This window comes from Micromonospora sp. DT47, assembly GCF_049844475.1.
Lineage (GTDB): Bacteria > Actinomycetota > Actinomycetes > Mycobacteriales > Micromonosporaceae > Micromonospora.
Genome location: NZ_JBNCLC010000009.1, coordinates 56,399 through 111,098 on the forward strand (window position 1 = coordinate 56,399; position 54,700 = coordinate 111,098).

Genomic DNA, 54,700 nt, shown 5'->3' on the forward strand with positions numbered 1-54,700 from the left:
TCCCGGCCGGTGGCCGCCCTGGTCACGGTGCTGGTGGGCCTGGTGTTGCTCGGGGCCGCCCTCGGCGGGCTCCGCGACTACCTGCTGCAACGCACCGCCGAGGGCCTCGTGCTGGGCACCCGCCGGCGGCTGGCCGGGCACCTGCTGCGGCTGTCGATCGCCGAGTACGACCGCCGTCGCACCGGCGACCTGCTCTCCCGGGTCGGCTCGGACACCACCCTGCTGCGCGCGGTGGTCACCTCCGGGCTCTTCGAGACCGTCACCGGGGCGGTGATGGTGGTCGGCGCCGCCACCGCGATGGCCCTGCTCGATCGGGTGCTGTTCGGGGTGACCCTGCTCGGGGTGGCCGCCGGCATCGGCTTCGCCGTCACCTTCGCCCGCCGGGTGCGCGGGCTGTCCCGCGCCGCCCAGGAACGCATCGGCGAGATGACCTCGGCCGTGGAGCGGGCCATCTCCGGGGCCCGGACCATCCGGGCCGCCCGCGCCGAGGGCCGCGAGGCGGACGCGGTCTCCGCCAGCGCCGAGGCGGCGTACGCGGCCGGGCTGCGGGTGGCCCGGGTGCAGGCCTTCGTCGGCCCGGCCAGCACGGTCACCATCCAGGGTGCGTTCCTGCTGGTCCTCGGCGTGGGTGGGGCCCGGGTGGCGGCCGGGGCGATCAGCGTCGGCGACCTGGTGGCCTTCGTGATGTTCCTGTTCTTCCTGGTCCTGCCGCTCGGCCAGGCGGTGCACGCGTACACCCAGCTGCAGACCGGGCTCGGCGCGTTGCAGCGGATCGAGGAGATGTTCGACGTACCCGTGGAGGCGGCCGGGGACCGCACGGAGCCGGCGGCGGCCCCACCGGCCGGCCGCCCCGCGGTGATCGAGTTCGACCGGGTCGGCTTCGGCTACCCGGGCGGCCCCGCGGTGCTGCACGAGGTGAGCTTCACCGTGCCGGCGGGCACCCGCACCGCGCTGGTCGGGCCCTCCGGCGCCGGCAAGTCGACGCTGCTCGCGCTGGTGGAACGCTTCTACGAGGTGACCGCCGGGTCGCTGCGGCTGGACGGCGTCGACGTGCGGCAGCTGCCCCGCGACGCGCTGCGGGCCCGGCTCGGCTACGTCGAGCAGGAGGCCCCCGTGCTGGCCGGCACGCTGCGGCAGAACCTGCTGATCGGCGCCCCCTCCGCGACCGACGCCGCGCTGCTCGCCGCCCTCGACGACGTCAACCTCACGCACCTGGCCGAGCGGACGGCCGACGGGCTGGACGTGCAGGTCGGCGAGGGCGGGGTGCTGCTCTCCGGTGGCGAGCGGCAGCGGCTGGCGATCGCCCGGGCCCTGCTCGCCGGCCCGCCGGTGCTGCTGCTCGACGAGCCGACCAGCAACCTCGACGCGCGCAACGAGGCGGCGCTGCGCCGGGCCATCGACGCGGCGGCCGTCCGGCGGACCCTGCTGATCGTGGCCCACCGGCTCGCCACGGTCGTCGACGCCGACCAGATCGTGGTGCTCGACGCCGGCCGGGTGGTCGCCGTCGGCACCCACGACGAATTGACCGTCACCAGTCCGCTCTACCGCGAGCTGGCCGCCCACCAGCTGCTCGTCAGCTGACCGGGCCCGACACCCCTGATCTGCCCGGCAAGGCGCCCCTGACCTGCCCGGAAAGCCGACGGCGAAGACACCCGGGACGCCCGGGACGAGCCGGGCAGCGATGGCCCGGCCGGTTCGCGTACCGTTGCCGCTCATGGGTGTGTCGCAACGGTTGAAGAGCAGGGTCCGGCGATTCCTCCAGCGCCCGGGGACGACGGTCGACCTGGCTCCGCTGGAGAAGCTGCTGCCGCGGATCGCCGCGCGCGAGGAGGAGCTGCAGGCGCTCGACGACGCCGAGCTCACCGAGGCCGCCGCCGCTGCCTCCGGATACGAGGAGATCTGCGCGATCGGCCGCGAGGCCGCCCGGCGCGGGCTGGACCAGCGGCCGTACGACGTGCAGCTGCTCGGCGCGATGTCGCTGCTCTCCCGCAAGGTCGCCGAGATGGCCACCGGTGAGGGCAAGACGCTCACCGCCACCATCGCCGCTTACGGGCACGTCAGGCTGGGCAACGGGCCGGTACACGTGCTCACCGTCAACGACTACCTGGCCCGCCGGGACGCCGAGTGGATGGCGCCGGTCTACCGGCTGCTCGGGCTCACCGTGGGCTGGGTCAACGAGGCGTCCACCCCCGAGGAGCGGCGGGCGGCGTACGCCTGCGACGTCACCTACGTGGCGGTCAGCGAGGCCGGCTTCGACTTCCTCCGCGACCAGCTCGTCACCGACCTCGCCGACCGGGTCCAGCCGCCGCTGAAGACGGCGATCGTCGACGAGGCGGACTCCATCCTGATCGACGAGGCCCGGGTGCCGATGGTCCTCGCCGGCGCGGTCGCCGGCGAGCAGGACCCGGTGCACGCCGCCGCGGCGCTGGTGCGCGGGCTGCGCAAGGGCAAGCACTACATCGTCGCCGAGGACGGCCGCAGCGTCGCGTTCACCGCCGCCGGCCTGGCCACGATCGAGGCCAAGCTCGGCGACATCGACCTGTACGACACCGAGCACGTCGGGCAGCTCTCCGCGGTGAACGTGGCGCTGCACGCGTACGCCCTGCTGCGCCGCGACGTGGACTACATCGTCCGGGACGACTCGGTGGAGCTGATCGACGAGATGCGCGGCCGGGTGGCCCAGCGCCGCCGCTGGCCGGACGGCCTGCAGGCGGCGGTCGAGGCGAAGGAGGGCCTGGACGCCACCGCCGAGGGGGAGGTGCTCGGCACCATCGCCGTGCAGGCGTACATCGCCCTCTACCCGGTCGTCTGCGGGATGACCGCGACCGCGGTGCTGGTCGGCGACCAGCTGCGCGAGTTCTTCGGCCTCGAGGTGGCGGTGATCCCGCCGAACACGCCGTGCGTCCGGGAGGACGAGCCGGACCGGATCTACGCGACCCGGGCGGAGAAGGAGGAGGCGCTGATCGACGAGATCAAGCGCTGTCACGACGCCGGCCGGCCGGTGCTGGTGGGCACCCTGGACGTCAAGGAGTCCGAGGGGCTGGCCGCCGGGCTGAACGCCGCCGGGGTGCCCTGCGTGGTGCTCAACGCCAAGAACGACGACGAGGAGGCGGCGATCATCGCCGAGGCCGGCGCGTACGGCGCGGTGACCGTCTCCACCCAGATGGCCGGCCGGGGTGTCGACATCCGGCTCGGCGGCAGCGACCAGGCCGACCGGGAGCGGGTCGCCGAGCTGGGCGGCCTCTACGTGATCGGCAGCGGCCGGCACGACAGCCGGCGGGTCGACGACCAGCTCCGCGGTCGGGCCGGCCGGCAGGGCGACCCGGGTGGGTCGGTCTTCTGCGTCAGCCTGGAGGACGACCTGGTCGTCCGGCACGCCGGCGACACCGTCCCGGCCTCGCCGCGGATGAACGCCGACGGCCTGGTCACCGACGAGCAGGTCGACTACGCCGTGGAGCACGCCCAGCGGGTCGCCGAGGGGGTCAACCACGAGATCCACCGCAACACCTGGCGCTACAGCGTGGTGATCGAGCAGCAGCGCAAGGCCCTGGCCGAGCGGCGGGAACGGCTGCTCACCAGCGACGTGGCCGCGCTGATGCTGCTCGACCGGGTGCCGGAGAAGGCCGGCGAGATGGACGAGGATCTGCTGGCCCGGGTGGCCCGCTCGATCGCCCTCTTCCACCTCGACCGGCTCTGGGCCGAGCACCTGGCGGAGCTGTCGGAGGTGCGGGAGGGCGTGCACCTGCGGGCGCTGGGCCGCCTCGACCCGCTGGACGAGTTCCACCGCTCCGCGGTCCCGGCGTTCACCAACCTGGTCCCGGAGATCGAGACGCGGACCATCGCCACCTTCACCGAGACCGAGTTCGACGAGGACTGGGAGCCGGACGCCGCGAAGCTGGTCCGGCCCAGCGCCACCTGGACCTACCTCGTGCACGACAACCCGTTCGGCTCCGAGCTGGACCGGCTCATCGCCTCGGTCGGCCGTCGGCTCTCCGCCGCCCGCTGAGCGCCCCGCGGGGTCCCTGCCAGCGCGTCCGCGTCCGGCAGGGACCCCCTTTACGCGGTTTCGATCCCGGTTTGCGAGGGTAGTAGGCCGGGGCTCATGACTCGGGGGAGAGATCAGAACGATGACACAGGCAACGGCGCCCGGTGGCTCGCGTCGGATGGTGCGCGGGGGCAGTGGACCGGTGAACCTGGATACGCGGGAGCCGAAGATCGACACCCTCGGTGTGCTGGAGACCGCCGCCCTGCTGCGGGAACTGACCGCCGGGCTGATCGCGGTCGACGACTTCGACGAGGCCCTGGCCCAGCTGGTCCGGATCGCCCGGGACGCCGTACCGGAGGTCACCTGGTGCGGCTTCACCGCCCTGCGGGCCGGCGAGCCGGCCGGGGTGGCCGCCTCCGATCCGGGCCTGGCGGAGCTGGACGACCTGCGGCACGGCCCGGACTCGCCGGCGATGTGCGCGATCCGGCGGCGCGAGATGACCATCGCGGAGGACCTGGACACCGACGACCGCTGGCCGGGCTGGACGGTCCGGGCCCGGGGCCTGGGCGTGCGCGGGGTGATCTCCGCCCCGGTCGACGTGGACGAGCAGGTGATCGGCGCGATCAACCTGTACGCCGGCGCGGCGGGCGCACTCGCCACCCGGCACCAGCTCACCGCGATGCTCCTCGCCGAGCACGCCGGGCTCCTGCTGGCCGCCGTCCGGGACCGGGCGAGGCAGGCCGCGCAGGCCGGTGAGCTGGACGGCTCGCTGCTCGGCGAGGGCGTCGTCGGGCAGGCGGTCGGTGTGATCATGACCCAGCGCGGCTGCCCGGCGCCGGAGGCCCTCGACGTGCTGCGCAGCGCGGCGTCCTCGCTCGACATCCCGCTGCGCGAGGTGGCCGAGCGGCTGGTCGCCACGGTCTCCCGGCCCCGGGAGGGCTGAGCGCGTCGTTTCGCCCAGGTGGCGGCCGGGTAGCACCCTGGACTCGTGAGCTGTCCGATCCTGGGGAGGAACCGATGGAGAGCCGCCTGCGGGTGCAGGGACACCCCATCCAACCGATGCTGGTGACATTCCCGTTCGGGCTGTTCGTCAGCGCGACGGTGTTCGACCTGGCCGACGTGGCCGGGGGGCCGGCCTTCCTCGGCGAGGTGGGCTACTGGACGGCGGTCGCCGCCCTGGTCGCCGCCGCGCTCGCCACGGTGGCGGGCATGGTGGACCTCTGGGACGTCCGTCCCGGCCGGGGCCGTCGCACCATGGTCACCTTCAACATGGTCAACGCCGGCATGGCCGCGCTGTTCCTGCTGACCTGCCTGATCCGGGCCGACGCCCCGCAGCGGGGCGCCACCGGCGTGCTGCTGGCCACCGAGATGGTCGCCCTGGCCGTCGGCGCGGTGGGCGTCGGGCTGGGCGCCCGGCTGATGCGCCAGTTCGACGCCACCCGGCGGGAGCCGAGCGGCTTCGAGGCACTCGGCGGGGTGCCCGGTGGCGCCACCGTGGAGATCGTCCGGCCGCGCACCTGACCCTGACCCGCGCCATGCCGGGGAGGTGGCGGTGTCCGGGTCGCTCGGACACCGCCACCTCCCCGTCTGGAGTTGATCGACGCCGGGGAAACCGGTTGTCGCGCCGCGGTGGGGCGGCCAGGCTGGCCGGATGCCCGAGCCGAGCTTCGCCGAGCTGGTCGCCGAGGCGGCCGCCGCCCCCGTCGACGGCTGGGGCTTCTCCTGGCTGGACGGCCGGGCCACCGAGGAACGCCCGCCGTGGGGCTACGCCCGCCTGATGGCGGTCCGGATGGCCGAGGTTGCCGCCGCCCTGGACATCGACACCGGCGGGGGAGAGGTGCTCGCCGAGGTGCCGCACCCGCCGAAGCTGCTGGTCGCCACCGAGGCCTGGCCGCCGAACGTCGCGGTCGCCCGGCGGACCCTGCGCCGGGTCGGCGCCCGCGTGGTACGGGTCGCCGACCGGCCGCCGCTGCCGTTGCGCGACGGGGTGTTCGACCTGGTCACCAGCCGGCACCCGGTGGACACCTGGTGGGTCGAGATCGCCCGGGTGCTGCGGCCGGGCGGGCGCTACCTGTCCCAGCAGGTCGGCGCGGGCACGATGCGGGAGCTGAGCGAGGCGATCCTCGGTCCGCTGCCGCTGCCGGCCAGCCGCCATCCGGAGCAGGCCGTCGCCGACGCCCGCGCCGCCGGCCTGCGGGTGGTACGCCTGGAGCCCGCCACGCTGCGCGCGATCTTCCACGACATCGGCGCGGTGGTCTGGTTCCTGCGCAAGGTGGTCTGGACCGTGCCGGGCTTCGACGTCGACCGGTACCGGCCGCAGCTGGAACGGCTGCACGAGCGGATCCGCGCCGAGGGGGCGTTCGTCGCCCATTCCCGGCGGTTCCTGATCGAGGCGGTCAAGCCGGCCTGAGCCACGCCGGGTCGCGGGTCACCGCCAGGTGGGCGTGGCGAGCGAGGATCGGTGCCGCGCCGACCCTCGCTTCACCCGATGGTGGGCGTGTCGCGCCAACGCTCACTGCCTGCTGCGACGGTAGCGGACGAGGCGGCGTCGGAGCGGCCCGGCGCGGAGACGGGATGGTGGTAGCTGAGCCGTAGCGTCCCGGGCCGGGGGTCAACGATGGGCGTCGGCGTGGTGAGCGGCCAGCACGTCCGCGCCGAAGTCGCTGGCCGGGCGGCGCAGCACGGTGTGCGCGTGGTTGCCGTCGTCGGTGGTGTTGTCGTACTCGATCAACAGGTCGTCGCCCTGCACCCGGTAGTAGTGCCGGGCGCCCGGCCGGGTCGACCCAGCCCAGGCGAAGTGCCGCTCCCCGGCGGCCACGCGGGCGGCCTCCCGGGCGGCCAGCTCGGCGGGGAGCCGGTCCAGGTAGAGCGCGACCAACTGGTCCAGCAGCGCCCGGCCGGTGGGGCCGAGCCGCCCGGCCGGCACGCCCAGCGGCGTCAGCGGCGCGGCGACCGCCGGCCGGGTCGCGCTGATGATGTCGGCGGGCGCCTCGTCGGCCACGATCGCCGCGGACCGGCCGGCCGGTCCGATCGCCTCCAGCAGCTCCCGGGCCAGGTCCTCCTCCACGCCAAGCGGCCGCGAGACCGGCCGGCCGGCGTGCCGGACGGTGGCCGGGTTGGCGCCGAGGAAGACCGGGGCGGGGGAGACCTGGTCGTCGGCCACGGTCATGTTCACCGACAGGTGGTGCCCCTCGAACCGCCAGGCCCAGCTGTCGTCGCGGGCCGGGTCGCCGAAGACCGCCACCCAGTAGTCCCCGCTGTGCCGGCCGCGCCGCCAGCCCTCCGCCCGGTCCAGCACCTCCTCCAGCGCGACGACCGCCATGGCCTGGGCGTACGCGGCCGGGCTGAGCGCGGTGGCGAGCAGCCGGTGCGCGGCCTTGCGGCCAGCGACGTCGAGGTCGGCGAGGCAGGCGCCGGGCCGGGGACGCGGCCGGTACTCCAGCCACCGCCGCCGGTCGTCATCGAAGGGGCGCGTCGCCGCGGCGCGGGCCGGCGCGTCGAGCGCGGCCAGCAGCGCGGTGGCCGCCGTCCGCATCTGCTCGGGTACGGGATCCTCCACCGCCCCTGTATACCGGCTGGCCGCCCGACCCGCCCGGGTTGCCGTCAGCGCGAGGTCAGCAGGGTCAGCATCTCGGGCAGGTCGAAGAAGCGGGCGGTCTCCACCGCCGACGGGCCGCCGTGCCCGGGGTCGGCGCCGGCGTCGAGCAGCGCCCGCACCGCCTCGCCGTTCTGCCGGAACACCGCCGCGGCGAGCGCGGTCTGCCCCCGGTCGTTGACCCGGGCGTGGTCCGCGCCGCGGGCCAGCAGGGCCGCCACCGTCTCCGGATGGGCGTGGTACGCGGCCAGGATCAGCAGCGTGTCGCCCTTGTCGTTGGTCATGTTCACCGGCAGCCCGGCGTCGACGTAACCGCCCAGCTCCTCGGTCGCCCCGGCCCGCGCCAGGTCGAACATCCGGTGGGCGAAGGCCAGCGCCTCGGCGTCGAACTCGTCGGTCACCCGGCCCAGGGTAGTGGCCGGCGGAGCGGCCCGCCGCCGACCGGCCGTCCCAGGATCCGGTATTGCCTACTAATCCTATAGGCTTTACCGTCTAGAGTGGCCCCAGGACGCATCGCCCCGGGAGACCGCCATGACCCGCACCCGCACCGCCGACCTGCTCGCCGTCGCCGGCCGCTACGCCGACCCGGCCGGCTGGCCGGTCCCGCTCCGCTTCGACCCGACCGACCGCTGGTACGCCCGGCTCGCCGTGACCGACGACCACGAGGTGTGGGCGCTGAGCTGGCTGCCCGGCCAGGGCACCGACCTGCACGACCACGGCGGCTGCTCCGGCGCGTTCCTGGTCGTCGCCGGGGAGCTCACCGAGGAGACCGTCTCCGGCGGCCGGCTGCGCCCGCACCGCCTCCGCGCCGGCGCCGGCCGCCGGTTCGGCTCGCGTCACGTGCACGTGGTGACCAACCGGGGTGACCAGCGCGCCGTCAGCCTGCACGCGTACCGGCCAGCGCTGCGCCGGATGACCCGCTACCACCTCGTCGACGGCCACCTGCGCATCGCCGAGGTGGCCGAGGCCGGCGTCGCCTGGTGACACCCCCGCTCCCGCCCACCCGTCGGCACGCCCCCGGAAGGACCGCCACGATGCTCCAGCACCCCACCCGTACCGACCGCTGTCCGGTGCCGCCGCCGGGATCGCGCGGGATCGACGAGATCCTCGCCGCCGCCCGGGCCCGGCTGCGTCGCCTGGCCCCGGAGCAGGCGCACCTGGCGTACCGGGGCGGCGCCCTGATGGTCGACATCCGCCCGGCCGCCCAGCGGGCCGCGCACGGCACCGTGCCCGGCGCGCTGGTGATCGAGCGCAACGTGCTGGAGTGGCGGCTCGACCCACGCTGTCCGGCGCGGCTGCCCGAGGCGGTCGGCTACGACCTGCCGCTGATCGTGCTCTGCCAGGAGGGATACACCTCCTCGCTGGCCGCCGCCGCGCTGCACGACCTCGGCCTGCACCGGGCCACCGACGTGGTCGGTGGCTTCGTCGCCTGGCGGATCGCCGGGCTGCCCACCCTCGGTCCGACCCCGCCGGCCCGCTCCCCGTCCGCCGCGCCACCGGTGACCGCCGGCCGGACGCCGCGCTGACCGCCACGCCCCACCCGGGCGTGGCGGACCGCACCGCCCACTCAGGAGGCTCTCATGTCCGTCGTCGCCCTCACCTCGCGCCCGCACCCGACCGGCCGTCCCGACCGGACGGCGCCGGGCCGGCCCCGGACCGCGCCGACACTGACCATCACCCTCGACCTCGCCGCCGCACCGCTGACGCCCCGGCTGGCCCGCCTGGTCGACCTGCTCGGCGAACTGGCCGAGGCGGGGGAGGGCGTCGTACGCCTGGCGGAGCCGGCCGGGCCGCCGGCCCTGCCGGTCGTCCCGGCCGCGCGCCCGGCGGCCGCCGCGACGGCGCCGGAGGACGATCACCCGGACACCCTGCGGATCCTGGCCGGCTCCCGGGTGGTCCGGCAGGGCGACCGGGAGATCCCGCTGACCCGGATCGAGTTCGACCTGCTGCTCTTCCTCGCCGAGCACCCGCACCGGGTCTTCACCCGGCTGCAGCTGCTCTCCCGCGTCTGGGGTTACGAGCACGCGGTCGCCCGCACCGTCGACGTCCACGTCCGACGGCTCCGGGCCAAGCTGGGCCCCGACACCCCGCTGGTCACGACCGTGTACGGCGTGGGTTACCGCCTCGCCGACGACGCCCGGGTCCGGGTCGACCGGTTCCGCTGACCCGACACTCCGACCGGCTGGCACCAACGAGGCGGGTACCCCCGTATCGGGTCGTCGCGACGGCTCTGCTGTAATCAACGGGCTCGTACGCAGAGCGAGGGTTCGGCTGCGATGTGTTGGCCAATTGTCACATTCATGCAACGTAGCCGCCCCTTGACCCTCGCTGAGGGGCCGGGAAGCATCGATGAAGCGGCGTCCCGGGCCGTGGGATTACCCGGACCAGCCAAGGAGGACCATGTCGGTCAGCCCCGCCTCGTCGCGCGCCGGATGGCATACGTCCCAGCCTGCGGTTCCCGGTCGTCCTCCCGGTGGCCAGCGTCGCCCGGCGAACACGGCCGCACCCGTGCTCACCGTGACCCTGTCCATCCCGCTGGCCTGCGAGGAATCGCTCACCCCACCGGCCCGCCGGCTGCTCGATGCGGCCCGGGAGATGCTCGAGCGGGGGGAGGGCACGATCTCCACCAGTGGGGTTCCGGCGGAGCGCCGGCCCGAGCAGGTGCCTGCCGGCCGGTCCCCGGCCCGGTCGCTCGCCCCCACCATCCCGGCCCTGCACATCCTGGCCTCGTCCCGATCGGTGCTGCGCGACGGCGAGCCGCTGCCGCTGACCCGGCTGGAGTTCGACCTGCTGCTGCACCTGGTGGCCCACCCGCGCCGGGTGTTCACCCGGCTCCAACTGCTCACCGCCGTCTGGGGCTACGAGCACGCCGGGGTGCGCACCGTCGACGTGCACGTGCGCCGGCTGCGCGGCAAGGTCGGCGTGGACGTCCCGCTGGTCACCACCGTCTACGGCGTGGGCTACCGGCTCGCCGACGACGCCCGGGTCACCATCGACCGCGCCGGCTGACCCGACCGACCGGTCGCGTACGCCCGGCGGCCGTCCGGCATCGTGGGACGCTACGAAGCTGATGGCGTGAATGAATCAGCGGAGGGAGCCCGAGCCGGGAACCGCTCGGGGCGGCGGGGGTCGGTGGACGTCGGCCGGCGAGCGGGTCGCCGGGGCACCATGGTCGGATGCGCGTCCGCCCCATCTCGCCCGACCGGCTCGTCGACGAACTGACCGAGCGGCTGCTCGCCGCCGCCTCCGGCCTGCCCCCCGAGGTACCCGCTGGTCCGGCGCCCGACGACGGCGGGACCGCGTCGGCCGGTCGGTTGCGGGTCGCCGTGGACGGCCCGCCGGCCGCGTTCCCCGAGCGGCTCGCCGCCGCGCTGGTCGATCCGCTGCGCGCGCTCGGCCGTCCGGTCCTGCACGTCCGCGCCGAGGACTTCCTGCGTCCCGCCTCGATCCGGTTCGAGCACGGTCGGACCAACCCGGACGCGTACTACGAGGGCTGGACCGACGAGGCCGGGCTGCGTCGGGAGGTGCTCGACCCGGCCGGGCCGGGCGGCTCCGGGCGGGTGCTGCCCTCGCTCTGGGACGCGACCAGCGACCGGGCCAGCCGCGCCGGCTACGTCGACCTGCCGCCCGGCGCCGTGCTGCTGGTCAGCGGCGTGCTGCTGCTCGGCGGCGGCCTGCCCTTCGATCTCACCGTGCACCTGCAGCTCTCCCCGGCCGCGCTGGCCCGGCGCACGGACCCGGAGCAGCGTTGGGCCCTGCCGGCCTTCGCCCGGTACGCCGACGAGGTCGCGCCGGCGACCTTCGCCGACGTGGTGGTCCGCGCCGACGACCCCCACCACCCCGCTGTCGTGGAGTCGGACGAACCGGCCGACTGAGGGCGGAAATTCGTCGGTTTGATCCACTGCGGAGGCGGGTAATCGCCCGGCTCACAGAGCACGGGTGATCTCGCCCGTGCGGACCCGTATCCGGGGCGGCCGGCTCCGGAGCGCCCAGGCCCCACGAAAGGCAGGCAGCGATGCTCGTCCACGACACGGTCGGTACGGGCCGATCCCAGGCGGAGACCGACCAGATCCGACTCTCCCTGCAGGCCCGCTACGACGAGCTGTCCGCGGAGTACGAGCACGCGGTCATGCAGAGCCACGTGCTGCGGCTGGTGGAGGTCGGCGACACCGCCGGCGACGACCAGGCCGACAGCGGCACCAAGACGGCCGAGCGGGACACCGCCCAGTCCCTGCTGCGGACGATCCTCGAACGGCGGGCCCAGTTCGAGCACGCCCTGGCCCGGCTCGACGAGGGCACCTACGGCTTCTGCGAGGGGTGCAGCGCGCCGATCCCGGTCGAGCGGTTGGAGATCTTCCCGTCGGCCACCTCCTGCGTGGCCTGCAAGCAGAACCGGGAGCGGCGGGCCGCCTGATCGGGCGTCGCGGTTGCCGGTCGGGTCCGGGCGCGGTGAACTCTCCCCATGGGTGAGATCCGAGTGGGTACCGCGTCCTGGACCGACCGCACCCTGCTCGACTCCGGCTGGTACCCGCAGACCGCCGACACGCCGGAGAGACGCCTGGCGTACTACGCCCGGAAGTTCCCGCTGGTCGAGGTGGACGCCACCTACTACTCGCCGCCGGGCGAGCGGACCGCCCGGCTCTGGGCCGAGCGCACCCCGCCGGGGTTCACCTTCAACGTCAAGGCGTTCAGCCTGCTGACCGGGCACCCGACCCGGGTCTCCGCGCTCTACAAGGACCTGCGTCCGGAGACGGAGAAGAAGAACCTCTACCCGGACGACCTGCCGCCGCAGGCGTACGAGGAGGTCTGGACCCGGTTCCTCTCCGCGCTCGACCCGCTGGTCGAGGCGGACAAGCTCGGCGCGGTGCTGTTCCAGTTCCCGCCGTGGTTCACCATCAAGCGGGAGAACAAGGAGTACCTGCTGGAGGTGGAGCGGCGCTGCCGCCCGCTGCGGCCGGTCTTCGAGTTCCGGCACGCCTCCTGGTTCGACGGCGCCAACGCCGACGAGACCCTCGCGTTCCTGCGCAACCACCGGCTGGCGTACGTCTGTGTGGACATGCCGCAGGAGCACCGCTCCTCCGTACCCCCGGTGCTGGCCGCCACCGCCGACCTGGCGGTGGTGCGTTTCCACGGGCACAGCGACAAGTGGACCAGCAAGGACATCCACGAGAAGTTCGGCTACCGCTACTCCGACCGGGAGCTGCGGGACTGGGCGCCGAAGCTGCGCGAGCTGGCCGACGCGACCGAACAGACCCACGTGCTGATGAACAACTGCTACCGGGACTACGCGCAGACCAACGCGGCCACCCTGGCCGACCTGCTCGGCGAGTGAGCGATGGCGGTGGTTTCACCCTCCCCGGGTGAGGCCGGCTCACCCCACCACCGCGCAGCATGGACGGTGTGTGCGGTCCGTCGGCCGACGCGACCGCGACGCCGACAGGTACGGAGGTGGCTGGTGATGGCGGTTCGGGTGGTACCGGATCCGCGACGCGGTGCCGTGCTGCACGTTGTCGGCTCGACCGGCAACGCCCGGCGGCCGGCGCGACCCAACCGGGTCAGTCCGACCCGACTGTGGCGTGGCCCGTCCGGGCCGCCGCGGCGCAACGACGACCGACGGTGGGAAACCGACGTACGGGGGTGGACAGATGGCTGAGCAGCTGCAATCGGCGTTCGAGTCCTCGTTGGAGAGGACGAACCTGATCCTCAAGGACATCGAACAGGCGTACGGTTGGCCGAAGGAGCAACGCAACCAGTCCTACTGCGCGCTGCGCACCGTGCTGCACCTGCTGCGCGACCGGATGCCGGTGCAGGAGAGCGTGGAGTTCGCCGCGCAGTTGCCGGTGCTGGTGCGCGGGATCTACTTCGACGGCTGGAAGCCGATGGACGTACCGGTCAAGCTCAACCGGGACGACTTTCTCCTCGAGGTCCGGCAACACTTTCCGTACGACGTCGAAGGCGGCACGGAGCGCGTGGTGCAGGTGGTGCTGGACGCCCTGAGCCGGCACGTGACCCAGGGTCAGTGGGACGACGTGAAGGACAATATGCCCCGCGACATGCAACGGATGATGCCGTGACCGGATGACCCACCACGGCCCGTCCCGCCCGTGCGGTGGGGCGGGCCGCCTCACGCCGTACGGCTGACCGGGCGGCCCGCCCGCCGGGCCAGCCCGGCGAAGGTCACCGCGTCGACCACGGCCGCCCCGCCGCAGCGTGGCGTCGAGCGCCGCCGGGTCGGCGGGCGCCGCCCGCCTAGTGCAGGCCGAGCGGGAAGACCTCGAACGCCGCGCCGTAGCGGACCCCGAGTCGGGTGCCCGCGGGACGGCTGATCCCCTCCAGGAACTCCTCCGGGTCGAAGCTCCCGTCGCCCAGTCCGCGCAGGTACGCGTCGTGCGCCCGCAGCGAGGCCAGCCCCCGGTCGAAGGTCGCCGTCACGTCCACCCCGTGGGCGGCGAGCGGCGAGGCGGCGGCCCAGACCTCGCGGACCCGGTTCCACGGCTCGACCCCGTCGGTCAGCTGCTCCGGGAAGATCCACCAGTTGCCCGCGTCGCGGGCCGCGTCGAGCACCGCCCGCCCGGTGGCGATGTGGTCGGCCTGGTTGAGCGCGTACGCGCCGTCCCAGGTGTCCCGGAAGTTGTTGGTGATCACGATGTCCGGCCGGTGCCGGCGGATCACCGCGGCGAGTTCCCGGCGCAGCGGGACACCGTACTCCAGCAGGCCGTCGGGCTGACCGAGGAACTCCACCACGTCGACGCCGACCGCGACGGCGGAGGCCCGCTGCTCCTCCTCGCGGACCACCCGGGCCCGATCCGGGGTCACCCCGTCGATCCCCGCCTCGCCGCTGGTGACCAGGCAGTAGACGAACTCCTTGCCCTGCCCGGTCCAGCGGGCGACCGCGGCGGCGGCGCCGAACTCCAGGTCGTCCGGGTGCGCCACCACGGCGAGCCCGCGCTGCCAGTCCTCGGCCACCGGCGTCAGGGGTGTCATCTCGGCCATGCCCGCCTCCGTCCTCGGATCGACCCCATCCTGTCATCCCCCGGCGGGTCCGGCCCGCCGCCGTACGGCGTCCGGTGGTCGCCCGCCGCCTTCACGTTCAACGGCGTGACGTGCCGCAACGGGTGACACCCGGTCAGGCCTGGCGAACCGTCCGTATCGCCGGGTCCCGACGTCTACGGTGTGGTTAGAGAAGATCGCACGTGGGGTACCACCCGCTGCACGACGGACCCCGACCTACGGCGGGGCGGCACACCCGAGGGAGACCCATGGCACTTAACGACGACGACATGCAGACCACCAGCGGCGGCGGCGCCGAGGGTCCGGCCGACGGTGGCGCGACGCCGGGCCAGCGGGACGGCGGCGCCGACGGTGGTGCCGACCGCGGTGCCGAGCGTGGCGCCGACCGTGGTGCCGACAAGGGCGCGGAGGGCCCGGCCGACGGTGGCGCGACGCCGGGTAAGCAGGACGGCGGCGCCGACGGTGGCGCGGAGGGTCCCGCCGACGGTGGCGCGACGCCGGGCAAGCAGGACGGCGGCGCCGACGGCAGCGCCCGGTAACGGACCGTCGTGACGAACATCCACCCGCCGGGCGGCCACGGCCGCCCGGCGGTTCCGTCCGCCGCCACCGAGGCACTCGCCCGCTGCGTCAGCGTCGAGCCGGCCAAGTTCGCCGCCGGGTACTGGGGCCACACCCCGCTGCTCTCCCTCGTCGACGAGCTGCCCAACCCGGCCGGCTTCACCGACCTGCTCAGCCCGGACGACGCCGACGAGCTGCTCAGCCGGCGCGGTCTGCGTACCCCGTTCCTGCGGATCGCCAGGGACGGCGACCTCGTTCCGGCGGCGCGCTGGACCGGCGGCGGCGGTGCCGGCGCCGAGATCGGCGACCAGGTCCTCGACGAGCGGGTCCTGGAGCAGTACGCCGCCGGCGCCACCCTGGTGCTGCAGGGCCTGCACCGCATCTGGCCGGCGCTGGTCGACTTCGCCCGTGACCTCGGCACCGCCGTCGCCCAGCCGTTGCAGGTCAACGCCTACCTCACCCCGGCCGGCAGCCAGGGCTTCGCCACCCACTACGACACCCACGACGTCTTCGTGCTCCAGGTCGACGGCCGCAAGCACTGGCGCATCCACCCGCCGGTGCTGCCCGACCCGCTGGAGAAGCAGCCCTGGGGCGGGCGGGCCGACGAGGTCTCCGCCACCGCGCAGGGGCCGGCCGCGCTCGACGTGGTGCTCGAACCGGGCGACGCGCTCTACCTGCCCCGCGGCTGGCTGCACAGCGCCCAGGCGCAGGAGTCCCGCTCGCTGCACCTGACCGTCGGCATCCGGGCGCTCACCCGGTACGCGATGGTCGAGGAACTGCTCGCCCTGGCCGCCGAGGACCCGCGGCTGCGCGCCGGTCTGCCGTTCGGCACCGACGTCGCCGACCCGGACGCCATCGAGCCGGAACTGACCGAGACGGTCGAGGCGCTGCGTGACTGGCTGCTGCGCGCCGACCCGGCCGCCGTCGCCGCCCGGCTGCGCGCCCGCGCCTGGCCGGCCGCCCGACCGGCGCCGATCCGGCCCCTCGCCCAGGCCGCCGCGCTCGACGTCCTCGACGCCGACAGTCGTATCGCCCCGCGGGCCGGGCTGCGCTGGCGGCTCACCCCCGCCGACGGCGGCCGGATGACCCTGCGGCTGTTCGACCGGACGATCACCCTGCCCGCCCAGTGCGAGCCGGCGCTGCGCGCCCTGCTCACCGGCGCGGGCACCCGGGTGGGTGACCTGCCCGGCCTCGACGACGACGCCGACCGGCTGGTCCTCGCCCGCCGGCTGCTCCGCGAGGCCGTCGCCGTCCCGGCCTGATCCGACCGCCCCGCTCCCGCCAGGCGGGGGCGGGCGTCCTCAGCGGGTCGCCACCAGCAGCGTCACCGTGGTCACCAGGCCGGCGACCAGCACGATCGCCAACCGTCGGAGGCCGAGCACCGCGTGCCGCCGGTCCGCCAGCCGCTCGCCGGACCGGGTTTCTCAGCCGCCCGACCCCTCGCCCCGCAGCCAGCGGGGCCCGTGCACCTCCGCGCCGAGCGCGCCCACCCGCTCGCGCAGCTCACGGTCGGCGGTCACCACCACCCGGCGGCGCTCCGGCGCGGCCCGCACCAGGTCCACGATCGCGTCGTCGCCCGACCCGGGGGCGCCGACCGTCCGCACTCCGGCCACCCCCGGCACGTCCCGGGCGGCCCCCTCCACCACCAGCACCACCTCTACCGGGGGTGGCAGCTCGGGCGGCACCCCGCGCTCGACGACCGGGGCCAGGCTGTCCCGGAGCCGGGTCGCGGCCCCGGCCCGGTCACGCCACCAGCCGTTCGGCCGGGAGCCGACCACGTTGGCGCCGTCGACGATCAGCAGCGGGCGGGAATCCATGCCACCAGCCTGCCACCCGGCGGCGTTTGTCGCGGCGACCGCCGGGTAGCCACCGGCGACCGTGCCGCGCCCGGTTTCGCCTCGGCGACCGTGCCGCGCCCCGACTGCGGAGGGCAGAGATGATGGGACCCGGTGACTTCGGCTCCGACCCGTGGGACGAGTTCCTGGCCCGGTATTTCGGGCGGGGTGAGGGTGGACGCCGGCCGGCGCACCGGGTCGACATCACCCGGCTGATGACCGCCGACGCCCGGGAGATGCTGGCCGACGCGGCCCGGCGGGCCGCCCAGAAGCACAGCAACGACCTGGACACCGACCACCTGCTCTGGGCGGCGTTGCAGCGGGAGCCGCTGCGGGACCTGGTCCGCCGCGCCGGCGCTGACCCCGACGCACTGGTCAACGCCCTCGGCGGGCGGGGCGACGGCGCGCCGAAGGGTGAGGTGCCGCCGAACCTGTCGCTCACCCCGGCGGCCAAGCGGGCGCTGCTCGACGCCCACCAGCTGTCCCGGGCGATGGGGGCGAACTACATCGGCCCGGAGCACATCCTGATGGCGCTGCCGCTGAACCCGGAGTCCCCGGCCGGGCGGATGCTCGCCGCGGGGCGGATCCAGCCGGAGTCGTTGCAGGCGGCCAGCGCGGAGCGCGGCCCGATGGGCGGCCCGCGGCCGGACCGCGGCACCCCCACCCTGGACCAGTACGGCCAGGACCTCACCGACCTGGCCCGCAACGACCAGATCGACCCGGTGATCGGCCGGGCCGACGAGATCGAGCAGGCGGTGGAGATCCTGTCCCGGCGTACCAAGAACAACCCGGTGCTGATCGGTGAGGCCGGCGTCGGCAAGACCGCCATCGTGGAGGGGTTGGCCGAAAAGATCTGCGACGGCGACGTGCCGCAGACCCTGCTCGGCAAGCGGGTGGTGCAGCTCGACCTCGCCGGCCTCGTCGCCGGCACCCGCTACCGGGGTGACTTCGAGGAACGGTTGAAGAAGGTGATCGACGAGATCCGGGCGCACCGGGACGAGCTGATCATCTTTATGGACGAGATCCACACCCTGGTCGGCGCCGGCGGTGCGGGCAGCGAGGGCGGCATGGACGCCTCCAACATGCTCAAGCCGGCCCTGGCCCGCGGCGAGCTGCGGGTGATCGGCGCGACCACGCTGGACGAGTACCGGCGCAGCATCGAGAAGGACGCCGCGCTGGCCCGCCGGTTCCAGCCGGTCTTCGTGCCCGAACCCACCGTCGAGGACACCGTCGCCATCCTGCGCGGCCTGCGCGACCGGTACGAGGCGCACCACCAGGTCCGCTTCACCGACGAGGCTCTTGTGGCCGCCGCCGAACTCTCCGACCGGTACATCACCGACCGGTTCCTGCCGGACAAGGCGATCGACCTGATCGACCAGGCCGGCGCCCGGGTCCGGCTGCGCACCCGCACCCCCGCCTCGGACGTACGGGAGCTGGAGCAGCAGCTCGACGAGGTGCGCCGGGACAAGGAGCAGGCGGTCGCCGACGAGCAGTACGAGCGTGCGTCCGCGCTGCGGGACCGGTTGGCGGAGCTGGAGGACCAGGTCCGGCGCGCGAAGGGCGAGGGAGAGAGCTCCCAGGTGCCGGCGGTCGGGCCGACGGAGATCGCCGAGGTGGTCTCCCGGTCCACCGGCATCCCGGTCGCCCAGCTGACCGAGGAGGAACGGGACCGGCTGCTGCGGCTGGAGGGGTACCTGCACGAGAGGGTGGTCGGCCAGGACGACGCGGTCAACGCGGTCGCCGAGGCGGTCCGCCGCTCGCGGACCGGGCTGGCCGACCCGGACCGGCCGATGGGCAGCTTCCTCTTCCTCGGCCCCACCGGCGTCGGCAAGACCGAGCTGGCCCGCGCCCTCGCCGAGGCGCTCTTCGGCGAGGCGGACCGGATGGTCCGGATGGACATGAGCGAGTTCCAGGAGCGGCACACCGTCAGCCGGTTGGTCGGCGCCCCGCCCGGCTACGTCGGATACGAGGAGGCTGGCCAGCTCACCGAGGCCGTGCGCCGCCGCCCGTACGCGGTGGTGCTGCTCGACGAGATCGAGAAGGCGCACCCGGACGTCTTCAACATCCTGCTCCAGGTACTCGACGACGGCCGGCTGACCGACAGCCAGGGCCGGACGGTGAACTTCAAGAACACCGTACTGATCATGACGAGCAACCTGGGCTCGGAGCTGATCACCGGCACCCAGCGGACCGTGGGCTTCGGCGTCGGCGAGCCCGGCCGGGAACAGGAAGCCACCGAGCTGCGGGAACGGCTGATGCGTCGGTTGCAGGAGAACTTCCGCCCCGAGTTCCTCAACCGGATCGACGAGGTGATCATCTTCCAGCGGCTGGAGGCCGAGCAGCTGCGGCAGATCACCGAACTGATGCTGGAGGAGACCCGGCGCCGGCTGCACGCCCAGGACATCCAGGTCGAGTTCACCACCGCCGGCATCGACTGGCTGGCCGAACACGGCTACCAGCCGGAGTTCGGCGCCCGACCGCTGCGCCGGGTGATCCAGCGGGAGGTCGACAACCGGCTCTCCCGGATGCTGCTGGAACACCAGATCTCGCCCGGCCAGAAGGCCATCGTCGACGCGCGGGACGGGCAGCTCGCCATCGAGGTGACCGCCGGTGACCGCGACCACACCGCGGCCACCACGTCCCACCCGCGATGACCCGGAGGGCGGCCATGACCGAACCGGAGGAGACCGAGGAGAACGCCGAACGCAGTGAACGGATCCTCGCGCCACCGACGGCGAACCCGGGCCGGGTCAAGGTGCCGCCGGAGGGCCTCAAGCAGCAGACCGACGACGGGGACCCGGCGCCGTCCGGGCCACCGGAAGAGGAGGCGTGATGGTACGCGAGAAGCGACTCGATCCCGAGGTCGAGGTCGTCTGGGACGACTTCCACGCCGAGGTGAACGTCCCCTCCGAGCAGCTGCGCCAGTGGCTGCTGACCCGTGGGTCCGGGGAGGAGTCGTTCAGCCCGGACCCGGACCTCGACCTGCCCGAGCCGGGCCGGCACATCCTCCGGGTGCTGAGCAAGCGCAAGGTCGACCTCACCCCGCAGGACATCGAGGTGATGCGGGAGGCGATCGACCGGATCCGCTCCCTGATGGAGGAGAAACCGCGCCGGGGCAACGCCGACGACGAGTGGCGGCATTCCCTGCTCGACCTGGGTCACGACGTCCTCGTCGAACGCTGAGCCGGCAACGCGCAGCCGGCAGCCGGCGGTACCCGGGACCGGAGTCCCGGGTGCCGCCCTGGTCGGTTTACTGCTCGGTGCCGACGCTGGGCAGTTCCAGGCCGGCGGCGTCCGCGGCGGCCTGCCGCTCGGCGCGGGTCTGTTCCTCTCGGGCGAGCAGGTTGGCGTACTCGGTGATGTCGGCCGGGTCGGGCACCTCCGGTAGCCGGCGCAGGAACGTCTCGACGTCCTGGGACGCGGCGGTGTGCGCGGTGGCCGCCCGGCGTAGCAGCTCGGCCTGGTCGGCGGCGGGGTAGAGATCGGTCATGGGGGCCAGATACCCGTCGTCAGGCCGTTCGCACCCCGCTGGCCGGCCGGGCCGTCGGCGGCCGGGCCCCGAACTCCGGGTGGCGCGGCAGCCAGGCCAGGTAGTCGGGGTGCGGCGCCAGCGAGTCGGTGTACGCGGCCACCGCCGTCTCCAGCACAGGTTCGGCGACTCCGGCGGCGGGTGAGTCGGGGTGCCAGCCGAGCAGCAGCCGCCAGCGCAGCGGGGTGCCGGACAGCCGGCGGGTGACCAGTCCGTCGACCGGGCGGAAGGTGGCCTGGCAGAGCGCCACCGCCTCGCCGGCGTCGACCAGGTCCACGCAGCCGCGCACGTCGGTTTCGTACACCTTGCGCGGGGTGAAGCCCGCCCGGGCGCAGGCGGCGGCGAAGCAGTCGCCGAAGCAGCCGTCGCCCGGCGCGGTGACCCACTGCTCGCGGCGCAACTCGGCGAGGCCGACCTCGTCCCGGTCGGCCATCGGGTGGCTGGCCGGCAGCAGCACCAGCACCGGGTCGACCGCCACCTCGCGCCAGCAGAGCCCGAATTCGGCCGACGGGGTGGCGTCACCGCAGACCCCGGTGAGCGCGAAGTCGAGGCGGCCGCCGGCCACCAGAGCGGCCAGCTCGTCGGCCGACCAGGAGGCGTACGTGCTGAGCTGTGCCTGCGGCTGCTCGGCGGCGAGCCGGTGCACCAGCCGGCCGAGGATCGGGCTGTTCACCCCGCCGAAGCGGTAACGGCCGAGGGTGTCGTCGGCGCCGGCCAGCCGGGCCGCCTCGTCCTGCAGGCCCTTCATCGCCGGCAGCAGCACCCGCGCCCGGGCCAGCACCAGCTCACCGAGGGCGGTGGGGCGGGCGCCGCGCCGGTCCCGCTCGAACAGCGGCCCGCCCAGCGTCCGCTCGATGCGCTGCAGCTGGGCGGTCAGGGCCGGCTGGGCCAGCCCGAGGGTCGACGCCGCCTTGGTCACGCTCCCCGTCTCGGCGATCGCGCAGACCATCCGCAGGTGCCGCAGCTCCAGATTCATACGGTGACGGTAGGACCACGCAGCGGTCGGCGGAAGGGCCCGATCGGATCGGCGTACGACGATGGATCAGTCCCGGGCGCGCCGCCTGAGGTCGGCCAGGTACGTCCGCCGGCCGGTCACCGCGTCGCGCACCTTGTCCACCACGCCCACCGCCGGTTCGACGATCCGGTTCCACGGCGGGGTCGCCGGGGTGCCCGGGTGCGGCCGGGTGGGCGCCGCCTCCTCGGCGATCTCCCACCGGTTGCCCAGCCGGATCAGTTCGGCGTCGGTGGCCACCTCGCGCAGCGGGGTGATCAGCGCCGAGACCGTCTCGGCGTGCCGGCGGATCCGGTCGGCGACGTCGGCCAGCGCCGGGTCGTCCGGGCCGGTGAGCGCCTTGAGCGCGGCGAGCAACGCGGCGTCCGCCTCGAGCTCCCGGTCCACCCGGTCGGCCTCCTCGGGAAGCGCGGCCCGGGCCGCCGGGAGCAGGTACTGCTCCTCGGCGGAGAGGTGCCGGGAGACCGCGGCGGTGAGCACATCGACCACCTGCCGGCGCCGCTCGGGGGTCAAATCCGGGTCGGTGACCTGGTCGGCCAGGCCGAGCAGCTGCCGGTGCTCGGTGTCGGCGATGTCGGCCATGCTGCGCCCGCCCGGCCGGTAGGCGTCGTCGGCGGCGGGCGGCAGCGGGGGCAGGGGGACGGTCATGGTGCCCTCCTCGACGGGTGGCCGGAGCACGGGGACGGCCGGTACGACGGGCGGTGCGGGGACGGCGGCGAGGTACCCGTACGCGTCGATCGCGAAACCCGGGCGGCGAGCGACCGAGCCCCCGGACGCCGCCATGTCGCGGCCTGGAGTCGATCAACCTGCCGCGCGCCCCGCTCCGGCGGCCGGCCCGTTCGCGGCGGCCCCCCGGCTGGTAGAAAGAGGCGATGACGAGCGACGCCACCTCCGCCCGACCCGAGCCCACCGACGAGGTCGTCGACCTCTGCCGCGACCTGCTGCGCATCGACACCACCAACACCGGCGACAACGCCACCAGTGCCGGGGAGCGCAAAGCGGCCGAGTACGTCGCGGAGAAGCTGGCCGAGGTCGGCGTCGAGTCGCAACTACTGGAGTCCGCTCCGGGCCGGGCCAACGTGATCGCCCGGATCCCCGGCACCGACCCGGGTCGGGACGCGCTGCTGGTGCATGGCCACCTGGACGTGGTGCCGGCCGACGTCGACGAGTGGTCGGTGCACCCGTTCTCCGGCGAGATCCGCGACGGTTACCTGTGGGGCCGGGGCGCGATCGACATGAAGGACTTCGACGCGATGGTGCTGGCGGTGGTGCGGCACTGGCAGCGCACCGGGGTCCGCCCACCGCGGGACATCGTGCTGGCGTACACCGCCGACGAGGAGGCGGGCAGCGAATACGGCGCGCACTTCCTGGCGCAGCGGCACCGCGACCTCTTCGACGGCTGCACCGAGGCGATCGGCGAGGTGGGCGGCTTCTCCTACTCGATCAGCGACGCCCAGCGGCTCTACCTGATCGAGACCGCCGAGAAGGGCATCGACTGGCTGCGGCTGCACGCCAGGGGCCGCCCCGGGCACGGCTCGTTCATCCACGACGACAACGCGGTCACCGCGCTCGCCGAGGCGGTCGCCCGGATCGGCCGGCACCGGTTCCCCATCACCGTCACCCCGACCGTGCGGGCCTTCCTCGAGGAGATCTCCGACGTGCTCGGCGTCGAGCTGGACCCGGACGACCCGGAGACCGCGATCGCCAAGCTGGGCCCGATCGCCAACATCATCGGCGCGACCATCCGCAGCACCGCCAACCCGACCCGGCTGGCCGCCGGCTACAAGGACAACGTCATCCCCGGCCGGGCCACCGCCACCATCGACTGCCGTAGCCTGCCGGGGCAGTCGGAGATGCTGGAGCGGCAGCTGCGCGAGTTGGTCGGCCCGGGCATCGACATCGAGTACATCCAGCGCCAGCCGGCCCTGGAGACCACCTTCGACGGTGACATGGTCGAGGCGATGTCGGCGGCGCTGCGCGCCGAGGATCCGGGTGCCCGGCCGGTGCCGTACATGCTCTCCGGCGGCACCGACGCCAAGGCGTTCTCCCAGCTCGGCATCCGCTGCTTCGGCTTCGCGCCGCTGCTGCTGCCGGCCGATCTCAACTTCTCCGCCCTGTTCCACGGCATCGACGAGCGGGTGCCGGTGGACGGACTACAGTTCGGCGTGCGGGTCCTCGACCGGTTCCTCCGCGCCTGCTGACCAGCCCCGGTTCCGCAACCCTCCCCCCATTGTCGAAGGGACTGCCTCATGACCGACCAGCACGGTGAGCTGGACGCTGCCCTCGAGCGTGTGATCGACGCCGCCCGCGCCCACCTGGCGGCCGTCCGCGCCGCCGAGGGCCGGATCGACGACGACGCCGTCTGGCAGGCGTACGTGGCGTTGAACAACGTCTCGTACGCCTACGACGAGCAGCTGCTGGACGCGTTCGGCGAGGTCACCCCGTGGGACGTGGAGTCGATCGACCCGGACGAGGCGGACGAGCGGTTCGGCGGCGGGGCCGAGGGCGCCGAGGCCACCGACCCGCACCCGCGGGTCATCTCGGTGCGCCAGCGCCGCGACTACCGGGTGCCGAGCGTCTCCGCGCTGATCCGGGTCGCCGACATCGCCCGCCGCGAGGGCACCCCGGAGGAGGACGAACCGGCGCCCGTCGAGGGCGTCGGCGAGGCGGTGCTGGAGCTGCTGCAGAGCGGCGACGGCTCGCTGAGCGCGCTGGACGTCCCGGAGCTGGAGCCGCTGGACGGCGTGGTGATGGTCAGCGAGGTCGGCACCCCGGTCGACCTGGAGTCCTTCGACGACGACGACCCGGTGGGCCCGTTTCAGCCGGCCGCCGACGACCGCCTGGTCGGCCGGCTCGACGAGCACCCGTTCCTCGACGAGGACGACCACGACCACGCCGGTCACCACCACTAGGTCGCGTCGCCCCAGGGCCCGGACCGTGACCGTCCGGGCCCCGGGCGCGCCGGCCCGTGCCGGGGTACGCCGTGCGGCGTACCGACGGGGTCAGTAGGACAGGCCCGGCTGCGGCTGGTTGACCCGGCGACGGCGCAGCATGACCTGCCGCGTTCCGTCCCGGAACAGCCGCACCCGGGCCAGTTCCCACCCGGAGAACTCCGCCTGGATCGCCAGCTGCGCCGCGGCGGTCAACCGGTCGACGTTCGGCGGCAACCGCAGCGGCGCGTATTCGTAGTCCATGGGCCCTATGCTGCCCAAGCCCGGCGGCCCTTCGCCACCCCTTGCCGGGTGACCCGCGCCGCGGCGCGGCCCGGCGCCCGGATTCCGAGCGGCGTTCCGCGGCCCGGCGCCCGGAATCCGGGCGGACAGGACGAAAGGCTCAGCCGTCGCGTTCCGGGTAGCCCACCGGCACGGCGGAGACGTCGTCCAGCGCCGTGGTGATCTCCTCCGGCAGCGTCATCCGCTCCACCTCCAGCGCGCCGAGCAGCTGACCCACGGTGCGGGCGCCCAGGATGGGCGCGGTCACCCCCGGCCGGTCCCGGATCCAGGCCAGCGCCACCTCCATCGGCGACACCCCCAGCCCGCCGGCCGCGGTGGCGACCGCCTCCACGATGCTGGAGCAGCGCGGCTCCAGGTAGGTGGCGACGAACCGTTCGAAGTGCGCCGAGGCGGCCCGGGAGTCCGCCGGCCGGCCGTGCCGGTACTTGCCGGTCAGCACCCCCCGGCCGAGCGGCGACCAGGGCAGCACGCCCAGCCCGAGCGCCGCGCAGGCCGGCAGCACCTCCCGCTCCACGCCCCGCTCCAGGAGCGAGTACTCCACCTGGGCGGCGACCACGGGGGCCCGGCCCGGCCAGGCCGCCTGCCAGGCCGCCGCCCGGGCGGTCTGCCAGCCGGAGAAGTTCGACACCCCGACGTAGCGGACCCGGCCGCTGGCCACCGCGTGGTCCAGCGCCGACAGGGTCTCCTCCAGCGGGGTGTCCAGGTCGTACCCGTGGACCTGCCAGAGGTCGACGTGGTCGGTGCCCAGCCGGTGCAGCGACGCGTCCAGGGTGCGCAGCAGGTGCCCGCGGGAGCCGTCGCGACGCCGGCCGCTGCCTGGCCGCAGGCCCGCCTTCGTGGCGATCAGCAGATCCTCGCGCGGGACCAGGCTGCCCAGCAGCGAGCCGATCACCGACTCGGCGTCGCCGTCGGCGTACACGTCGGCGGTGTCGATCAGGTTGCCGCCCGCGTCGAGGAAACTCTTCAGCTGGGCGGCCGCGTCGTCGGCGTCGGTGTCCCGACCCCAGGTCATGGTGCCGAGCGCGAGCCGGGAAACCGCCAGCCCGCTTCGGCCGAGCGGTCGCTGTTGCATGGGTGAACCTTATTTCGAACCCGCCGTCACCGATATCCTCGCTCCCGGCATCTTCGCCCGTCGCGTCGCCGATCCGACCGTGACCGTGTCCCGGGCCGGTCGTTGAGGGCGCGGGCGTGGGTGGTGAGCCGGTGATCGGACCCGCAGCCGGTATTGCGTACCCTGATGCGACCTGTGGTGCGGATGGGGGAGGACCAGTGCGACTCGGGCTCAGCCTCGGATACCAGACGGCGTGGAGCACGCCGACCGATCACCTGGCGCTTGCCCGGGAGGCGGACCGGCTCGGCTACTCGGTGGTGTGGGCGGCGGAGGCCTACGGCTCCGACTCCCCGAGCATGCTGGCCTGGATGGCCGGCCAGACCGAGCGGATCGACGTGGGCAGCGCGGTGATGCAGATCCCCGCCCGTACCCCGGCGATGACCGCGATGACCGCGGCCACCATCGACGCGCTCTCCGGCGGCCGGTTCCGGCTCGGCCTGGGCGTCTCCGGCCCCCAGGTCTCCGAGGGCTGGCACGGCGTCCGGTTCGCCAAGCCGCTGGCGCGCACCCGCGAGTACGTGGACATCGTGAAGCTGGCCGTGGCCCGCAAGGAGGTCGCGTACGACGGCGAGCACTACACGCTGCCGCTGCCCGACGGGCCGGGCAAGGCGCTGCGGCTGGGCTTCCACCCGCCGCGCGAGCACATCCCGATCTACCTCGCCGCGGTCGGCCCGAAGAACCTCGAGCTGGCCGGCGAGATCGCCGACGGCTGGCTGGCCGTCTTCTACGCCCCCGAGTTCGCCGAGGAGCAGCTCGCCCCGGTGCGCGCGGGGCGGGCGAAGGCCGGCAAGGAGCTGGCCGGTTTCGACGTGGTGCCGTCCGTGCCGGTGGTGGTCGGTGACGACGTCGCCTCCTGCGCCGAGCTGGTCCGCTGGTACGCCGCCCTCTACGTCGGGGGCATGGGCAGCCGGCAGCAGAACTTCTACAACCAGCTCGCCACCCGGATGGGTTACGGCGACGCCGCCCGCGAGGTGCAGGACCTCTACCTGGCCAAGCGGCAGCGCGACGCGGCGGCCGCGGTGCCGATGGAGTTCATCGACCGCACCTCGCTGCTCGGCCCGAAGGAGCGCATCGCCGAGCGGATGCGGGAGTACGCCGCGGCCGGCGTCACCACCCTGTCGGTGACGCTCTTCGTCGCCGACCGGGACAGCGGGGTGCAGACCCTGCGCACCGTCGCCGAGGCGCTGGAGCTCTCCGGGGTCGGCGAGTGACCTGGGTCGAGGCCATCGTCCTGGGCATCGTCCAGGGGCTCACCGAGTTCCTGCCGATCAGCTCGTCGGCCCACCTGCGGATCACCTCGGCGATCTTCTTCGGGCGCGACGCCGGTGCCTCCTTCACGGCGGTGACCCAGCTGGGCACCGAGGCGGCGGTGCTGATCTACTTCGCCAAGGACATCTGGCGGATCACGCGGATCTGGCTGGTCGGGATCCGGGACCGCTCGGTGCGGTCCAGCCTCGACTACCGGATGGGCTGGTACGTGATCGTCGGCTCGATCCCGATCGGGCTGTTCGGTTTCCTGTTCAAGGACCAGATCCAGACCGCCGCGCGCAACCTGTGGCTGGTGGCCACCACGCTGATCGTCTTCGCCTTCGTGCTCGCCTTCGCCGAGTACTGGGGCCGGCAGACCCGCACCCTGGAGAACTTCCGGCTGCGCGACGGCGTGGTGATGGGGTTCGCCCAGGCGATGGCGTTGGTGCCCGGGGTGTCCCGCTCCGGCGGCACGCTCACCGCCGGCCTGCTGCTCAACCTGACCCGCGAGACGGCGACCCGGTACTCGTTCCTGCTGGCCATCCCGGCGGTGGTGATGTCCGGGGTGTTCAGCCTCGGTGACGTGTTCGAACCCGCCGCCCCGGGCACCGCGGCGCCCAGCGGCGCTCAGATGGTGGTGGCGACGCTGATCGCCGGCGCGATCGGCTACGCGGCCATCGCCTGGCTGCTGCGCTACGTGGCGCACCACACCCTGTACGTCTTCGTGCTCTACCGGGTGGCGCTCGGCACGCTGGTGCTCGCGCTGCTGCTGACCGACACGATCAGCGCCACCTGAGGCGGGACCACCCGCGACGGCCCCCGACACCACCGGTGCCGGGGGCCGTCGCAGGTCCGGGGCCCTAGGGTGGTGGCGTGGCGACCCTTCTGCTTCTGCGACACGGCCGGACGACGGCGAACGCCGACGGCGGGCTGGCCGGCCGTCAGCCGGTCGAGCTGGACGACACCGGCCGGGCCCAGGCGGCGTCGGTCGGCGAGCGGCTGCGCGCGCTGCCCCTGGCGGCGGTGGTGACCAGCCCGCTGATCCGCTGCCGGCAGACCCTCCAGCTGGCGCTGCCGCAGGCCGAGCCGGTGGTGGAGGAGGGGCTGATCGAGTGCGGCTACGGCGCCTGGGAGGGGCAGCCGCTGAAGAAGCTGGCCAAGGAGCCGCTCTGGCCGGTGGTGCAGCAGCACCCGAGCGCCGCGGTCTTCCCGGAGGGGGAGTCCATGGCGGGGATGGCGGCCCGGGCGGTCGCCGCGGTCCGCTCCTGGGACGCCCGGGTCACCGCAGAGCACGGCCCGGAGGCGGTCTGGCTGGCGTGCAGCCACGGCGATGTGATCAAGGCCATCGTCGCGGACGCGCTCGGCGTACACCTGGACCTGTTCCAGCGCATCGTCGCGGATCCGGCCTCGGTGACCGCGATCCGCTACACCCCGCTGCGGCCCTTCCTGGTCCGGCTCAACGACACCGGTGGCGACCTGGCCGGGCTGGTGCCGCCGCCACACAAGCGGCGCCGGCGGGCCACCCGGGCGACGGACTCCGACGCCGCCGTCGGCGGCGGCGCCGGGGCCGCCGGGTGAACCGCGTCGCCCCGCCGGGCGCGGGCCGGCGCTGGTCGGCGGCGTTCGCCCTGGGCGGAACCACTGTCGGTGCGGTGCGCGACGCTTCCACGGGCCGGATAGGGTCGTGGGTATGACGCACCAGGTGCACGCCTTCGAGCCGCCGGAGCGGTTCGTCGCCGGAACCGTCGGGCCGCCGGGGGAGCGCACGTTCTTCCTGCAGGCGCGCGGCGGCGGCCGGCTGGTCAGCGTCGCGCTGGAGAAGGTGCAGGTGTCGCTGCTCGCCGAGAAGCTGGAGGAGCTGCTCTCCGAGGCGCAGCGCCGGTTCGGCGTCGAGCTGCCGGAGGCACCCGTGGCCGTCGGCGACAACGACCCGCTGGACGTCCCGGTCGACGAGGAGTTCCGGGTCGGGACCCTCGGCCTGGCCTTCGACGTGGACAGCGCGACCGTGGTGATCGAGGCGATCGCCGTCGGCGAGGCGGAGGTCGCGGTCGAGCTGGGCGACGACGAGGACGACGAGGACGACGACGACGAGGAAGAGCCGGACGACGACCTCGACCGGCTCCGGGTGCGGCTGACCCCGGAGGCGACCCGCGAGTTCATCCAGCGGGCCAAGCGGGTGGTCAACGCCGGACGCCCGCCGTGCCCGCTCTGCGGCCAGCCCCTCGACCCGGCCGGCCACCTCTGCCCGCGGCACAACGGCTACCACCGGTGACCTCGTTGGAGTTGCGGCGCCGGGACGGCAGCGCGGCGCTCCGGCTGCTGCGCGACGGTGAGCTGACCCTCGAGGGTCGGCTGGTGGACGCCTCCAACACGACCCTGCGCGGGATCCTGACCCTTGACGGGCAGATCGCCCGGTGCGTCTACAAGCCGGTCCGTGGTGAGCGGCCGCTCTGGGACTTCCCGGACGGCACCCTCGCCGGCCGGGAGGTGTCGGCCTACCTCGTCTCCCGGGCCACCGGCTGGGACCTGGTGCCGCCGACCCTGCTGCGGGACGGCCCGTTCGGCCCCGGCTCCTGCCAGCTCTGGATCGACGAGCCCGAGGACACCGAGCCGCTGGTCGGCTTCGTGCCCGCCGCGGCGGTGCCGCGGCGCTGGTTCCCGGTCGCCGCGGCCCGCGACGACGACGGCGCCGCGTACGCCCTCGCCCACGCCGACGACCCGCGGCTGGCCCGGCTGGCAGTCCTCGACGCGGTGCTCAACAACGCCGACCGCAAGGGCGGGCACGTGCTGGTCGGCCCGGACGACCGGCTCTACGGCGTCGACCACGGGGTGTGCTTCCACGTCGAGGAGAAGCTGCGCACCGTGCTGTGGGGCTGGGCCGGCCGGCAGCTCCCCCCGGACGCGGTCGAGATGCTCGGCGCGCTGGCCGGGCAGGTCGCCGGTGAGCTGGGCGAGGAGCTGGCCGAGCACCTGACCGTCGGTGAGGTGGCCGAGCTGGCCGCCCGGATCGACCGGCTGCGCGGCGGCGGCCTGTTCCCGCTGCCGCCCGAGGAGTGGCCCGCGATGCCCTGGCCGCCCATGTGAGCCGTTGTCGCGTTGATCACCCGAGGGGCGGCTCCCCGGCGGCCGGAGGCTCGTTAGGCTGACGGTCATGGAGTCTTGGACGGGACATGATGTGCCACGGCTGCCGGGTGACGGCGGGCCACTGAGCTTGTACGACTCGGCGCGGCGCGGTGTCCACCCCAACCGGCCGGACGCCGCCGGCACCATGTACGTCTGCGGCATCACCCCGTACGACGCCACCCACCTCGGCCACGCCGCCACCATGATCACTTTCGACCTCGTGCAGCGGATGTGGCGCGACGCCGGCCTGACCGTCCGGTACGTGCAGAACGTCACCGACATCGACGACCCGCTGCTGGAGCGCGCCGAGCGCGACGGCGAGGACTGGAAGGTCCTGGCGATGCGGGAGACGGCGCTGTTCCGGGAGGACATGGAGGCGCTGCGGATCATCCCGCCGGCACACTACGTCGGTGCGGTGGAGTCGATCCCGGACATCGCCGAGAAGGTCCTGGTGCTGTTCAAGGACGGTGCCGCGTACCGCCTCGACGACGGCACCGGTGATGTCTACTTCGACGTCAGCGCCGCCCCGGCGTTCGGCTACGAGTCGAACCTGACCCGGGAGCAGATGCTGGAGCTCTTCCCGGAGCGCGGCGGTGACCCGGACCGGGCCGGCAAGCGCGACCCGCTCGACCCGCTGCTCTGGCGCGGCGCCCGCGAGGGGGAGCCGTCCTGGCCCGGCGGCGAGCTGGGCGCCGGCCGCCCGGGCTGGCACATCGAGTGCGCGGTGATCGCGCTGAACCTGCTCGGCGACCGGATCGACGTGCAGGGCGGCGGCAACGACCTGCTCTTCCCGCACCACGAGTGCTCCGCGGCGCACGCCGAGCGGCTCACCGGCCAGGCGCCCTTCGCCGGCCACTACGTGCACGCCGGCATGATCGGCCTGAACGGCGAGAAGATGTCGAAGTCCAAGGGCAACCTGGTCTTCGTCTCCCGGCTGCGGGCCGACAAGGTCGACCCGATGGCCGTCCGGCTGGCGCTGATGTCCGGGCACTACCGTGCCGACCGCTCCTGGACCGACGAGCTGCTCGGCGTCGCGCAGGAGCGCCTGGCCCGCTGGCGCCGGGCCGCCGCCGCGCCCACCGGGCCGTCCGGGGAGGCGTTTCTGGCCGGCGTACGCGCCCGACTCGGCGACGACCTGGACACCCCGGGCGCCCTGGCTCTCGCCGACGACTGGGCCGACCGGGCCCTCGCCGGCGCCGCCGACGACCCGGAGGCCCCGGCCCTCTTCGCCACCACCGTGGACGCCCTCCTCGGCATCCGCCTCTGAACTGGAGCCCATGATCGTCTGCGGCTGAGCGGCAGCACCGACGGCGTGTCGTGTCGCTGGACCGTAGACGATCTCGGGGGCTCGGATACGGCCGGCGGGTCAGCCGAGGACCAGGCCGGGGTCGGGGTCCTGGTCCGGCGCCGGGGCGGGGATCTTGTACTCCTCGGTGAGGGTGGTCATCGGGCCGGGCCAGGTGGCCTGGGCGACCTCGATCGGCTTGCGGTGGGCGTCGTAGGCGACGTGCAGCAGGTGCAGCACCGGGGTGTCCGGGCGGATCTGCAGGGTCTCCGCCTCCTCCCGGCTGGGCTGGCGGGCGCTGATCGTGTCGGCGGCCGAGACGTACCGCCGGCCGGTGGCCTCCTCGGCCTCCTGGTAGAGCGGCCGGCCGAACGCCTCGGCCCGTTCCAGGGAGGTGCCGGCGGTGTCCTCCGGCAGGAACCAGGAGGCGCCCACCTCGACCGGTGAGTCCTCGGTGCGGACCAGGTGGCGGCGGCAGAGCAGGTCGGTGCCGTCGGCCACGCCGAACGCGTCGGCCACCTCCGGCGGGGCGGGGGCGCGGCCGACGGAGACCAGCTGTTGCCGGTATCGGGCGGCCAGGTCGGTGTGGTAGCCGCGGAAGCCGCCGTACCGGCCCCGGGAGAGCCGGTTGAGCCGGCGCCGGGTGCCCCGGACGTACGTACCGGAGCCGGGCTTGGTGATCAGGATGCCCTCGACCCGCAGCTGGTCGACGGCGCGCTGCACGGTCTGCTTGGCGACGCCGAACATCTCGGCGATGGCCGGGATGGACGGCAGCCGCTCGCCCGGCGCCCAGTCGCCGCGGCGGACCTGCGCCTTGAGCTGCGCGGCGATCTGCCGGTGCGGGAACTCCGCCGCCCCTGGGTTGATCTGCATGACCCGACTCCTCACCTCAGCTAGGTTCCTAGGATGCCTCAGCGGGAGTGACGGTGCCACCCCGGACACGCGAAAGGCCCCGGACGTCGCAAACGTCCGGGGCCCGAAAGGGCGGGTTTACCAGGAGCCGGCGGTCGGACCGGCGGAGCCGCCCCGGCGGCGCAGGTACTTCTCGAACTCCTGGGCGATCTCGTCCCCGGTCAGCGGCGTGATGCCGGCATCGCCCACCCGTTCCTCCAGCTCACGGACGTACTCGCCGAGCTCGGCGTCCTGCTCGGCGGCGCCGCGCACCCGCTGCTCCCACTCGGCGGCCTCCTCGGCCATGTCGGCCATCGGCACCGGCAGGTCGAGCACCTCCTCGACCCGGTGCAGCAGGGCGAGGGTGGCCTTGGGGCAGGGCGGGTTGTTGGCGTAGTGCGGCACGTGCACCCAGAACGAGACCGCGTCCACCTCGGCCCGGGTGCAGGCGTCGTGCAGCACCCCGACGATGCCGGTCGGCCCGTCGTAGCGGGTGGGGGTGAGCTGGTAGCGCTCGGCGGCCTCCGCGTCGGAGGCGCTGCCGCTGATCGGCAGGGGCCGGGTGTACGGCACGTCGGCCAGCAGCGCGCCGAGCAGCACCACCCGCTCCACCTCGAGGCTGTGGCAGATCTCCAGCACCTGCTCGCAGAAGGTGCGCCAGCGCATGCTCGGCTCGATGCCGCGGATCAGCACCACGTCCCGTTCGGTGCCCTCGGGGCTGGCCACCATGAACTTCGTGGTGGGCCACTCGACCCGGCGGGTCTCGCCGTCGGCCATGGTGATGGTCGGCCGGCTGACCTGGAAGTCGTAGAAGTCCTCCGGGTCCAGCTCGGTGATCGGGCGGGCCTTCCAGACCTGCTCCAGGTGTTCCACGGCGGCGGTGGAGGCGTCCGCGGCGTCGTTCCAGCCCTCGAAGGCGGCGATCGCCACCGGGGACCGCAGCACCGGCAGCCCGTCGAACTCGGTCACGCCGTCACCTCACCCTGCTCGTCGGGGACGGCGCCGGGCACCGGCCCGGTCGTCGGCCCGCCGTGCACGGTGGCGTCCCTGATGTCCTTCACGTCCGCCAGCCTACGTGCCGGGTCGGGATGCGGCCCGTCGGCCGCGCCGGTCCGCCGCCCCGCCGCACGGGCGAAAGCCCACGAAACGGGTACGGCGCCCGTCGGCAGAATGTGGGACCGCCCTAGGTGCTTACCGGCGCGCGGATCATCGCACTAACCTAGTGCCGTGCAGACTTCGTTGCTGGATGTGCTGGCCGACCGGATCCTCATCGCCGACGGGGCGATGGGCACAATGCTGCATGCGGCGGACCTGGTCCTCGACGACTTCGAGGGCCTGGAGGGCTGCAACGAGATCCTCAACGTGACCCGGCCCGACGTGGTGCGCGGGGTGCACGAGGCGTACCTGGCGGCCGGGTCGGACTGTGTCGAGACCAACACCTTCGGCGCCAACCTGCCGAACCTCGCCGAGTACGGGATCGAGGGGCGGATCCGGGAGCTGTCCGAGGCGGGCGCCCGGCTGGCCCGCGAGGCCGTCGACGCCGTCGCCACGCCGGAGCACCCCCGGTTCGTCCTCGGCTCGATCGGGCCGGGCACGAAGCTGCCCACCCTGGGGCACGCCCCGTACGCCTCCCTGCGGGACGCGTACCAGGAGAACGCGGCCGGCCTCATCGCCGGCGGGGCGGACGCGCTGATCATCGAGACCTGCCAGGACCTGCTCCAGGTCAAGGCCGCGGTCGTCGGGTCGAAGCGGGCGATGGCCGAGCTGGGCCAGCGGGTGCCGATCATCTGCCAGGTCGCCGTGGAGACCACCGGCACGATGCTGCTGGGCAGCGAGATCGGGGCGGCGCTGGCCGCGATCGAGCCGCTCGGGGTGGACCTGATCGGGCTCAACTGTTCGACCGGGCCGGCGGAGATGGGCGAGCACCTGCGCTACCTCTCCCAGCACTCGCGGATCCCGCTGTCGGTGATGCCGAACGCCGGGCTGCCGGTGCTGACCGCGGAGGGGGCGTACTTCCCGCTGACCCCGGTCGAGATGGCCGACGCACTGGAACGGTTCGTGACCGACTACGGCGTGTCGCTGGTGGGCGGCTGCTGCGGCACCACGCCGGAGCACATCCGGGTGCTCGTCGAGCGGCTGCGGGGCGCGGCGCCGGTGGCGCGTCAGCCGCAGCCCGAGCCCGGTGTCTCGTCGATCTACCACCCGGTGCCGTTCGCCCAGGACGCCAGCGTGCTGATGGTGGGGGAGCGGACCAACGCCAACGGTTCCAAGGCGTTCCGCGACGCGATGCTGGCCGGCAACTGGCAGGCCTGCGTGGACATCGCGCGCGGCCAGGCCCGGGACGGCTCGCACCTGCTGGACCTCTGCGTGGACTACGTGGGCCGGGACGGCACCCAGGACATGCGCGAGCTGGCCGGGCGGTTCGCCACCGCCTCCACGTTGCCGATCATGCTGGACTCCACCGAGCCGGCAGTGGTCGAGGCCGGGCTGGAGACGCTCGGCGGTCGCTGCGTGGTCAACTCGGTCAACTTCGAGGACGGCGACGGCCCGGACTCCCGCTACGCCAAGGTGATGCCGGTGGTGGCCGAGCACGGCGCCGCGGTGGTCGCGCTGCTCATCGACGAGGAGGGGCAGGCCCGTACCAAGGAGTGGAAGGTCCGGGTCGCGGCACGGCTGATCGAGGACCTGACCACCCGCTGGGGGCTGCACCGCTCCGACATCCTGATCGACGCGTTGACCTTCCCGATCGCCACCGGCCAGGAGGAGACCCGCCGGGACGGCATCGAGACCATCGAGGCGATCCGGGAGATCGCCGCCCGCTACCCGGGGGTCAACTTCACCCTGGGCATCTCGAACGTCTCCTTCGGACTCAACCCGGCGGCCCGGCAGGTGCTCAACTCGGTGTTCCTGCACGAGTGCGTGCAGGCCGGGCTGACCTCGGCGATCGTGCACGCCAGCAAGATCCTGCCGATGTCGAAGATCGCCGACGAGCAGCGCGACGTCGCGCTGGACCTGATCTACGACCGCCGGCGCGAGGGGTACGACCCGGTGCAGCGGTACCTCGAGCTCTTCGAGGGCGTGGACGTCACCAGCGCCCGCGCCACCCGGGCCGAGGAGCTGGCCGGGCTGCCGCTGGACGAGCGGCTCAAGCGGCGCATCATCGACGGTGAGCGCAACGGCCTGGAGGCCGACCTGGAGACGGCGATGGCCGAGGGGCGCAGCCCGCTGTCCATCATCAACGACATCCTGCTCGACGGGATGAAGGTCGTCGGCGAGCTGTTCGGCTCCGGCCAGATGCAGCTGCCGTTCGTGCTCCAGTCCGCCGAGGTGATGAAGACCGCGGTGGCCTACCTGGAGCCGTACATGGAGAAGGCCGACGACGGCGGCAAGGGCCGCATCGTGCTCGCCACGGTCAAGGGCGACGTGCACGACATCGGCAAGAACCTGGTCGACATCATCCTGTCCAACAACGGCTACGAGGTCGTCAACATCGGCATCAAGCAGCCGATCACCGCGATCCTGGACGCCGCCGAGGCGCACCGGGCCGACGCGATCGGCATGTCCGGCCTGCTGGTCAAGAGCACCGTGATCATGAAGGAGAACCTCGCCGAGATGGCCTCGCGCGGGGTCGCCGAGCGGTGGCCGGTGCTGCTCGGCGGCGCGGCGCTGACCCGGGCGTACGTCGAGGACGACCTGCGGTCGCTGTTCCCCGGCCAGGTGCACTACGCCCGGGACGCCTTCGAGGGGCTGTCCCTGATGGACCGGGTGATGACCGCCAAGCGCGGCGGCGCGCCGGTGGTCGACCCGGAGCGGGAGGCGGCCCTGGCGGCCCGGCGGGCCCGGCGCGAGAAGCAGCGGGCCATGGTCAGCGAGGCGCTGCCGGAGCTGCACGACGCTTCGGTCCGCTCCGACGTGGCCGCCGACGTGGAGGTGCCCGCCCCGCCGTTCTTCGGCACCCGGGTGGTCAAGGGGGTGCCGCTGGCCGACTACGCGGCGCTGCTCGACGAGCGGGCCACCTTCCTCGGCCAGTGGGGGCTGCGCGGCGCCCGCGGCGGCAAGGGACCGTCGTACGAGGAGCTGGTGGAGACCGAGGGCCGGCCGCGGCTGCGTTACTGGCTGGACCGGCTGATCGCCGACCAGGTGCTCGAGGCGGCCGTGGTGTACGGCTACTTCCCCGCGTACGCCGAGGGCAACGACCTGGTGGTGCTGGACGAGAACGGCAACTCCGAGCGGGCCCGGTTCTCCTTCCCACGGCAGCGGCAGGAGCGGCGGCTCTGCCTGGCCGACTTCTTCCGCCCCAAGGGCGACCAGCTCGACGTGGTGGCGTTGCAGCTGGTCACCGTCGGGCAGCCGATCAGCGAGTACACCGCGAAGATGTTCGCCGGCAACGAGTACCGCGACTACCTGGAGGTGCACGGCCTGTCGGTGCAGCTCACCGAGGCCCTGGCCGAGTACTGGCACCGGCGGATCCGCGCCGAGCTGACCCTGCCCGGCGGCCGTGCGGTCGTCGACGACGACCCGGCGGACCTGGCCGGTCTGCTGCGCAACGACTACCGCGGCTGCCGGTACGCGTTCGGCTACCCGGCCTGCCCGGACCTGGAGGACCGGGCGAAGATCGTCAGCCTGCTGGGCGCGGAGCGGATCGGGGTGCAGCTGTCGGAGGAGTTCCAGCTGGTGCCGGAGCAGGCGACGGACGCGATCGTGGTGCACCACCCGGAGGCGAACTACTTCAACGCCAAGTGATCAACACATGTGCCCTGACCTGCGGCGGAGCACCCGGAATGGCCGTGATTCGCATGATCATGCCGTCTCCAGGCCGTCCGGCGTCTGTGGGTCGTCGGCGAAGGCGTGGTCGATCGCGCGGCGGGTGCGGTCCTCGCTGGTCGGCAGCAGGTGCGTGTAGATCCGGAGGGTGAAGCCGGGGTCGGAGTGCCCCAGGTACGCCGAGAGGGCTTTGATGCTTTCGCCGGCGTCGAGGAGGACCGAGGCGTAGGTGTGCCGGAGCACGTGCATGCCGTTGTGTCGGTTGTCGGGGACGCCAGTCGCGCGGATCGCGGGTTTCCAGACGCCCGAGTTGAAAGCCGTCCGGCTCAGCGCCGTACCGGCCGGGGTCGTCAGGTAAAGCGGCACAGTCCGCGGCTCGCCCGTCGAGGTGCCCCCACGGCAGGGTGACGTCGACCGGCGGGTACCGCTTGGCGTGCTCGGCGAGCCGGCGCGACACCGACTCAGGCAGCGGAACATCCCGTACCTTGCCGCCCTTGGGAGGCGCGAAGATCAGGCGTCCCCGCACGAGCTTGACCTGACCAGTCACGTGCAGGACCGGCCGGGCCGGGTCGAGGTCGTCGGGGCTGACGCCGAAGATCTCACCCTGCCGGAGGCCGCAGCCGGCGCCCAGGTCGACGGTGAGCCGGTAGCGGTCGGCGCCTAGTCCCACCACGTGCTTGACAGATCCGTCCCAGCACATGCTTGACGATCAATCAGGGGTTGAGCCGGCCGGCGTAAGGATGACCCGTTGAGTGTGATCTAGATGCCGGGTGACGGTGTACCTGCCGGTAGCGCCAACCCTCGGGGCCTGGCTGTTCCATCCGAGGGCTGACGAGCAATCTTCGAACCGCACCACGTACTCCCGGTTCGAGGTGAAGACGTGAGTGACGGTCGCGGTAACCACGGAGCCGATCGGGAAGCGCATTTCGATGGACAGCCACTCCTGGTGGCTCAGGCTAGTGGGCAGGTACGTCCGTGAGCGGAACTGCTCGTCGAGAGGAAGAAGACGGACCTGACCTGGCGTGTGCTGGAGAACTTCGAACGTCATCACTGTGCCAACCTGGGGCCACTCGGTCGGCTCGTGCGGCAAGACCAAGACGTCAACGAAGCCCTCTGGCTTTTGGCCCAGATCAACTAACAAGCCGATCGCTCCGGGCCTCGGTATGCGGACCACCTGACCCACGACGTGCGCACCCACTGGGAAGCGACGGCCAGCCGCGTCGAGCTGGTTCGGCTCCATCACGCGCGAAAACCTCCTCGACCGCCCTGGAACCATGCCCCGACGAGCGGAGGCTCCTGCAAGCGAGTGTCTCGATCATGTCAAGCGTCTGGTGGGACGCGAGTGTCGAGCATGTCCCGTGACGGGACACAGCCGGCGCCGGCGATGTCGGGTCTCAGGACGTTCGTGACAGAACAGTCTCAGCACGTGGGTGACACCCTTGGCTAGAGCACGTGAGAGCGGGTGGCTTGGAGTGCTGCTTCCCATGGGCGATCATGTCGGCCATGAACTCACCCGCACCGGATCGCGACCGGCCTGGCGGAGAGCAGCTCGTCAAGATCTGGTTCGGGTTCGTCCCACGGGAAGGGTGGCTTCCCTACGACGCAGAAGGGTTGTGGGGCGTTGCCGTTGGCCCTGACACGGTTCGCATCTGCAACGTGCCGTTCCTCCAAGATGGCGTGGCCGAGGAGGATGTCGTGCGCTTCACGACGCGCCCTGACGGACGTCGCTGGGCAACCGAGCGGGTCGAGGCGTCGGGCAACTGCACCGTCAGAATTCTGCCGATCCCGGACGGCCCACTGGGGCGAAGCGCCAGAGCCGTGCACGACCGCTTGGCGCCGTTCGGCCTCGGGGGCGAGACGTTCAGCAAGGACCTCCCACTCGTCGCCCTGACCGTGCCGGCGAGCGCAGACCTCCCATCGATTAAGGCGACGCTGCTCCGTGGCGAGGCGGAGGGCTGGTGGCAGTTCGAAGCCGTATGCGTCACCGACGAATGGGCAGCGGCCTAACCAGGTGACCTTGTCACGCAGGTCCTGATATCGATCTGTCACGCAGGTCCTGAGATCGGACAGCGGCGTGCCTCTCCGCGTGTGAGAAGTTTCTGTACGAGATCAAGGCGGCCCGCGTCGCGGGCCGCTCGCGCCGCCGAACCTGGGCCGGGCCGATGGCCCGCCGCCGCGCCTCTGGCCTTCGGCCGCCAGCGCGTCGGTGATAGCCCGCCGGCGGCGCGACATACGACGAAGCCCCGGGCCGCTGCTGATAGCGGTTTCCGGGGCTTGAGTCGGAACGAGCCAAACTTTCGGGGCGTCGGCTGTGGACGAAGTCGAGCAGACGGCACACGAGCCGGAGAGGGCGGCTGATAGGTCAGCGGGGCTCCACGTCGTCTCCGGCGTCGACGCGGGCGAAAGGTGTGAGCACGCGTCCGCTCGGCCCCGCCGCTGGCTAGGCCGGAGCAATGCTCATTACCTGTGGATCGGGCTCGGGTTGATGCGCGAAAGGCGTACCTTCCCCGAGTGATCGATCGACTGATATCGAGTAGCCCCGCGTAGCCGCGCGGGTCGGGAAGGCACGCCCGTGCTCAGCGTAGTCAACGCCGATGGCACCACGCCGAACGGCTCCCTGATCGATGAGATCGTCCGCGAAGGCGCTCGCAGGATGCTGGCCGCCGCCCTGGAGGCCGAAGTCAACACCTATATTGCCGAGTTGGCCGACCAACGCGACGAGAACGGGCGACGGCTCGTGGTCCGCAACGGCTACCACCAGCCCAGGTCGTTCACCACTGCGGCCGGGACCGTCGAGGTGAAGGCGCCACGGGTGAGCGACAAGCGCGTCGACGAGGCGACCGGCGAGCGCAAGCGGTTCTCGTCGGCGATCCTGCCGCCCTGGTGCCGCAAGTCCCCGAAGATCAGCGAGGTGCTGCCCCTGCTCTACCTCCACGGCCTGTCCTCGGGCGACTTCGTGCCCGCGTTGGAGCAGTTCCTCGGCTCCGCCGCCGGGCTGTCGCCCGCCACCGTCACCCGGCTGACCGCACGGTGGGAGGCCGACCACAAGGCGTTCGGCGAGCGCGACCTGTCCGTCATCGACTACGTCTACGTGTGGGCCGACGGCATCCACCTGCGCATCCGCCTCGCGCAGGCCAAGTCCTGCGTCCTGGTCGTCATGGGCGTGCGGGCGGACGGCACCAAGGAACTGATCGCGATGGCCGACGGCTACCGCGAGTCCGCCGAGTCCTGGGCCGACCTGCTTCGCGATGCCGCCCGGCGCGGCATGCGTGCTCCCGTCCTCGCCGTCGGCGACGGCGCACTTGGCTTCTGGAAGGCCCTCGCGGAGGTGTTCCCCGAAACCCGTCATCAGAGGTGCTGGGTTCACAAAACGGCCAACGTCGTTAACGTCCTGCCGACATCGGCCCAGCCCGGCGCCCGCAAGGCCCTGCAGGAGATCTACAACGCCGAGGACCGTGAGCACGCACTCAAGGCGGTGGCCGCGTTCGAGAAGACCTACGGCGCGAAGTGGCCCAAGGCGACGCGGAAGATTACCGATGACGTCGACGAGCTGCTGGCGTTCTACGATTTCCCCGCCGAGCACTGGATCCATCTGCGCACGACGAATCCGATCGAGTCGACCTTCGCGACCGTCCGGCTGAGAACCAAGGTCACCCGCGGCGCCGGCAGCGCGGCCGCCGCCCTCGCCATGGTCTTCAAGCTCGTCGAGTCCGCCCAGGCACGCTGGCGAGCCGTGAACGCACCCCACCTCGTCGCCCTCGTCCGCGCCGGCGCCCGCTTCGAACGCGGCCACCTCGTCGAACGCCCCGAGACCCTAGCGGCCTGAACAGCTTCACCCTGTCCGCAGAAGGCGAGCGGATCTCAGGACTCCGTGCGCCGTATGTGCAGATGGCCATCGAGAGGGAAGGAGGGTGGCGCTGCGGGCAGGACTCTGTCGAACCCGTAACCGCTCTTCTGCGCAACGCGGCACGATGCCAGATTGTCTTCCTGGTGAAGGAGTTCGAGACGTTCCAGCCCGTCCGCGCCGAAGGTGTCGAAGGCCCAGTCGGTGAGAACCTCAAGAGCGCGCGGGGCCACACTCCGCCCCCTCGCATGGGCTGCTGTCCAATATCCCACCTCAGCAGAGGGTTTGCCGGACGCGACTTCCTTGAGGACCACGTTGCCCACCAACTGTCCGTGAACCACATCGGGTTGCGCCTCAAGCACGGCAAAGCCGAACCGGTCCCCTGCTGCCCAACCACGCTGCTGGGCCCGCACCCACCGTGCCCCGTCAGCATTGTTCTCCACGGGCGTGCTCGTCCAGCGGCGCAAAGCGGAGTCCTGGAACGCCTCGACCAGTGCATCAACGTCCTCCGCGCACCAGGGCCGAAGTACGAGAGCGGGAGCGGACGGTGTCGGGCCCGCATGCAGTGTGGCGGCGGAGTTCACGAGCTGATCATATGCGGCGGCGTCCTCTGCCAGTGGGCCAGAAATCCTTATCCACAGGTCTTGACTATTACTCGCTAGGCCGACCGGCACTGGCACGATGGCACCCTCCGTGAATTCCAGCCCCAGCACGTATCCGCCACACCGGCCGGCATCGGTGCCGTCGGCCAATCTGGCTTCTCTACGCGACCTACCGCCCCGGCCGGCCTACGGCACGCCGTACCCGTTCGACCTCTACACGCATTGTGGCATTGAGCTTGCACAGTTCGCTGGGGCGAACTGGCGCGCCGAGCAGCTTCGTCATCGACAAGCGGCACCTCCAGACCTCGCTGGAAGTGATCCACTATCGGACGACGACCGAAACGGTGCCCGCTTGCAAGCAAATGGCTCACTGCCAGGCCCGAGCCGCACAAACGCCAGACATCGCTGCCACCGAGCGTCACCGCCACGCACGAGGCACCCCGCAAACGGCACTTCTCACAGCGCACCCGCATCGAGCACGTCATCGCACACCTCATGATCACCCCGCAAGGCGTACGTGCCCGCTTTAGCGCCCAGTATCCGTTCGTGACCGTCGGCTTTCCCGATCCGTGCGTCCTCGACACTCGTATCGTGACGATGGCCCCTGGTCAACCACGGACGGTGAGGTGCATGGACGACGGAGAACGCGAGCAGGCGCTGCTCACCGCCCTGACCACCGAGCATTTCGTGCTTCAGACCTCGCGCAGCGCGACCGTCACCGAGTCGGTGGGCCGGGCGACCGTCTTCCTGTCCCTGCTCTCTGCCGCGCTGATCGGGCTCGGTTTCGTCGCCAGCAACGCCGCGCTCGTCCGGCCGTACCTCGGGGCGGTGCTGCCGACGCTGGTGATCACCGGACTGCTCACATTCCTGCGGCTGGTGCAGAACATGGTGGAGAACGAGCTGGATCTCGCGCGAATCCAGCGCATCCGGGCGTACTACCACCGCCGGCTGGCCGGCGAGCACGATTTCTTCGCCGACGCGGTGCAGGGCGAGGGCATCATGCGGGCGACCTGGGCGGCGGTCGGTAACGCGCCCCGGCGGGCGCAGCTGTTGCTGACTACGGCGGCGATGGTGGGCGCGGTGAACGCGCTGCTGGTGGGGCTCGCGGTCACGCTGCTGGCCGGGCTCGCGGGGCTGTCGTCCGGGTTCGCGATCGGCGTCGGCACCGTGGTGGCTCTGCTGGCCTTCGCCGCCCAGGTCGCCTACATCAACCGCGAGTCGATCTCCCAGCCCGGGTAGGGGCAGCACCCTCGCAGGCGTCAGTTCGGTCGCTTGCCAGGGGCAGGCCGGCGGCAACTGTCACGAGGGCGGCCGACTCACGAGTGATCAGTTGCAGCAGGACGCTAGCAGTGATCTTGCTCGAGTTCGCGACCTAGAGTGGGGGCGATGAAGCTGGCCGAGATCCGCAGGTACCCGATCAAATCACTGCTGGGTGAGCAACTCCCTGCCGCAGAGCTCGACCAGCGCGGACTGGTGGGTGACCGCTTGTGGGCGGTGCGCGATGTGGACGGCAAGCTGGGCAGTGGGAAGAACACGCGTCGCTTCCGGCGGATGCCCGGCCTGTTCACGCTGCGCGGGCATGGTGGTGATTCGGTTCCGGTCGTGGAACTGCCTGACGGGCGCCGCTTCGCCGCGGACGAGCCCGCGGGGCACGCGGCCGTCAGCGAGGTGTTGGCCCGTCCCGTGACCATCGAGCGTGAGGCCGAGGTCATGCACCACGACGAGGGTCCGGTGAGCCTGATCAGCACCGCCGCCCTGCGGCGACTCCACGAGTTGGTGGGGGAGCCCGTCGACCCGGTGCGGTTCCGGGCGAATCTTCTCGTCGACCTGCCGGGCAGTGACTTCCCCGAGGACGGTTGGCTCGGCCGGGCCGTGCGCATCGGTCCCGATGTGGTGCTGCGACCACGCCGGCGGCTCACCCGCTGCAACATGATCGACCTCGCGCAGGAGAGCGTCCCGGCACACGGCACCCTCCTCAGGACGGTCGCCGAGCACCACGACATGACGTTCGGGGTGTGGGCCACGGTCGAACGCTGCGGTCGCATCGCGCTTCAGGATTCGGTCGAACTCGTGGCGGGCTGAGACTCCTGATGGTCGGAGTCCACGTGGCGTTCGGCATGGCCGGCGCGAACGTGGCGTGGGTCGGCAGGGACTCGCCCGCCGAATGGACTTCTACTACGCCAGCGCCGGGTGTTGCCCTCACGGCCTCGGTGGGCTGGTTGCTCACGGGGTTCCCCAGGACGAAGCCGGTGGGACGGGGCGCTCTCATCGGCGTGACGATTGCTACCGTGATGGCCGTGGCGGCAGCGCTGACCCGGTATGCGCCACCGTGGACAACCGAGGGCTGGACCGGCAACGGCTGGACCTGGAAAGCCATCGCGTCCGCTCTCTGACCGGCGGCGCGCCGCTCCGGCGAGGAGGCACGGACAGTGAGCCTGCACTACGACGTGGTCTTCTCACGTTCCGTGACGGCGCCTACGAGCTATGACCACCGGCAGGCGGTGACAGTTCCGCGGGGAGCCCGAACGCCGTGAAATCCTCCACCCCGAGGAACGAGGTGATGCCGGCGATCCGCTCACCGCACAGTGTCAGCACGTTGACCGACCAGGGCAGGTGCGGTCCGGAGCTGCCGGGCGGGCGCAGGTAGGAGGCCACCGCCGGCTGCCCGTTGGCGCTGGTGAACCGGTGCCGCCAGCTCCCGCACCGGGCCAGCGGCAGCTCCCGCGCGAAGTCCATCACCGCGTCGACCCCCCGGTACCAGTGCGGCATCGGCGGCATCGACCAGGTGACGTCCTCGGTGAGCAGCGCGACCAGGGCGTCGGCGTCGCCGTTCTCCAGTGCGGTGGCGTACCCGGCGACGAGTTCGCGCAGCCGGGCGTCGTCGAGTTTGCGCAGGGTCTGCTGTTGGCTGACGGCGGGAACCCGGTCGGCGACGATCCGGCGGGCCCGGGCCAGCGCGGAGTTCACCGAGGTGGTGGAGGTGGCCATCATGGTCGCGATCTCGGCGGCGGAGAAGCCGAGGACGTCGAAGAGGAGCAGCGCGGCGCGCTGGTTGCCGGGCAGGTGCTGCAGCGCGGCGACGAAGGCGAGTTCGACGGCCTCGCGCTGCTCGTAGCGTACGTCCGGCGAGGCCGGACCGCCGGTGTGGCCCGCGTCCGGATACGGCCCCAGCCACGCGACGTGGCCGACCGGTCCGTTGTCCAGGACGGCACGCTCGCTGGACGGGCCCAGGTCCACCGGCAGCGCGCGACGGCCGCGGCCGGCGGCGAGATCCAGGCAGGTCCGGGTGGCCACCGTGTAGAGCCAGGAGCGCAGCGAGCTGCGTCCCTCGAAGCCCGGCAGCCCCCGCCAGGCCCGCAGCAGGGCGTCCTGGAGCGCGTCGTCGGCGTCGTGGCTGGAGCCGAGCATCCGGTAGCAGTGCGCGTGCAGTTCCCGCCGCAGCGGCGCCACCAGGTCGGTGAACGCGGCCGGGTCGCCCGCGCGGGCCCGGGCCAGGTCGGCCGCCGCCGGCGCCGCGGCCTTCGCAGAAATCACGCTCACAAGCGACGATTCTGCCGTACGACGGAAGTCTCCACCCTGAACGCACGGCACGCCACGACCCGGGAGAGCCGATGAGCACCACATCCGCCGACAACGTCACCGTCGCGACCCTGGAAATCCCCGACGGAGTCCTGCACTATGAGGTACGCGGCCAGGGCCCACTGGTGGCGCTGGTCGCCGCGCCGATGGACGCCGGTGCCTTCGCGCCGCTGGCCGACCTGCTCGCCGCCGACCACACCGTCCTCACCACCGACCCGCGCGGCATCGGGCGCAGCCGGCTGCACGACCCGGAGCGCGACTCCACCCCGCAGCTGCGCGCCGACGACGTCCTCCGGCTGCTGGCCCACCTCGACGCCGGACCGGCCGCGGTGCTCGGCTCCAGCGGCGGCGCGGTCACCGTCCTCGCCCTCGCGCAGGCTCACCCGGAGGGGGTGCACACCGTGATCGCCCACGAGCCACCGCTGATCGACCTGGTCGATGACCGGGATGAGCTGCGCGCCCGGGAGGACGACATGATCGCCACGTACCGGGCCGGCGACCGGCTGGGCGCCGGCCGCAAGTTCCTCGCCTCGGCGAACATCGAGCTGCCCGAGGAGGCGGTCCAGGCGATGTTCGGCGGCGAGCCCGACCCGCAGGCGGTCGCGGACGAGCGCTTCCAGTACCTGCACATGCTCAGTGGGACCACCCGGTTCCAGCCAAACGTCGCCGCGCTGCGCGCGGGCCCGACCCGGGTGGTCGTCGGCATCGGCGAGCAGTCGACCGGGCAGCTCTGCGACCGGACCTCGCGGGCGCTCGCCACGGCGCTCGGCGTCGCGCCGACGATGTTCCCCGGCGGGCACATCGGCTTCGTCGAGGATCCGGCGGCGTTCGCCGCCCGGCTGCGCGAGGTGCTCGCCCAGGGCTGAGCCCCCGAAGATCACGTTTCGACCCCGATCGGGCGTCGGATCCGACCGCACCGTTGACCGGGTCCGGTCCGGTTCCTTTGTGCTGTGCGCGGGCGGGACCGCCCGGATCGGGGGACAGCACGATGGAATCCACGGCACCGCCACCGCCACCGCCACCGCCGCCGGTACCGCGACCGCACCGGTTGCGCGGGTGGCTCGCGGTCGCGCTGGCCGGCGTGCTGGTCGGCGGGGCTGCCGGGGTGACGATCTGGCGGACCAGCGCCGCCCAGTCCCCGGCACCCGCCGAGGCCGGCGCCCCGGTCACCACCCGGGAGCTCTTCGCCGGCCTGCCCGGCCGATTGCGGCCGCCGGCCACCCCGATCGCCCTGCCCACCGACCGGGCCGTGGGACGGGGAGCCCTGCTCTACCAGATCAACGACCCCGATGGCTTCGACGTGGCGACCGGCGCCTTGCCTCGACGGCCGATGTACCTGGTGACCGCCTCCGGTGAACAATTCGGCGTCGGGCTGGCGGCCACCATGGGCGAGTTCAGTCAGGCGCTCTCCCCGGACGGGCGGTGGTTCGCCCAGCGCCGAGACGGGCAGTGGTGGATCCGCGACCTTACCGAGGTCACGGAGCGGGCCGTCCCGCGCGGGTACGAGTTGCGGCAGTGGTCGACCGACTCCGGTACGGTCCTGCTCGACCAACACGCCGGCGCCGGCGAGGCGTACGCAGCGTTCACCCTGCCCGGCGGGGAGCTGCGCCCGCTGGCGTTACGCGGGACGCCGGGCCGCCGGATGCTGGCATTCCTGGACGGCCGTGAACTGGCCACCGCGGAGTTCAACGTCGGCCCGAACGCCCGGCCGCACAGCCAGCTCACCATCGCAATTCAGGATGTCGACGGCCGCACCGCCCGCTCGGTGTCGCTCGCCACCACCCAACAGGTGGGCCCCGGCGACATCCGCAACGCGTTCGTCCCGCTCGTGCGCGGCGGCGGCGATCCGCCGGCGGTGTGGGCTCTGGTCACCCGGCGGGAGGAGGTCCCGACCGGCCAGCCGGAGGGGGCGCGGGCGGTGCCCCCCATGACGTTGGTCGGGGTCGATCTGCGGTCCGGCCGACCGGCCGGCCGGATCGACCTCGTGGTGCCCCGGGGTGGCGAGGGTGAGTACTTCCTCGGTCTCGCCGGCACCGAGGTCCTCCTGCAACGCTGGACCGCGGACGGCGGTGAGCTGGTCGCCGCCGACCCGGCCACCGGCCGGCGTCGGGTGCTGACCTTGCTGCCCGACGATGCGCGGGTGATCGTCCCCCGGCGACTAGTGGTGACTGCACAATGGCCGCCGAGCGGGCGGTCAGGAGTCCGACGGCACCCCGGCCTCCAGCTGGCCGATCATCGGGGCGAGCAGGTCGTCCAGCCCGACGGGCGCCTCCACCAGCAGCGTCGCGCGCAGGTGCGGGGCGCGGGTGAGGTCCTGCTCGGACGGCGGCGCGTACTGGCCGAAGAGCTGCGGCCAGTCCCGCCAGCCGCGGTCGTGCCCCCACTGCCGGGTCCAGGTCAGCTCGGCCGGCCAGGGCGCCACCAGGGGCTGCTGTACGAGGTCAAGCGCCGGATGTATCCGGGTGATCGGCCGGGTCGGCTGGCCCGGGCGATGATCCGGGCGTCCGGGGAACCGGCGGGCCGGATCGACCTGGCCCCGCCGAAGAGGGGCTCGGGCGAGCTGTTCCTCGGGGCGGTGGGGGCGGAGGTGGTGCTCCAACGCCTGAGCAGGGATCGCAGCGAGCTGGTCGCCGTCGACCCGGCCACCGCCGAGCGCCGGGTGGTGACGACGCTGCCGGGCTCGGCGACGGTGCTCGTGCCGGGAGAGCTGGGGTAGCCGCCCTCACCCACGGTCGGCCAGCCGGGCGGCCCGGGCGTACAGGTAGCGCTGCTGCGGCAGGTTCATCGACCGGCGGGCCGCCCGCTCGTACGCCTCCCGCGCCGCGTCGAGGTCGCCGGCCCGTTCCAGCAGGTGCGCGCGGGCGGCGTGCAGCCGGGGGTCGTCGCCGATCCGCGGATCGGCGTCCAGCCCGGCGAGCAGGTCCAGCCCGACGGCCGGTCCGCGGGCCATCGCCGCGGCGACGGCGTGGTTCAACGCCACCACCGGGTTGTCGGCGATCCGCAGCAGCAGCGCGTAGAGCGCCTCGATCTGCGGCCAGTCGGTCTGCTCGGCGCTCGGCGCCTCGTCGTGCACCGCGGCGATCGCCGCCTGGAGCTGGTACGCCCCGACGTCCCGGCGGGGCAGCACCGCGTCGAGCAACGCGACGCCCTCGGTGATCTGGTCGGCGCGCCACCGGCGGCGGTCCTGCTCGGCCATGGTGACCAGTTCGCCGTCGGGTCCCACCCGCGCCGGCCCGCGCGCGTCGGTGAGCAGCATCAACGCCAGCAGTCCGGTGACCTCCGGGTCGTCGGGGAGCAGCCGGTGCAGCATCCGGGTCAGCCGGATCGCCTCGGCGGAGAGGTCGACGCGGCGCAGCCGCGGCCCGGCGGTGCTGGCGTACCCCTCGTTGAAGGTCAGGTAGAGCACGTGCCGTACCGCGTCCAGGCGGGCCTGGCGTTCCGCGCCGGTGGGCAGGGCGAACGGGACGCCGCTGTCGCGGATCCGTTGCTTGGCGCGGGTGATCCGGCGGGTCATCGTGCCCTCGGGCACCAGGAAGGCCCGGGCGACCTCGGCGGTGGTCAGCCCGCCGACCGCGCGAAGGGTGAGCGCGATCTGCGCCGCCGGTGGCAGCGCCGGGTGGCAGCAGAGGAAGAGCAGCACGAGGCTGTCGTCGTCCGGGTCGCGCCGGTCGGCCGGGGGCGCGAGCCACCGCTCCGCCGGGAGTGCGCGGGCCACGTCGTCCTCCCGGCGGCGGCGGGCCTGCTCGGTGCGGAGCAGGTCGGTGAGGCGGCGGGAGGCCACGGTGATCAGCCAGCCGCGCGGATTGTCCGGCAGGCCGTCGTCCGGCCAGCGGGTGGCGGCGGCCAGCAGCGCCTCCTGGACGGCGTCCTCGGCGGCGTCGAAATGCCCGTAGCGGCGGACCAGCGCGCCGAGGGCCTGCGGCGCCAGGCGGCGCAGCAGGTCCTCGACGGCGGGCGGGGTCACGGGGTCAGCCGTCGAGGTCCTCGATGCCCTCGGCGACCGGCCGCACGTCGACGTACTCGCCCTCGGCGTCCGGGTTGACGAAGCGGGCGGCGATCTCGGTGGCCCGGTCGAAGCTGGCGCACTCGACGACGGTGAAGCCGGCGAGCACCTCCTGCGTCTCCGGGTACGGCCCGTCGGTCACCACCGGCGCGCCGCCGCGCAGCTGCACCCGCCGGGCGTGCACCGGCGCGGTCAGACCCCGCCCGTCGACCAGCTCACCCGACTCCGCCAGGTCCTTGTGGATCGCCTCCATGTGGGCGTGCATCGCCGCGACGGCCTCGGCCGACATCGGCGGCTTCCCGCCCGGCCGCCCGGCCATCGCGTCGTAGTCCTGCTGCGAGCCGTACAACATGATCAGGTACTTCACGGTCTCTCCTCTCGGCACCGCCCCGGTCGGGGCCGTGCACCTGGGACGTCGGGGCCGGGGAGCCGTACCGGACACCACCGCGGCACCGGATCCGAGGGTAGGCGAGCCTCAGCCCACCGCGCCGGAGGCGAGCAGCGCGGCGGTGGGCAGCGCGAGCCGCCCGTCGTCGTCCCGGTGGGCGGCGCCGAGCTCGTCGTACCGGCGGCGCAGCCGGTCCCGGACCGCCGGGCTCTGCCGTTGCAGCAGCAGGCCGGGGACGCCGAGGCCGCTGGCCGGGCCGGACCACCAGTCGTCGGGGTCGGCGCGGTGGGTCCAGGTCAGCGTCGCGCACCGCACGTCGGTCAGCCCGGCCCGGACGAGCAGCCCGGCCAGCCCCGCCTCGGTGCGGGCGAAGTCCCGGTCCGCCGGCACCCTGGGCAGGTCCCCGCCGGCCACCCCGGCGAAGACCGCGCCCCAGAGCGCCTGCAACGGCGGCTGCGGGTACGGCCAGGTGGTGACCGCGACCCGGCCGCCGGGGCGTACGGTCCGGCGCAGCTCGGCCACCGCGGCGGCCGGGTCCCCGACGTGGTTGACCACGAAGTTGGCCACTGCGGCGTCCACCGCGGCGCCGGCCACGGGCAGGCGCGGCAGCGCGGCCCGGACCGGCCGCGCGTCGGGCACGGCCCGGCGGGCCAGCGCCAGCATGCTCGCCTCGGCGTCCACCGCGACCACCGTGGCGCCCCGCCCGGCGGCCCGCGCGGCCACCGTCCCGGTGCCGCAGCCCGCGTCGAGCACCCGGCCGCCGGGCCCGACGGCCGCCGCGTCCAGCAGCGCATCCACCGGGTACGCGCACAGCAGGGCGAAACTGCGCCGGTACGCCTCCGCTCGTCCGGCCCAGCGGTCCCGCTCATGATCGTCGAAGCTGGTCATGACCGGGCAGCTTAGTGCGGTGTCCACGAACTCATCGGCGTGACGATCGCTACCGTGATGGCCGTGGCGGCAGCGCTGACCCGGTATGCGCCACCGTGGACAACCGAGGCTGGACCGGCAACGGCTGGACCTGAAAAGCGATCGCGTCCGCTCTCTGACCGGCGGCGCGCTCGGCTCCGGCGAGGAGGCACGGACAGTGAGCCTGCAAGTAGCGCGGCGACCGTGACGGTGGCCTGGTACGAGTTGGCGGTCTTGTGGCCGACCTGAGCTGTAGGCTCGGCGATGTGCCTGAACATGATCATCCACGACAGCCGAGCGCCGCAATTGCCCTCATGACGAGCGCCTGGCTGGTGGGCCTGATCGTGGTTGCCTACCTGGTCTGGACCGCCATGTGGCAGGGCTGGGCGGCGGCACATGGCGGTACCTCGAGCGGCGGAGCAAACTGGACGTTGATCCTGTTGGCGCTGACGGTCTTCCTGTGGCCACTGCTCACCGCGGTGGTCGCGATGGCCCAGCGCCGAAGGGTTGCCACGGTGGTTTTCTCCGTCCTCGGCGTGATCTTCCTGCTCCCGGCCGCTGCAGTCGGCTACACCGCTTGCCAGGAGCTGCGTCCGGCATCGGAACCGATGCCTCGTGTCACCCAATGCATGGAGCACAGTGGCGGCGATAACCGCTGCCCGGGCGGTTGACTGGCAGAACGGCGCGCCCAACCCATGTGGGTATAGCCTGGGCGCCATTTACGTTGCTCCGACAGACGTCTGGGACCTCCAGGAGCCAGCGTTGAAGCCGTACGACATCCTCGTCGCTCACCCCGACGACTTCCTGCTTGACCAGCTCGACCTCTACCCCGGCCTCACCGTCGAGGTCCTCGAACAACAGGCGGCCTCCTAGCCCGCCGGTCGTACCGTGGATCCATGACGACAATGTGGGTGGTGCTCGGGGTGGCCGTCCTGGTGGCGGGGGCGGCGCTCGGCTGGGTCGCCTGGCGCGACCGGGCGCGGATCCAGTCCGGTGAGGACCGGGCGGCCGGGCGGGCCGCCCTGGTCGACCAGCAGCGTCACGAGGCCGCGCGGCACGCCGCGCAGGGCGAGGTGATCGGGCGGGGCGGCTACAACTCCGGCCCGTCGTGACCGGTGTCGATCGGGCGGGTGCCCGGGCGTCCCTCGGTGGTCGCCGTGCGGGTTCCCGGACGCGTGCCCAAGTACGGCTGACCATCCGGCACTCGGCCACGGCCACGGCGGCACCGGCGCGGCATGATCGAACCCCGGTCGGGGTACTGCCGACCGCATCGGCTGTGATGCATGGGAGGGCAATGTGACGGCACGCTCGGGACGCCCACGTCGTCCACTGGCCGCCGCGTTGGTGGCGCTGGTGGTGGCCGCCGGCTGCGCGGTGGGCGGGGTGAGCCCCGACGAGCCGCCGCAGCCGGCCCCGCAGCAGCCGCGCGGGTCGGCGTCACCGGGCGCGCCGGAGACCCGGGCGGACGGGTCCACCAGCGTCGCGGAGTTCCAGGAGGACCTCGAGGTCGCGGTGGACAAGGCCGAGCTGTACTGGGGCGCGCAGTTCCGGGCTTCCGGCGAGCGGTTCCAGCCGATCCGGCGGGTGGTCCCGTACCAGCGCGATGGCGAGGTCTCCTGCGGTGGGCAGGGGCTGCCCCGCAACAACGCGGTCTACTGCTCGGCCGGTGACTTCATCGCCTACGACGTCAGGTGGTCCGTGGCGGCGTTCCGGCAGATCGGTGACGCTTTCCTGTACTACCTGCTCGGTCACGAGTATGCCCACGGCATCCAGCTGCGGCTCGGCATCCGGAGCGAGTTCACCATCCAGCACGAGTTGCAGGCCGACTGCATGGCGGGGGCGTACCTCGGCGACTCGGTCCGGGGCAGGCAGCTGGGCCTGGCGGACGGCGACCTGGACGAGTTCCGCGACGGGCTGCTCGCCGTCGGCGATGACCCGGATCAGCCGTGGTTCGCCGAGGGGTCGCACGGCACCGCGGAACAGCGCACCGACTCCTTCTTCCGCGGCTACGAGAAGGGGCTGCCGGCCTGCGGTCTCGGGTAGCTCGACGAGCCGGGCGGCCACCTCGCCGGCGTCGACCGGTTGGACCTGGAAGCCGGCCGGCACCGGGATCACCGGCAGCTTCGCCAGCTGCCCGACCACGGTCAGCACCAGGTCGTGGAACTGGGTGGCGCGCAGAGCAGACGGCCCCTGGTCGGGCACGGACGTCTTTGACCTGCGTCACTGTGGCCGACCCGGGCCTGCTCCGACGGCGGCCGGTTGGCAGGATCGGGGCAGCCGTCCGACCTCAGGAGGATCCGCTGAGCAGCTCACACCCCGCCGCCGTGCTCTTCGACATGGACGGCACCCTGGTCGACAGCGAGAAGCTGTGGGACGTCGCGCTGCGCGAGCTGGCGACCGAGTACGGCGGGACGCTCTCCGACCCGGCCCGCCGGGCGATGGTCGGCACCAGCATGGCCGAGTCGATGCGCATCCTGCACGACGACCTCGGGCAGCCCGAGCGGGACGCGGAGGACAGCGCGGCCTGGATCAACTCGCGGATCCTGGAGCTGTTCCGCACCGGGCTGCGGTGGCGGCCCGGCGCGCTCACCCTGCTCCGGGCGGTACGCGCCGCCGGCATCCCCACCGCCCTGGTGACCTCCAGCGGCCGGCCCCTGGTCGAGGTGGCGCTGGACACCCTCGGGCGGGACAGCTTCGACGCGGTGGTCTGCGGCGACGAGGTCGACTCGGCCAAGCCGCACCCCGAGCCGTACCTGACCGCGGCCCGGCTGCTGGACGTGCCGATCGGGCGCTGCGTGGCGATCGAGGACTCGCCGACCGGGGTGGCCAGCGCGCTCGCGGCCGGCGCGGCGGTGCTGGCGGTGCCGGCGGAGGTGCCGATCGCGCCGGCTGACGGCGTACATCAGCTGGAGAGCCTGACCGCGGCGGACCTGGAGCTGCTGGCGGCGCTGCTCGGCGAGCCGCCGGCCTGACGCCTGACACGCGAGGGGCCCCGCCGATCCGGCGGGGCCCCTCGTCGTCCATGCCTCGGATCAGTCGTGGGCGATGGCGCCCAGCACGTTGATCCGCGCGGCCCGGATCGCGGGCAGCACCGCGGCGATCACGCCGATCAGCGCGGCCAGCCCGAGGAAGAGCCCCATCTGGCCCCAGGGCAGGACCAGGTCGGTGATGCCCTCGTCCTTGAGGGCCCGGACCACGGCGGCGCCGAGGCCCGTGCCGACCGCGACGCCGAGCAGCGCGCCGAAGATCGAGATCACCACCGCCTCGACGGTGATCATCCGCATGGTCTGCGCCCGGCGCAGCCCGATCGCCCGCAGCAGACCCAGCTCCCGGGTCCGCTCCAGCACCGACAGCGCCAGGGTGTTGATGATGCCGAGCACCGCGATCACGATGGCCAGCGCCAACAGGATCTGGATCATCCGCAGCGGGGTGTCCAGCTGGCTGGTCTGCTGCTTGATGAACGCGTCCCGGTCGGCCACCGACACCTCGGGGCTGTCGGCGAGCAGCGTCTCCACCTGCGGCTGCACGTCGTCGACCCGGGCGCCCGGCGCGAGCTGCACGAAGCCCTGGATCGGCTGCGGGATGGCGAAGTCCCGCGCCGCCTGCGGCGGCAGCACCACCGGGTTGGTCAGCTGGGAGCTCTCGTAGATGCCGCTGACCGTGTAGGTGCGGGCCTCGCCGCGGGACAGCTGCACCGTCACGGTCGAACCGACCGACACGTTGCGGGACTTCGCGGTGTCCGAGCTGAACAGCATCTGGTCCGGCCCGAGCCGGCTGATGTCACCGGCGGTGGCCTTCGCCCCGAAGATCCGCTCCAGCGCGGCGACGTTGCTCGACGCCGCCACCCACGTGCGATCCCCGTTGACCATCGCCATGTCGCCGTACTCGCCGTCGACCAACTGGACGCCGGGGATGGCCGCGGCCTTCTCCAGCACCGCCGGGTCGAAGCTCGGCGGCCGTGGTCCACCCTGCACTCCGGAGATCACCAGCTCGGCTTTGATGGTGTCCTGGGCCAGGGCGCTGATGCTGCCCTTCGCCGAATCCAGGATCACGGTCACCCCGGTGACCAGGGCGATGCCGACCATCAGCGCGGCCGCGGTGATCGCGGTGCGGCGCGGGTTGCGGCCGGAGTTGAGCCGGCCCAGCTTGCCCGGCACCGACCAGGCGAAGATCGCCCCGAGCAGGGAGACCACCGGAC

57 protein-coding genes (2 of these 57 cut by a window edge) are annotated in these 54,700 nt (G+C 73.2%); 38 read left to right on the forward strand and 19 right to left on the reverse strand.

Features of this window, described 5'->3' with window-relative positions; genetic code table 11:
• From ACLQ2U_RS16035 to ACLQ2U_RS16055, 5 genes are all read left to right on the forward strand, one after another.
• Positions 1-1,581, forward strand: the 3' portion of a protein-coding gene (locus ACLQ2U_RS16035; RefSeq protein ID WP_425751443.1) for an ABC transporter ATP-binding protein. Its footprint begins 165 nt before the window's first position; the window shows 1,581 of its 1,746 coding nt (coding positions 166-1,746); the start codon falls outside the window, past its left edge; its stop codon occupies positions 1,579-1,581.
• A 133-nt stretch (positions 1,582-1,714) separates the two neighbouring features.
• On the forward strand, positions 1,715-4,006 hold the full coding sequence (gene secA2, locus ACLQ2U_RS16040; protein WP_425751444.1) for an accessory Sec system translocase SecA2: 2,292 nt from the start codon (positions 1,715-1,717) through the stop codon (positions 4,004-4,006).
• Between the two features lie 181 nt (positions 4,007-4,187).
• Positions 4,188-4,928 (forward strand): ANTAR domain-containing protein, encoded by a 741-nt coding sequence (locus ACLQ2U_RS16045; RefSeq protein WP_425751445.1) that lies wholly within the window; start codon positions 4,188-4,190, stop codon positions 4,926-4,928.
• A 74-nt stretch (positions 4,929-5,002) separates the two neighbouring features.
• Positions 5,003-5,506 (forward strand): DUF2231 domain-containing protein, encoded by a 504-nt coding sequence (locus ACLQ2U_RS16050; RefSeq protein ID WP_425751446.1) that lies wholly within the window; start codon positions 5,003-5,005, stop codon positions 5,504-5,506.
• A 130-nt stretch (positions 5,507-5,636) separates the two neighbouring features.
• Complete coding sequence (locus ACLQ2U_RS16055) at positions 5,637-6,395, forward strand: methyltransferase domain-containing protein (protein ID WP_425751447.1); 759 nt, start codon at positions 5,637-5,639, stop codon at positions 6,393-6,395.
• 201 nt (positions 6,396-6,596) lie between these two features.
• On the opposite strand, the gene ACLQ2U_RS16060 is transcribed toward ACLQ2U_RS16055, so the two are convergent.
• The gene (locus tag ACLQ2U_RS16060) at positions 6,597-7,520 is read right to left on the reverse strand and encodes a DUF3500 domain-containing protein (RefSeq protein ID WP_425751646.1); all 924 of its coding nucleotides are present in this window, start codon (positions 7,518-7,520) and stop codon (positions 6,597-6,599) included.
• Between the two features lie 68 nt (positions 7,521-7,588).
• Positions 7,589-7,936 (reverse strand): ankyrin repeat domain-containing protein, encoded by a 348-nt coding sequence (locus tag ACLQ2U_RS16065; protein ID WP_425751647.1) that lies wholly within the window; start codon positions 7,934-7,936, stop codon positions 7,589-7,591.
• 175 nt (positions 7,937-8,111) lie between these two features.
• Between ACLQ2U_RS16065 and ACLQ2U_RS16070 the strand changes: the two genes are divergently transcribed.
• The 8 genes from ACLQ2U_RS16070 (at position 8,112) to ACLQ2U_RS16105 (ending at position 13,654) form a co-directional block, all read left to right on the forward strand.
• Positions 8,112-8,564 carry a cysteine dioxygenase gene (locus ACLQ2U_RS16070; RefSeq protein ID WP_425751448.1) on the forward strand — a complete coding sequence of 151 codons (453 nt, stop codon included), beginning with the start codon at positions 8,112-8,114 and terminating at the stop codon, positions 8,562-8,564.
• 50 nt (positions 8,565-8,614) lie between these two features.
• Positions 8,615-9,106: a rhodanese-like domain-containing protein gene (locus ACLQ2U_RS16075; RefSeq protein ID WP_425751449.1), complete on the forward strand. Its 492-nt coding sequence runs from the start codon at positions 8,615-8,617 to the stop codon at positions 9,104-9,106.
• 141 nt (positions 9,107-9,247) lie between these two features.
• Entirely contained in the window at positions 9,248-9,745 is a 498-nt protein-coding gene (locus ACLQ2U_RS16080; RefSeq protein WP_425751648.1) for a winged helix-turn-helix domain-containing protein, read from the forward strand.
• A gap of 235 nt (positions 9,746-9,980) precedes the next feature.
• Complete coding sequence (locus ACLQ2U_RS16085) at positions 9,981-10,589, forward strand: winged helix-turn-helix domain-containing protein (protein ID WP_425751450.1); 609 nt, start codon at positions 9,981-9,983, stop codon at positions 10,587-10,589.
• A 167-nt stretch (positions 10,590-10,756) separates the two neighbouring features.
• Positions 10,757-11,455: a uridine kinase gene (locus ACLQ2U_RS16090; protein ID WP_425751451.1), complete on the forward strand. Its 699-nt coding sequence runs from the start codon at positions 10,757-10,759 to the stop codon at positions 11,453-11,455.
• Between the two features lie 140 nt (positions 11,456-11,595).
• Positions 11,596-11,994 carry a TraR/DksA family transcriptional regulator gene (locus ACLQ2U_RS16095; protein WP_425751452.1) on the forward strand — a complete coding sequence of 133 codons (399 nt, stop codon included), beginning with the start codon at positions 11,596-11,598 and terminating at the stop codon, positions 11,992-11,994.
• Between the two features lie 48 nt (positions 11,995-12,042).
• Entirely contained in the window at positions 12,043-12,912 is an 870-nt protein-coding gene (locus ACLQ2U_RS16100) for a DUF72 domain-containing protein (protein WP_425751453.1), read from the forward strand.
• Positions 12,913-13,225: 313 nt separating this feature from the next.
• Positions 13,226-13,654: a DUF2267 domain-containing protein gene (locus tag ACLQ2U_RS16105; protein WP_425751454.1), complete on the forward strand. Its 429-nt coding sequence runs from the start codon at positions 13,226-13,228 to the stop codon at positions 13,652-13,654.
• A gap of 175 nt (positions 13,655-13,829) precedes the next feature.
• On the opposite strand, the gene ACLQ2U_RS16110 is transcribed toward ACLQ2U_RS16105, so the two are convergent.
• The gene (locus tag ACLQ2U_RS16110) at positions 13,830-14,573 is read right to left on the reverse strand and encodes a PIG-L deacetylase family protein (protein WP_425751455.1); all 744 of its coding nucleotides are present in this window, start codon (positions 14,571-14,573) and stop codon (positions 13,830-13,832) included.
• Positions 14,574-14,839: 266 nt separating this feature from the next.
• On the opposite strand from ACLQ2U_RS16110, the gene ACLQ2U_RS16115 reads away from it, so the two are divergent.
• Together ACLQ2U_RS16115 and ACLQ2U_RS16120 are read left to right on the forward strand one after the other, a co-directional pair.
• Positions 14,840-15,130 (forward strand): hypothetical protein, encoded by a 291-nt coding sequence (locus ACLQ2U_RS16115; RefSeq protein ID WP_425751456.1) that lies wholly within the window; start codon positions 14,840-14,842, stop codon positions 15,128-15,130.
• A 9-nt stretch (positions 15,131-15,139) separates the two neighbouring features.
• On the forward strand, positions 15,140-16,411 hold the full coding sequence (locus tag ACLQ2U_RS16120; protein ID WP_425751457.1) for a cupin domain-containing protein: 1,272 nt from the start codon (positions 15,140-15,142) through the stop codon (positions 16,409-16,411).
• Positions 16,412-16,573: 162 nt separating this feature from the next.
• Here ACLQ2U_RS16120 and ACLQ2U_RS16125 read toward each other — a convergent pair whose 3' ends face one another.
• Entirely contained in the window at positions 16,574-16,966 is a 393-nt protein-coding gene (locus tag ACLQ2U_RS16125) for a hypothetical protein (protein WP_425751458.1), read from the reverse strand.
• A gap of 119 nt (positions 16,967-17,085) precedes the next feature.
• Between ACLQ2U_RS16125 and ACLQ2U_RS16130 the strand changes: the two genes are divergently transcribed.
• From ACLQ2U_RS16130 to ACLQ2U_RS16140, 3 genes are read left to right on the forward strand one after another with little or no spacing between them, the layout of a single operon-like run.
• Positions 17,086-19,638 carry an ATP-dependent Clp protease ATP-binding subunit gene (locus ACLQ2U_RS16130; RefSeq protein WP_425751459.1) on the forward strand — a complete coding sequence of 851 codons (2,553 nt, stop codon included), beginning with the start codon at positions 17,086-17,088 and terminating at the stop codon, positions 19,636-19,638.
• A 14-nt stretch (positions 19,639-19,652) separates the two neighbouring features.
• Positions 19,653-19,817, forward strand: coding sequence for a hypothetical protein (locus ACLQ2U_RS16135; RefSeq protein WP_425751460.1), 165 nt, complete (start codon positions 19,653-19,655; stop codon positions 19,815-19,817).
• Positions 19,817-20,167: a DUF3140 domain-containing protein gene (locus tag ACLQ2U_RS16140; RefSeq protein WP_425751461.1), complete on the forward strand. Its 351-nt coding sequence runs from the start codon at positions 19,817-19,819 to the stop codon at positions 20,165-20,167. The genes ACLQ2U_RS16135 and ACLQ2U_RS16140 overlap by 1 nt, the downstream gene beginning before the upstream one ends.
• Before the next feature lie 67 nt (positions 20,168-20,234).
• Here ACLQ2U_RS16140 and ACLQ2U_RS16145 read toward each other — a convergent pair whose 3' ends face one another.
• From ACLQ2U_RS16145 to ACLQ2U_RS16155, 3 genes are all read right to left on the reverse strand, one after another.
• Positions 20,235-20,474, reverse strand: coding sequence for a hypothetical protein (locus tag ACLQ2U_RS16145; protein WP_425751462.1), 240 nt, complete (start codon positions 20,472-20,474; stop codon positions 20,235-20,237).
• 19 nt (positions 20,475-20,493) lie between these two features.
• A complete protein-coding gene (locus ACLQ2U_RS16150; RefSeq protein WP_425751463.1) occupies positions 20,494-21,489 on the reverse strand; it encodes a LysR family transcriptional regulator in 996 nt (331 codons plus the stop codon).
• A 66-nt stretch (positions 21,490-21,555) separates the two neighbouring features.
• On the reverse strand, positions 21,556-22,173 hold the full coding sequence (locus ACLQ2U_RS16155; RefSeq protein ID WP_425751464.1) for a hemerythrin domain-containing protein: 618 nt from the start codon (positions 22,171-22,173) through the stop codon (positions 21,556-21,558).
• Positions 22,174-22,397: 224 nt separating this feature from the next.
• Between ACLQ2U_RS16155 and ACLQ2U_RS16160 the strand changes: the two genes are divergently transcribed.
• Complete coding sequence (locus ACLQ2U_RS16160) at positions 22,398-23,726, forward strand: M20/M25/M40 family metallo-hydrolase (protein ID WP_425751465.1); 1,329 nt, start codon at positions 22,398-22,400, stop codon at positions 23,724-23,726.
• A 48-nt stretch (positions 23,727-23,774) separates the two neighbouring features.
• The gene (locus ACLQ2U_RS16165) at positions 23,775-24,437 is read left to right on the forward strand and encodes a hypothetical protein (RefSeq protein WP_425751466.1); all 663 of its coding nucleotides are present in this window, start codon (positions 23,775-23,777) and stop codon (positions 24,435-24,437) included.
• A gap of 90 nt (positions 24,438-24,527) precedes the next feature.
• On the opposite strand, the gene ACLQ2U_RS16170 is transcribed toward ACLQ2U_RS16165, so the two are convergent.
• Together ACLQ2U_RS16170 and ACLQ2U_RS16175 are read right to left on the reverse strand one after the other, a co-directional pair.
• On the reverse strand, positions 24,528-24,719 hold the full coding sequence (locus tag ACLQ2U_RS16170) for a DUF5703 family protein (protein ID WP_039906151.1): 192 nt from the start codon (positions 24,717-24,719) through the stop codon (positions 24,528-24,530).
• Between the two features lie 139 nt (positions 24,720-24,858).
• Positions 24,859-25,830, reverse strand: a complete 972-nt coding sequence (locus tag ACLQ2U_RS16175) for an aldo/keto reductase (RefSeq protein WP_425751467.1) — start codon at positions 25,828-25,830, stop codon at positions 24,859-24,861.
• A 197-nt stretch (positions 25,831-26,027) separates the two neighbouring features.
• On the opposite strand from ACLQ2U_RS16175, the gene ACLQ2U_RS16180 reads away from it, so the two are divergent.
• From ACLQ2U_RS16180 to mshC, 6 genes are all read left to right on the forward strand, one after another.
• Positions 26,028-27,080, forward strand: coding sequence for an LLM class F420-dependent oxidoreductase (locus ACLQ2U_RS16180; RefSeq protein ID WP_425751468.1), 1,053 nt, complete (start codon positions 26,028-26,030; stop codon positions 27,078-27,080).
• Positions 27,077-27,913 carry an undecaprenyl-diphosphate phosphatase gene (locus ACLQ2U_RS16185; protein ID WP_425751469.1) on the forward strand — a complete coding sequence of 279 codons (837 nt, stop codon included), beginning with the start codon at positions 27,077-27,079 and terminating at the stop codon, positions 27,911-27,913. Before ACLQ2U_RS16180 ends, ACLQ2U_RS16185 begins: the two co-directional genes overlap by 4 nt.
• Positions 27,914-27,990: 77 nt before the next feature.
• Positions 27,991-28,695 carry a histidine phosphatase family protein gene (locus ACLQ2U_RS16190; RefSeq protein ID WP_425751470.1) on the forward strand — a complete coding sequence of 235 codons (705 nt, stop codon included), beginning with the start codon at positions 27,991-27,993 and terminating at the stop codon, positions 28,693-28,695.
• Between the two features lie 112 nt (positions 28,696-28,807).
• Positions 28,808-29,389 (forward strand): DUF3090 domain-containing protein, encoded by a 582-nt coding sequence (locus ACLQ2U_RS16195; RefSeq protein ID WP_425751471.1) that lies wholly within the window; start codon positions 28,808-28,810, stop codon positions 29,387-29,389.
• Positions 29,386-30,201, forward strand: a complete 816-nt coding sequence (locus ACLQ2U_RS16200; protein WP_425751472.1) for an SCO1664 family protein — start codon at positions 29,386-29,388, stop codon at positions 30,199-30,201. Before ACLQ2U_RS16195 ends, ACLQ2U_RS16200 begins: the two co-directional genes overlap by 4 nt.
• Positions 30,202-30,268: 67 nt before the next feature.
• A complete protein-coding gene (gene mshC / locus ACLQ2U_RS16205; RefSeq protein WP_425751473.1) occupies positions 30,269-31,507 on the forward strand; it encodes a cysteine--1-D-myo-inosityl 2-amino-2-deoxy-alpha-D-glucopyranoside ligase in 1,239 nt (412 codons plus the stop codon).
• Positions 31,508-31,606: 99 nt separating this feature from the next.
• On the opposite strand, the gene ACLQ2U_RS16210 is transcribed toward mshC, so the two are convergent.
• Both ACLQ2U_RS16210 and ACLQ2U_RS16215 read right to left on the reverse strand, forming a co-directional pair.
• The gene (locus ACLQ2U_RS16210; protein ID WP_425751474.1) at positions 31,607-32,398 is read right to left on the reverse strand and encodes a GntR family transcriptional regulator; all 792 of its coding nucleotides are present in this window, start codon (positions 32,396-32,398) and stop codon (positions 31,607-31,609) included.
• Between the two features lie 117 nt (positions 32,399-32,515).
• Positions 32,516-33,385 (reverse strand): PAC2 family protein, encoded by an 870-nt coding sequence (locus ACLQ2U_RS16215; RefSeq protein WP_425751475.1) that lies wholly within the window; start codon positions 33,383-33,385, stop codon positions 32,516-32,518.
• 258 nt (positions 33,386-33,643) lie between these two features.
• On the opposite strand from ACLQ2U_RS16215, the gene metH reads away from it, so the two are divergent.
• Positions 33,644-37,159: a methionine synthase gene (gene metH / locus ACLQ2U_RS16220; RefSeq protein ID WP_425751476.1), complete on the forward strand. Its 3,516-nt coding sequence runs from the start codon at positions 33,644-33,646 to the stop codon at positions 37,157-37,159.
• Between the two features lie 57 nt (positions 37,160-37,216).
• Here metH and ACLQ2U_RS16225 read toward each other — a convergent pair whose 3' ends face one another.
• The gene (locus ACLQ2U_RS16225) at positions 37,217-37,546 is read right to left on the reverse strand and encodes a tyrosine-type recombinase/integrase (RefSeq protein ID WP_425751477.1); all 330 of its coding nucleotides are present in this window, start codon (positions 37,544-37,546) and stop codon (positions 37,217-37,219) included.
• Between the two features lie 343 nt (positions 37,547-37,889).
• Positions 37,890-38,423 (reverse strand): hypothetical protein, encoded by a 534-nt coding sequence (locus ACLQ2U_RS16230; RefSeq protein WP_425751478.1) that lies wholly within the window; start codon positions 38,421-38,423, stop codon positions 37,890-37,892.
• A gap of 260 nt (positions 38,424-38,683) precedes the next feature.
• Between ACLQ2U_RS16230 and ACLQ2U_RS16235 the strand changes: the two genes are divergently transcribed.
• Both ACLQ2U_RS16235 and ACLQ2U_RS16240 read left to right on the forward strand, forming a co-directional pair.
• Positions 38,684-39,187: a DUF4265 domain-containing protein gene (locus ACLQ2U_RS16235; protein WP_425751479.1), complete on the forward strand. Its 504-nt coding sequence runs from the start codon at positions 38,684-38,686 to the stop codon at positions 39,185-39,187.
• A 565-nt stretch (positions 39,188-39,752) separates the two neighbouring features.
• Entirely contained in the window at positions 39,753-41,006 is a 1,254-nt protein-coding gene (locus tag ACLQ2U_RS16240; RefSeq protein WP_425751480.1) for an IS256 family transposase, read from the forward strand.
• Positions 41,007-41,041: 35 nt separating this feature from the next.
• On the opposite strand, the gene ACLQ2U_RS16245 is transcribed toward ACLQ2U_RS16240, so the two are convergent.
• Positions 41,042-41,776, reverse strand: a complete 735-nt coding sequence (locus ACLQ2U_RS16245) for a GNAT family N-acetyltransferase (protein ID WP_425751481.1) — start codon at positions 41,774-41,776, stop codon at positions 41,042-41,044.
• 480 nt (positions 41,777-42,256) lie between these two features.
• Between ACLQ2U_RS16245 and ACLQ2U_RS16250 the strand changes: the two genes are divergently transcribed.
• The 3 genes from ACLQ2U_RS16250 to ACLQ2U_RS16260 all read left to right on the forward strand — a co-directional run bounded on the left by ACLQ2U_RS16250 (position 42,257) and on the right by ACLQ2U_RS16260 (position 44,019).
• Positions 42,257-42,865 carry a hypothetical protein gene (locus ACLQ2U_RS16250; RefSeq protein ID WP_425751482.1) on the forward strand — a complete coding sequence of 203 codons (609 nt, stop codon included), beginning with the start codon at positions 42,257-42,259 and terminating at the stop codon, positions 42,863-42,865.
• Positions 42,866-43,012: 147 nt separating this feature from the next.
• Positions 43,013-43,708 carry an MOSC domain-containing protein gene (locus ACLQ2U_RS16255; RefSeq protein WP_425751483.1) on the forward strand — a complete coding sequence of 232 codons (696 nt, stop codon included), beginning with the start codon at positions 43,013-43,015 and terminating at the stop codon, positions 43,706-43,708.
• A 23-nt stretch (positions 43,709-43,731) separates the two neighbouring features.
• On the forward strand, positions 43,732-44,019 hold the full coding sequence (locus tag ACLQ2U_RS16260) for a hypothetical protein (RefSeq protein WP_425751484.1): 288 nt from the start codon (positions 43,732-43,734) through the stop codon (positions 44,017-44,019).
• Between the two features lie 82 nt (positions 44,020-44,101).
• Here ACLQ2U_RS16260 and ACLQ2U_RS16265 read toward each other — a convergent pair whose 3' ends face one another.
• Positions 44,102-45,166 (reverse strand): sigma-70 family RNA polymerase sigma factor, encoded by a 1,065-nt coding sequence (locus tag ACLQ2U_RS16265; protein ID WP_425751485.1) that lies wholly within the window; start codon positions 45,164-45,166, stop codon positions 44,102-44,104.
• Between the two features lie 71 nt (positions 45,167-45,237).
• On the opposite strand from ACLQ2U_RS16265, the gene ACLQ2U_RS16270 reads away from it, so the two are divergent.
• On the forward strand, positions 45,238-46,071 hold the full coding sequence (locus ACLQ2U_RS16270; RefSeq protein ID WP_425751486.1) for an alpha/beta fold hydrolase: 834 nt from the start codon (positions 45,238-45,240) through the stop codon (positions 46,069-46,071).
• A gap of 122 nt (positions 46,072-46,193) precedes the next feature.
• Positions 46,194-47,921, forward strand: coding sequence for a hypothetical protein (locus ACLQ2U_RS16275; RefSeq protein ID WP_425751487.1), 1,728 nt, complete (start codon positions 46,194-46,196; stop codon positions 47,919-47,921).
• A gap of 6 nt (positions 47,922-47,927) precedes the next feature.
• Here ACLQ2U_RS16275 and ACLQ2U_RS16280 read toward each other — a convergent pair whose 3' ends face one another.
• From ACLQ2U_RS16280 to ACLQ2U_RS16290, 3 genes are all read right to left on the reverse strand, one after another.
• Positions 47,928-49,169, reverse strand: coding sequence for an RNA polymerase sigma factor (locus ACLQ2U_RS16280; protein ID WP_425751488.1), 1,242 nt, complete (start codon positions 49,167-49,169; stop codon positions 47,928-47,930).
• A 4-nt stretch (positions 49,170-49,173) separates the two neighbouring features.
• Positions 49,174-49,575 (reverse strand): YciI family protein, encoded by a 402-nt coding sequence (locus ACLQ2U_RS16285; RefSeq protein ID WP_425751489.1) that lies wholly within the window; start codon positions 49,573-49,575, stop codon positions 49,174-49,176.
• A gap of 108 nt (positions 49,576-49,683) precedes the next feature.
• Positions 49,684-50,484 carry a class I SAM-dependent methyltransferase gene (locus tag ACLQ2U_RS16290; RefSeq protein WP_425751490.1) on the reverse strand — a complete coding sequence of 267 codons (801 nt, stop codon included), beginning with the start codon at positions 50,482-50,484 and terminating at the stop codon, positions 49,684-49,686.
• Positions 50,485-50,768: 284 nt separating this feature from the next.
• Here ACLQ2U_RS16290 and ACLQ2U_RS16295 point away from each other — a divergent pair, with 284 nt between their 5' ends.
• The 4 genes from ACLQ2U_RS16295 (at position 50,769) to ACLQ2U_RS16310 (ending at position 53,474) form a co-directional block, all read left to right on the forward strand.
• The gene (locus ACLQ2U_RS16295) at positions 50,769-51,173 is read left to right on the forward strand and encodes a hypothetical protein (RefSeq protein WP_425751491.1); all 405 of its coding nucleotides are present in this window, start codon (positions 50,769-50,771) and stop codon (positions 51,171-51,173) included.
• A gap of 225 nt (positions 51,174-51,398) precedes the next feature.
• Complete coding sequence (locus ACLQ2U_RS16300) at positions 51,399-51,614, forward strand: hypothetical protein (RefSeq protein ID WP_425751492.1); 216 nt, start codon at positions 51,399-51,401, stop codon at positions 51,612-51,614.
• Between the two features lie 184 nt (positions 51,615-51,798).
• On the forward strand, positions 51,799-52,545 hold the full coding sequence (locus ACLQ2U_RS16305) for a neutral zinc metallopeptidase (RefSeq protein ID WP_425751493.1): 747 nt from the start codon (positions 51,799-51,801) through the stop codon (positions 52,543-52,545).
• A gap of 281 nt (positions 52,546-52,826) precedes the next feature.
• Positions 52,827-53,474, forward strand: a complete 648-nt coding sequence (locus tag ACLQ2U_RS16310) for an HAD family hydrolase (protein ID WP_425751494.1) — start codon at positions 52,827-52,829, stop codon at positions 53,472-53,474.
• 60 nt (positions 53,475-53,534) lie between these two features.
• On the opposite strand, the gene ACLQ2U_RS16315 is transcribed toward ACLQ2U_RS16310, so the two are convergent.
• Positions 53,535-54,700: the final stretch of an ABC transporter permease gene (locus ACLQ2U_RS16315; RefSeq protein ID WP_425751495.1), read on the reverse strand. 1,384 nt of this gene lie beyond the right edge of the window; only the last 1,166 of its 2,550 coding nucleotides appear in the window; its start codon lies off the right edge, out of view; it ends in the stop codon at positions 53,535-53,537.

What these genes read in the sequence shown, in the direction of transcription:
- ACLQ2U_RS16115 (WP_425751456.1), top strand. Translation starts at nt 14,840, where the DNA reads ATGGCACTTAACGACGACGACATGCAGACCACCAGCGGCGGCGGCGCC.
- ACLQ2U_RS16170 (WP_039906151.1), bottom strand. Translation starts at nt 24,719, where the DNA reads ATGGACTACGAATACGCGCCGCTGCGGTTGCCGCCGAACGTCGACCGG.
- ACLQ2U_RS16050 (WP_425751446.1), top strand. Translation starts at nt 5,003, where the DNA reads ATGGAGAGCCGCCTGCGGGTGCAGGGACACCCCATCCAACCGATGCTG.
- ACLQ2U_RS16110 (WP_425751455.1), bottom strand. Translation starts at nt 14,573, where the DNA reads ATGGCCGAGATGACACCCCTGACGCCGGTGGCCGAGGACTGGCAGCGC.
- ACLQ2U_RS16125 (WP_425751458.1), bottom strand. Translation starts at nt 16,966, where the DNA reads ATGGATTCCCGCCCGCTGCTGATCGTCGACGGCGCCAACGTGGTCGGC.
- ACLQ2U_RS16135 (WP_425751460.1), top strand. Translation starts at nt 19,653, where the DNA reads ATGACCGAACCGGAGGAGACCGAGGAGAACGCCGAACGCAGTGAACGG.
- ACLQ2U_RS16160 (WP_425751465.1), top strand. Translation starts at nt 22,398, where the DNA reads ATGACGAGCGACGCCACCTCCGCCCGACCCGAGCCCACCGACGAGGTC.
- ACLQ2U_RS16255 (WP_425751483.1), top strand. Translation starts at nt 43,013, where the DNA reads ATGAAGCTGGCCGAGATCCGCAGGTACCCGATCAAATCACTGCTGGGT.
- ACLQ2U_RS16130 (WP_425751459.1), top strand. Translation starts at nt 17,086, where the DNA reads ATGATGGGACCCGGTGACTTCGGCTCCGACCCGTGGGACGAGTTCCTG.
- ACLQ2U_RS16300 (WP_425751492.1), top strand. Translation starts at nt 51,399, where the DNA reads ATGACGACAATGTGGGTGGTGCTCGGGGTGGCCGTCCTGGTGGCGGGG.
- ACLQ2U_RS16275 (WP_425751487.1), top strand. Translation starts at nt 46,194, where the DNA reads ATGGAATCCACGGCACCGCCACCGCCACCGCCACCGCCGCCGGTACCG.
- ACLQ2U_RS16290 (WP_425751490.1), bottom strand. Translation starts at nt 50,484, where the DNA reads ATGACCAGCTTCGACGATCATGAGCGGGACCGCTGGGCCGGACGAGCG.
- ACLQ2U_RS16075 (WP_425751449.1), top strand. Translation starts at nt 8,615, where the DNA reads ATGCTCCAGCACCCCACCCGTACCGACCGCTGTCCGGTGCCGCCGCCG.
- ACLQ2U_RS16155 (WP_425751464.1), bottom strand. Translation starts at nt 22,173, where the DNA reads ATGACCGTCCCCCTGCCCCCGCTGCCGCCCGCCGCCGACGACGCCTAC.
- ACLQ2U_RS16060 (WP_425751646.1), bottom strand. Translation starts at nt 7,520, where the DNA reads ATGCGGACGGCGGCCACCGCGCTGCTGGCCGCGCTCGACGCGCCGGCC.
- ACLQ2U_RS16210 (WP_425751474.1), bottom strand. Translation starts at nt 32,398, where the DNA reads ATGCAGATCAACCCAGGGGCGGCGGAGTTCCCGCACCGGCAGATCGCC.
- ACLQ2U_RS16070 (WP_425751448.1), top strand. Translation starts at nt 8,112, where the DNA reads ATGACCCGCACCCGCACCGCCGACCTGCTCGCCGTCGCCGGCCGCTAC.
- ACLQ2U_RS16270 (WP_425751486.1), top strand. Translation starts at nt 45,238, where the DNA reads ATGAGCACCACATCCGCCGACAACGTCACCGTCGCGACCCTGGAAATC.
- ACLQ2U_RS16250 (WP_425751482.1), top strand. Translation starts at nt 42,257, where the DNA reads ATGGACGACGGAGAACGCGAGCAGGCGCTGCTCACCGCCCTGACCACC.
- ACLQ2U_RS16090 (WP_425751451.1), top strand. Translation starts at nt 10,757, where the DNA reads ATGCGCGTCCGCCCCATCTCGCCCGACCGGCTCGTCGACGAACTGACC.
- ACLQ2U_RS16055 (WP_425751447.1), top strand. Translation starts at nt 5,637, where the DNA reads ATGCCCGAGCCGAGCTTCGCCGAGCTGGTCGCCGAGGCGGCCGCCGCC.
- ACLQ2U_RS16145 (WP_425751462.1), bottom strand. Translation starts at nt 20,474, where the DNA reads ATGACCGATCTCTACCCCGCCGCCGACCAGGCCGAGCTGCTACGCCGG.
- ACLQ2U_RS16085 (WP_425751450.1), top strand. Translation starts at nt 9,981, where the DNA reads ATGTCGGTCAGCCCCGCCTCGTCGCGCGCCGGATGGCATACGTCCCAG.
- ACLQ2U_RS16195 (WP_425751471.1), top strand. Translation starts at nt 28,808, where the DNA reads ATGACGCACCAGGTGCACGCCTTCGAGCCGCCGGAGCGGTTCGTCGCC.
- mshC (WP_425751473.1), top strand. Translation starts at nt 30,269, where the DNA reads ATGGAGTCTTGGACGGGACATGATGTGCCACGGCTGCCGGGTGACGGC.
- ACLQ2U_RS16165 (WP_425751466.1), top strand. Translation starts at nt 23,775, where the DNA reads ATGACCGACCAGCACGGTGAGCTGGACGCTGCCCTCGAGCGTGTGATC.
- ACLQ2U_RS16105 (WP_425751454.1), top strand. Translation starts at nt 13,226, where the DNA reads ATGGCTGAGCAGCTGCAATCGGCGTTCGAGTCCTCGTTGGAGAGGACG.
- ACLQ2U_RS16100 (WP_425751453.1), top strand. Translation starts at nt 12,043, where the DNA reads ATGGGTGAGATCCGAGTGGGTACCGCGTCCTGGACCGACCGCACCCTG.
- secA2 (WP_425751444.1), top strand. Translation starts at nt 1,715, where the DNA reads ATGGGTGTGTCGCAACGGTTGAAGAGCAGGGTCCGGCGATTCCTCCAG.
- ACLQ2U_RS16235 (WP_425751479.1), top strand. Translation starts at nt 38,684, where the DNA reads ATGAACTCACCCGCACCGGATCGCGACCGGCCTGGCGGAGAGCAGCTC.
- ACLQ2U_RS16095 (WP_425751452.1), top strand. Translation starts at nt 11,596, where the DNA reads ATGCTCGTCCACGACACGGTCGGTACGGGCCGATCCCAGGCGGAGACC.
- ACLQ2U_RS16175 (WP_425751467.1), bottom strand. Translation starts at nt 25,830, where the DNA reads ATGCAACAGCGACCGCTCGGCCGAAGCGGGCTGGCGGTTTCCCGGCTC.
- ACLQ2U_RS16150 (WP_425751463.1), bottom strand. Translation starts at nt 21,489, where the DNA reads ATGAATCTGGAGCTGCGGCACCTGCGGATGGTCTGCGCGATCGCCGAG.
- ACLQ2U_RS16065 (WP_425751647.1), bottom strand. Translation starts at nt 7,936, where the DNA reads ATGTTCGACCTGGCGCGGGCCGGGGCGACCGAGGAGCTGGGCGGTTAC.
- ACLQ2U_RS16140 (WP_425751461.1), top strand. Translation starts at nt 19,817, where the DNA reads ATGGTACGCGAGAAGCGACTCGATCCCGAGGTCGAGGTCGTCTGGGAC.